Below are 56,956 nucleotides of genomic sequence, written 5' to 3'. Positions count from 1 at the left end.
TTCATGATTTTTATAATCAAAGCAAATTAAATTTCCTGCTGGATCAAATGCGAATGGTACCAATTCATTTGGCAGAGTAGAAATATACTGGTTATATACTTTAACGATATATTCACTACTATCTACATCATAAGAAAGTAAAGTTCCAAATACCTTTGTTATCGTATCTATTTCAAATTTATAAGGTAATACAGCTGAACCATTATTATTTGTAGCACATTCTACATAGTCACTTGGAAATATACACCCTATCTCTTTTCCCACATTGTTTATATATTCTGCTGAAACTGGCTCATCCGGTACTGGCCATGTTAAGTCATTTCTCATTTAACTTCACCTCCTAACAAATCACATCACGTTTATCCGAAATAACTAATTGCATCATCTAAGGTTTTATGTAAATTCCAGTCTAATTACGACCTCGTTTCTTTTAATTTTTTAGATAATCCTTCCCAGAAACATTTGGAGAAAAGGATACACCCCTCCGATCCTCCTCAAAACTTGGTATAGCCATTGCTTGTGCTGATTCTAAATATTTCATTGTAGATAGCCAACTATCAAATAACGTATCCATATCAGATACTAAGAGATTATTTAAAACATCTATGCAAGTTCCATCGTATATGTAAACCTTAAATTTCATTAATTATTAAAGAGGTTTGGAGTTCTCACTTAATAAGAGAAGAGATAGACGAGAAGAAAACGCCTAATAATCAAAAACTATAACAATTTATCGCGCTACTTTTGGGCAGTAAGTGCCTGAGTGGTTTAAATAATCCATCAGTAAGGATGAAGAAAAATCCTCACTGATGGAAGTTTCACTTTATCCTGCAATCTCAGCCGAAGAGAGCCCCTCATGAATATTTCCGCTTACAATGATAGAATGTCCCCAAAATATATCTCCATCCGAAAAGAATATTTCAAAATCACCTTCTGAATAAACGCTTAAGCTGCTTAATGTGATGGAATTAATGAACATTTCTTTTGTAATTTCGTCGATTTCTGCTTCATCATCATCTTGTAGCCATTCATTTGCTAACTCTACCAGTTCTTTTGCAGCGTACATTTTCATTTTCATTTCCCATTCATCTTGCTCTTTGAAAAGTGCATGTGCTGTTTCCAGTGCAGACTTCATCATATGTTTGTCTTCACTCCAATCAAAATATAAATGACATTCTTCACCAGCCCAAGATATTCTCTTTTCAAAAGTTTTCACTCTTTTATCGAGTTCGAACACACCCAACATCTCATCATGATAAAAAAGCGGTTTCATTGCATCTTGTAAGATGATTTCCAACTCATCATCTTTATATGGTGTTTCCAAAACCTTAACAAGCATCAATGAATTTTCTGACTTGCGCACCTGTAATGTTACAACTGTATTTGCTGTCAAAATGTCTTTTGATTTTCTCCATTCTGCATCATCAACCAACCATGCGAGTCGTATATCTTCTTTTGTAATCGTTTCATTGGTATGTAAGTCTTTCCACGCAATCAAATCAATTGACGCAGTCCACAAAATGTTGTCACCGCCTTTTGATGCGCCGATTCCTAATGCCCCTGTGACAGCTGCTATTTCAATCACATTTTCTGAGAATCTATTTTCAAATCTACTTATTTCACTTGATTTACTCAATTTCGAATACATTCCTTTCATCACCCACAGGCATAAATACTTTGTGAGTTTTCCTGTTTTATTATAATTGGTCATGGTAAAGCCTATATAGAATTATAGCTATAATTCTATATAGGCTTTTTTTCACCTGGAATTTTAAATTTATTTACATCATATTCTTTAATTATATATACTTTTATAGCTTCAAAATCTTTACCAAATGCAAGAGATGGATTTTTTAAAAAATATATTATTTCTTCCTCTTCATAAATTCGGGCTTTAATTATTTCTTTGTCCGAGTGAAACGATAAATTGACTCCTTTGTAAAAATATTCGTAGTATCCCTCTTCATCCTGCTCACTCTTATCTTCAAAAGGAACAGATTCAATATAATATATATTCCCATTTACATTTATTGATTTCATACAGCATGACTTCCTTTTCAAGAATATTCATAAGAAATTAAATAGTCTCTGTCAATCATACCAAAAATAAGGGATTTACTTTTAGAATTTATAAAAAATATATAGGATTAAATTTAAATCTTTATATTTTTTTTCATATTACTTCATTATCTCTGTACAATTGTGTAATGTGTCACAGAAGTAGACATATTGCAATGAGTTGCAGTGAAGGGGAATATCCTTTGAGAATATAAAATAAGAAGATCAATCTAGAAAGACTATCTAGTCTAATCTTCTTTTATTGAATTTTTAATTAATGCATTTTTACCCTTAAAATAATATAATCAACGGGTGGATTATTATTTACATCCTCAAAACTGGGTCTAATTTTAAAGTCAAATTCATTTGTTATATTTTTCAATGTATAAAGGTTTGTTCTATCTACACTTGTACGGAGGAGCAATATATCGGAAAATGTAAAATGCATGAAGAATATGTTGCGGAACTATTAGAAAAACGCGGGTACGATATGCCGCAGAGGTTTTAGAAGTTCGTGGCGATAATATCAAAGTTATAGGAACATACAAAGGCGCTAGAAATACCACAGAACACAAATGTAACTCATGTAAAAATATATGGGAGGCAGCACCAACAAATATTTTAAAAGGAAAGGGAGAGAAACATTATGTCAAAGTTATTACGTGAATTATCTAAACCGGATAGTGAGGCCCTGCGTTCCGAAGCACTAGAACAGTTGAAAGTTACTTCAGGTAAAATTGTTGCTTGTGATCCTCTTATTTTTAATAAAAATCACTTTGAACAAACAATTCAGCCAGGTACATATCCAATTGTTGCTTGGTGGCATAAGGAAGATGGAGTCATTGCTGGTGCTGAATTGAAATTGTCGGAGTCAAAAGCGGTAGGATGGAAGATGGCAACAAAACCAGGACAAAATGTCAGTGAACTGGAAGACGGATATATTTTTGGTTACCCAGTTGATACAGGCTTAGGGTGCTTTGCAGATGTTGAAGCAATTGATAAGTTAGAAGAAATAGAAGATAGGTTACAACAAGAACTAGGAGAAGAATTTACTAATTTGTATGATGATCTTATAGATGACATACTAACAGAACATGATGAATATTGGGGAAATTGCGTGGTGTGTGAGGAAACAGGAGGTAATATTATCATATTCCGTTCAGGTTATGGAGATGGATTTTATCCTTCCTATTGGGGAATCGATGAAGCAGGAAAAATCGTTTCACTTGTTACTGATTTTCAAGTGCTACATGAGGAAAATTGAGTACAACATCAATAATGATATAAGAATCAATATTTTTTCTTTTACAGCGTCAAATATTTGAAAATAACCCGTAGGATAATCTCCTTATGTACTACTGGTTCTAATAAATAGGGTTATATTCTTAAGTGAATATAACCCGTCATTAATTCTAGTTTTTTATTAACAGTTTTTTATTTAAATAATTTATTAACTCTACTGATGTAGAGTTAATAGTGCACTGTTTATCACGATAGAGGTGAACTTCAGATACCCTACGCTCCGAAATTACTTTTTCTATGATTTCCTGGCGATTATATTCTACCTGCATCGTTTCACAGTTTCCCCAATGAGTAGGAGTGGATTTTTCGTTTGACTCAAATACATCTAGAAGACGATTTAATATCTCTTCTTCGTTAAATGCTACAGTCGGATACATTGCGATTGTAAAATAATTCGGTTTCATTTTAATCCCCCCTTTTTATTAGAAACGAGGTTATGTAACTATTTTCATTTATCACTGCCAGATAAGTTTGAATCCTTTCCACTATTAATCATGTAACTTATTTAAAAACTCCGTAAAATTATTAGCAATATAGCTTTCATACATCCTCCCTCAAAAAAATCCCCACGCTTATGTGAAAATAATCTTTCAACACAAATATGAGGACTTCCTTATTTCATTACTATACTTTACACATTTTATTCGCTAGAATCTTCTTCTTTCAATTTATATACTCTATCTCTTTTCTCATCACTTTTGACAAAAATAAGCTTTTCTTCTTTAACAAGACCTTCTAATAGTAAGCATACTTGCCCATATGCTTTAGGCTTATTCGTTGTGAATCTTTCATCTGATATTTTACCAGCTCGTATTAATTGTTCGCATAACTCAAGTGCACTTATTTCTTCAGAATTAATTAATTCTAAAATATCCTTTTGTAAGGGCGATAAAGGTACGGGAATCTCAACTACCTCCACCTTTTCTAGTTTGTTTTCTTCTTCAAATAAATCTTCAAATGAAATTTGATTCATTACATCTGTTCCTTTCTAACGATTGATTTGTATAATATGAACTAAATCCTATAGCGTATTTATTATTATGTATTACTTACCTTTTTTCATAAATCTCAAACTCATGTACATCGTTTCATATAGTATGTTTTGATTATACCAAATATACGTTCTGTTTTCTATTGTAGAATTCGTTATAATAGGAATGAAATTATATACTCCCTGTAAAAAAATAGAAATATTATCTATAAATTTGTATAATAAAATAATAAGAGTAAAATTTTATTATAGAAGGGTTCTGGTAATATGTTAGGTATTCATGTTGAAAAAACAAAAGATGAACTAATTATTTCATGGCAATTCTCTAAAATTCATATTCCATTATGTGAAATCACTGAGGTAACGGAAGATAATACATATGCTGGTGTTGAAGAAAAAAGCGTAATCCGAATTGGAACAGCATATGGTACAACTGATCGTATTTTAATTAAGGCAGTAAAGCAAAATTATTTATTATTCACTACTAATAGAGTATCCATTTTAAATAAAATAAAAGCTTAATTGTTTTTCTTCCTATATTTAAATGTTAAACATCTACATTCTATTATAGGAAACGCTACAAAAGATTCGTTGATTACTCCTGTTCCTAATTCGGAAGCATATGGTGAAATTATATAACACAAACACCCTAGCTCTTCGCTAGGGTGTTCTTAGTTTTATCTATAATACAGTAGTTCTACAAGTCTTATTTATTTTTATGAACTCCTTGTAATTGACTAAGAACCTCATTGGCAGTCCTCTCAAATCTTTTAGGGTTATCAGCAATAATTTCATTAAGTAAATTAATTATCGTTAGTTGTATATCATAAATGTCATCTCGCCAAAGCTCGTACCTCTTTTTCTATTCTATCATTGCACATAGCACTCCATGATGGTACAACCATCATGGAGTTTATTCTTCAAAATAGCCATTTCTTTTTCTACCCAATTCTCATATATGCTTATACATGTTTACGTTAAACCACTACAAGCTTTTATCATATATGGTATTGCACTCAATTTTTTGTATCTTCAAGATTTTTAAGATGCTTTTCTAAGTATTTTTTTCCTGAATTACTTTTAGGCATAAGACCAAGATGTTCATATTCCCAAATAATCATTCTCTCGTGGGAATTTTCATCCGAAAGGTCATCATAATTAAAGTCAATACTAAACTTTCCTGTATTATCAAAAATCATAGTGAAATTTGTCCAAGCTTCTTGATCATTATCAATAAACTCTTTCTTCATTCTCTTAATACACTCTAACAAACGATGCCACTTCTTAAAATATTCTTCTTCTGGGACATTAAAGAGTTCAAAAATACTATGACTGTAAATAGGAGTACTATTCTCTTCAGGGTAGTAATAAAAATATGACTCTTGAGCACCTTCCCCAACCTCACCATACAGGTAAACCTTAAACCACTTCTCTGGAATTGTATCAATTACAACCTCTGCTATTTCATTGTATAACTTGCTTAATTTTTCATCATTCATCTAGTTTTCCTCCTGGTACATTATCAAAATTCTTCAATCTCCATCTATCTTCATCACCAATTTTATATCTAATAACAACACTGTCTGGACGTTTTGAATTCCCGCTATAATTCGGCGTTATTTTCACCCTAACTTTATCACCATCATTAAGAGCATTAGCCCATTCATTCTCTAGTTTTTTCCATTCTCCTCTGTTTAAGTTACTATTCATTGGAACTAAATTATCCATATTACCAGAGCCTTTAAATATAGTTGCAATTAAATGTCCGCCGTCATCATCATCCAAACGATCATTCCCACCTACCACTCTCTGAGCGTAGTTATTCCGCTTACCATCACCTAATTGAAGACTACCCTCGCAACTTGCAACACACCCTTGACTATCTGTTGTATATGTATATCCTTCTTTACTTGTTCAACATTTGGCTTTAATATCTTTTTACGTTTTTCCCTAGCATATTGTTCTCCATAGTTTACTTTTACAGGCCCTTCACCCGTACCCTTAACCCCACCACTCTCCAAATTCGAGACCCTACTCTGAATACTCGCCTTTGAGGCATCATGGGCTTCTTGGAATTTCCCGCTATAGTTCGTTCCAGTTCTAGCGACACTTCCATCTGGCAGTATTTCTACACCTTTTACGAATGGGGTTACGGAGTCCACACCTTTTGCTAATGTATTTCCAATTATATAATACCAGTAATTTGGGTTAGCCTTAATTCACAAAAATAATTTTTATAAATTTATAGCATGCCTATCTATAAAAAAGCACTTGTTGCCTTTCGTAGACAATCAAGTGCTTTAAATTTATATGTTTTTAAGTAGTATTTAATTTGTAAGTTTTTTAGTAACAGTTCGACAGCCTTTACATGTTGTGACAAATACTAGGTAAAACTTACAAGTTTATATAAATGCATTCTACTTGTATTTATTGCTTAATAAATATAGAATACACTATTTTATCCTTCCATTAACTTCTTCCTCATTTTATGTGTTTCTAAATCTGCTAATCTAACAGGAATAGGTAAACGACTTTCATTATTAATACAGTTCATAACAATTTCAGTACTTGTATCTAAATCAATCCAGTTCCCACAAGAAACAAAAATAGGTTTAACATTTTTGGTCGTTCTTAAAGTTCGACCATAGACTTCATTATTTATTACAATATCAGTGTAAGATCCTTTTAGATTCTCTGGCATAATAAAATCTACATCTCGAATTTTAAGATAACTTTTTGCTACACCAATGGTTGGTTTATTTAGAAGAAAGGAAGCATGAGTAGCAATACCCATGTGACGATAATGTAAATATCCATTACCATCAAAAATATATATATATCTGGTTGCTTTGTTAGCTTTTTAACTGCCTCTATTATTAAAGGTAACTCTCTAAATGCAAGGAAACCTGGAATATAAGGGATTGGTATTTCTCCATAACTGTATACTTTTTCGACAACTTCCTTTGTACCATAATCAATGATTACAATACAACATGTACCATACTTAGTTTTATTCACATCCCAATAAGCCAAATCTACCCCTGCGATAAATTGTATCTCTTCTATTTGAAAATTATTTTCTAATTTAATTCTAGGTGATAATTCACTTTGGATTTTTGAAAACTCTTGTATTAATTTCTTTTCATCAAAATTATTCATTATCATCACAATCAGATAATCGGGTAATTAGTCTTAATTCCTCTTTTGTTGGAGCAACTTTTTGCCTAATTATATTCCCTTGTTTATCCCATTCAGTATATTTTAAACAAACGCCAAACTTAAACGTTCCTTCATATTTGAGTTCTTCGCTTTCATACCAAATTTTTCTTATACCTCTTGTTTGTCCTTTTGTCATGTAATCTATAGATTTAACTTTCCCATTATGGTGAAATTTAACATAATTACCTTCTTTAAAACCATTCTTATAATAACAGTAATACGCTAGATTCCCATTTTCATATAACTCATAAGCTAATCCAGTAAAAGGTTTTCCACCTTCATCTTCTGGGTTATCCAGCACTTCATCGCTGTAAGAGGTAAACCATAGTTCCTCATCAAAATCTATACCCTGTTCTAATACATATTCTTTACTTAATACATCCATCTTATTTTCCAATTTTTCTCACCTCTGAACTAAATTCAAATCCTTCAGTAATAAAATTACAATGTGGACAGGTTGGCATCATCATACCAGCCGGTTTCAATTTCTTACCAGATCTTACGACGTGGGTAATAAAATCTGTTGGCTGTGCGTTGGGATTCGCAAGTAATGCCTGATTCAAGGAGTATACCTCTGCGTGGGAACCTGCTCCATACGTAAATTTATAACCATCTCTAACACTACTAGGCATGTTCTCTATCCGATCCCTAATAATTGGGTGCAATGTAACTGGAATATCACCGTCAGTATTGTTAATTCCAAAATAATATTTTCCAGTATTTTTATCAAATGTTCCTGCAACCGCTGGACCCATTTCGTTTTTTGTTAGCCCTAATGTATTTAATCTTTCAACCTCTTTTTCTACAGCACCACGCAAATTAATTCTATGATTTAATTCTTGTGGAGTAAATCGACCATATTTATTACGCAAGTATTCTATTCTACTTAATTTTTCACTACTATTAGAAACTTCACCCGTACCCTTATTTAAAACCAAAAGCGATAATTGGGTTACCAATTATCGCTTACTAAGTCAAACCATTTGATGTACTATAAAGTAACAATTATTTTATTATCTATGATAGTTCTAAAATTGGTGTAATTTCTCATCATATTATTACCATATGCACTAACTGCTTCATTACCACACACCATACTTTCATAGTTATCTTTAAATTCTTTTTTTATTGACTCTTCCAAACTGTCATAGTATCTTTTGATAGCTTCCTCTGCCAATTCACGCGACCCGTGCGTTAATATAAAATTAATATCTACCATATAACCCTTTTGAGGATAAAAACCCCTTTCAACAACCTCTTTTACAAAGTTGTTCAAATCATTCGTACACCTTTCTACAATTGGCATAAATACACTATTTAACCAATTAGTGAATTCGTTAACTGTCCGCTCCCACTCTTCCTCATTTGCTATGTTCCAATATAACTGACCGCTTGGTACATTGCACTGACGTGTATTAATATGAAATATTTTATCTTTAGATTTTAAAGGAAGAATTGCGCATTCACCATAAAATACTACATTTTTATCAGATATATTATTCCAACTTGTATAAAAGAGTACCTTATAAATGAAATTTTTATCTTTTTTACTCATCCAATGACCAGACTTAGAATATTTCCAGCCATTATCTAAATACTTTTCAGATATTAGATTACATACGCGCTCAAATGCTTTATTTGCTTTCATATTACATCTCCAATTCAAACTACCTAAGATTCATATATTTTAAACTCAATCCTCAAATCTTGAGTATTCTTCCTAAAAACCTCCAATAATTTATTACAATTTTCAGTTGGTTTATATTTAAATCTTAAATCGAATATAAAGCCATCTACTAACTTAGCATCCGGATAAACACTATAGATTTGCCCACTTTCAATAAAAGATACATAGGCATTAATTTTATCTTGTAACAATGTTAAGTGCTGAAGTTCATTTTCCCAATCTAAATGATCTGCAATCATTAATGCTAACTTATTTTCACCCATACTCTTGCCAATTCCATCTATTTTATTTTTGTCTAATATTGACACTTATCTCTCACCTCATTTATTCATCAAAATAAGTTGTCCCTTCAGGACGAACAATTTGCGGCCTTGTTCCACTAGGCACTTCGTATCCCCCTGAAAAATCTCCCTTTCCTTCACCTACGACCTTTCCACCAGAATTCTTCAATTCAGGGAATCCCTTTTCTTGATTAGTAGTATAGGGAGCAGTAGCGGAACTTTTATATTCTTGTATAATAACATTCCCATATTCATCAGATGCAATTGCGTCAACTCTTACCTTAGTCCCTTCATGTGTAACAATGGTTATTTCTCGTTCAGCATTTTCATATTGTTGTGAAAATAGATTAAAACTTTCATCAGAAAATTCTTGCCTCTGCTCTTTAAGTGATGCCCATTTTTCACTTGCTTCTTTCCACTCCAGTGGCTCTTTAGGCGCTTCACTATTCTTATATTTCCTTTCACAATATACATCATACTTAGATTGCAACTCAGCATCTTTAAATCTACCAGTATTATCAAGTAAATCAGAATTCCCTTTTCCACCTTCACCCGTACCCTTAGCAAGTTGATAAGCGTCATCCTTAGCTGCCGTACTTACCTTTGAAAACTTTCCAGCTACTTCTCCAACAGTTGAAGATTCTATATAAGGAAGCCTCACTCCTATTCCAGTATCCACCATCCTAACAGCTACTGGAATAGGAGTATTTTTCATAGCATCTAGTGTATTCTTTAAAGTCTTATTTTCCCTAGGCGATTGTACCACATTATTTCTACACTAAAACAAAAAAAGCACTTGTTGCCTGTAATCGACAATCACGTACTTTAAGTTAATATATTTTTAAGTATCGCTAATTTTGTAAGTTTTGTAGTACAGTTTGACACCTTTTATATATCGTGGCAACTACTACGTTAAAACTTACGAGTTTGTACGAGTTCGTTAGTTTTATGTCCATCTCATGTGTTTATATTCACCACCATGTAAACTGTCATATCGCCTAAGCTCGTACTTCGTTTTCTATTCTATCATTGCACACAATACTCCATGATGGTACAACCATCATGAAGTATTTACTTTTTAACAGCTTATTCTTTTTCTTTCCACTTCAAAAAAAAATTCTTTTTCGTTTACTTGTCTTATGTGAATTCTTTAATTTCTACCCCTAATTGTCTATACCTTTCAATACTAATTAACCCTCAAACTATAGATTTCCTGCTAACATTAAAAGGATCTACGTTATTTTCCTCTAACAAATCTTCAAATTTTTCTGTTCCGTATTTTACAAAACATTCATATTCCGACTGGGAAATAAAGAATGCTAACAAAATTTTACCATCTTGATTTTCACTTCCAGTACGTACATCACCATATTCTTCTGGAAAAGCGAATGGTTCAGTAAAATAAACTGCACTTTTATTATATTTTTGAACAAATGATTTATCAATACTTTCAATACCACTAATTGCCGTTCCTCGTCCTATTTCTATTCCATTACCTATACAATAAAATAAAGCACTTGCAAGGATATACCCTGTACTATTAAATGCCCCATCAACTACCATTGAAATTTCAATATTATCCCCTACTATTTCTTCATATTTACTGAGTCCAAGTGTATTAAAAACTAAACATTCTTCAAATACATTTTCATATTTTAAAATTTGCATACTCGGAAGCTCTTCATTATTTTTAAAAACCTCTCGGTCTATTGGATCACCTAAATATTTACTATAATGGTCATAATAAAGCTCTCCGTAATTTATGATTCTTTTATCTCCCCTTTATATGTTCCTTCTATTCCTTCAAATTTATGACTTATATTACATTCATGACATTGAACCCTTAGTCGAGCATTATATTCATCCAATACTTCTTTTCGTGTTGGTTTTACTTCACCTGTTTTCATACTTACAACTCTTTCTGCTTTAACACGAGTACCTTTTCTAAAACTACTTCTCTTATACAAACTATCAGTTTTTTTAACTTTTGTACTACCTTCACCCGTACCCTTAGTTAAAACAAAAAGCGGTAACTGGGTTACCAATTACCGCTTACTCTTCCTTACTTACAAGTATTCTCCCAATTAAAGTTAAATACTTCTTCAACATCATTTTTCATTAACTTTTGTAATTATACATCAAGCCCATCTGTTACTTTCCCTTCGCTTACTCAAAGCTAGGTAAAATAGTTTATTAAATGTACAATTCTACAAAACTTTTCCTTGTTTCAAAGATCTAACAAAATAAATTAGAACGTAAACAAGTCATAAAAAATTATTCTCCTGGTAAGTGAATATTGATGAATATGTCAGTATCATTTAATTGACTGGAAACTACGTTCAGAAATTTCATTCCATTTTCCGAAATACTATGTTGAAATTTTATATCAATTATTTTTTTCTCAAAGTTGTCTCCATAATCTTTAAAATACTGCTTATCTTCAATATACACTAAGTAATTATTAATTTTTTCTTGTAGTACGTCTAGATGCATGTCTTCATATTCCCAATCTAGATAGTCTATTATTAACAACTTTAGATTTTTACCTTCTACTCCAATTGCATCTATCTGATCCACATCTATAACTGCCATATTTTCTCCTATCCTATATATGTCTATTGCAATAATCTACAATGTACTCATATATATTTTTTTCTTCATTAATAAATCTTCCATATTCGTGTTTTTCTATTAGATTTTTTGCAATACTTTTAGCTTCTTTATACTTTCCTGTATTTATTAATAATAACATATCAACAAGGTTATAATCATAAAGTTGATTTTTATCCGAAGATTTAGAGAAAGAAAGGAAATCTTCAAAACCTTCAAAATACTCTACAGTCTGCTCCAAATATTCACAGCATTTACCTATTAATTCATTAGCAACATCTCCTAAACTTTCTACATCACCATATTTTACATCATTGTAAAAAGCCTCAAATCCGTCAACTTTGTATGCACCGTTTGCTCGTAATCCAATAGGTTCATTACTATTAGATTCCATATTAAAAACTTCCCAAAAAATATCATCTGTTATATATGGCTTCACATACCCTCTAATTCTAACAATATCATTTTCCACACCAGTCGCACCAATATGCATATATATAAAATATTGCCCTATTTTCTTACAATAAATTCCACCTCTTGATTTTAGTTTATATTTTTTCAATCCTTTTTTTATCGAGGCACTAATCCTCTTATCTAAATCTTTTCTTTTAAGTTTCATATTATATCACTCCCTTATGTTGGGTCTAACGATTTTAACAGCAGTCCCAGGCGGAATCTCGACTCCATTAATAAATATTCCCTTCCCTTCTCCTACAATAACTCCTCCACTTTCAAGTAATTCCACAAATCCATCTCTTTGATTTGAAGTTAGTGGAGCTGTAGCAGAAGATTTATATTCTTCTATTAACAATGCTCCTGTTTTTTTTATCATATCCAATTGCATCTACTCTAATTTTTGTTCCGTCCTTAGTTACAATTGTTATCTGTTCTTGAACATCAGTAGCCACTTTCTTAAATTCATTTATTGCTTCTATTTCAAAATCTCTTCCTTGATTCCGTAGTTTCGCCCACTTATCAGAAGCTTCTTTCCAATCTAATCGGTCACGAATATTTTTACCAGATTTAGTATTTCTATTTACATAATCTTGATACTTAGATTCTAATACATCATCAAAAAATTTCCCACTTGAATCAAGTCCAGCGACCTTATTACCAGTATTATCTACTCTTTTACTAGCAAGAGAAGCGTCTACACCCTTAATCTTATCATCTATAATCTTATTACTTTCTGTATGATGCTTATTCACCCAGCTTTGGAGATCTGTACCACCTTGTTTAGATATTAGTAAGCCATTTCCGTCAACTTCAAAACTTGCCGATTTGGCTGTCCTATCATCTATGCTTTTGGCTATTTTTTCGCCAAATTGATACATCTTTTCATTTCCGGATTTCTCCATTTTAAGGCTCGCTAGTTTCAAACGGTCAAGCATAATAGCTTTATTATCACGCAATGATTGTACCACATTATTTCTACGCTAAAACGCAAAAAGCACTTGTTGTTCAAATAGACAATCAAGTGCTTTAAGTTTCATCTGTTTTTAAGCAGCATAAATTTGTAAGTTTTGTAGTAACAGTATGACACCTTTTATATGTGGTAACAACTACTACGTTAAAATTTACGAGTTTGTACGAGTTCGTTAGTTTTATATCCATTCCATGTGTTTATATTCGTGAACCAGTAAAATGTCATCTCGCCTATTTATCATACTTTTCTCACAAAACCTGTATTAAAACAATATGTCATGATGGTACAACCATCATGAATTTTGAATTTCAAGTAAGCATTTTTAATCGTTCAGACATAAATACTTTATAAGAAAACAAAAGCACTTGTTACCTAAAAGGAAATCAAGTGCTTTTTCTATGCATAATAGGAATTCTTGCAACTCTAAACTGCAAACATCCTTTTCTAATTTGATAACTCTAATCAAAAAAAATTCATAAAATAATAGAGTAATAGTTAATTTTGTATTTGTAATTCCCTTAAAACTTCTGTCCGCAAATCACTCGCAATATTCCCATTCTTATAATCATCCAATAAAAAATTTATTCTCTGAATATAACTATCTGAATTCTCTATACATTTCGCGAAACAATCCATAAAATGGTCTACTAATGTATCATCAACTAAAGCAATTGGTTCTGGATAATATTTGACACCTTCTCTTTCAAATGCTTTTCTACTAGTATAAGCAACTGCATCAATAACACAGTTCCAAGCTATGACATCTGTTTCATTATCTGACATCTCTTGAATTATTGTTATACCATTTTCCTCATTATCTAATAATTCATAAAGAATATCCCCTATATTTTCTTTACCTTTTAGCCATTCCCAACATTTAAATATAACTTCCTGGGCTAAAATTTGATCTTCCTTTTGAGAAAATACCGACAAAACTTTTTCTGAAAGTCCAAGAAAAAATATTACTTTACCATCTTCTGTTAAACTACTAAAGTTAGTATTAGCCATAATTAACCTCCAACTAATCAATATACTTTCCATTTTTAATCATTAGACTAAGCCTACCAGTTACTTTAATGCTTTCATCGGTTTCCGATGTTACTTCGATTTTTAGATTAGGATATTTTAAACTTAATTGCTTTAACACACCAGGCGGAACTTTATCGTTCGCTAATCCTTGATAACACTTTCTACATACACCTGAAGGATTCGATTGATGAAGTTTTAATGTTCCTGTTACATCTTCTGGTTTTATACCTGCCTTTATTACTGCTGAATCAAATTCATTCAGAACCCCTTCCTCTGCATGCCTAGTGAACAATGGGTTAGTCCCTGGGGCTTTAATATTCCTGTCAGGCATTACTTCATCTAAATCAGGTAATCCAGCTTCTTTTCGTACTTTCGGCGATCCTCCTTCAAAATTCAAATCTTCTAATCCTTTTACATCAGTTTTTCCAACTGCCACTGTTTCAGTTTCTGGAACATTCCATTTTTTCCTTAGTGCATCTATATCAGTTTTACCAATATCAATCTTACTTTCTTTACCCGTACCCTTAGCCACACTACCTTCCTTACTAACTCCTGAACCATCACTACCCTTAGCAAGTTGATAAGCGTCATCCTTAGCTGCCGTACTTGCCTTTGAAAACTTTCCAGCTACTTCTCCAACAGTTGAAGATTCTATATAAGGAAGCTTCATTCCTATTCCAGTATCCACCGTCCTAACTGCTACTGGAATAGGAGTATTTTTCATAGCATCTAGTGCATTTTTTAAATTCTTATTTTCCTTAAGCGATTGTACCACATTTTTACCCAAATTTGGATTAAAACCAGGCATTCCTTCTTTGAATTTTAATAATTTCGCTAAATCAGCTAATTCACTCGTGCCTTTGAATGCTTTTACTCCTTTTCCTACCGCTCCCACAACTGGGATTGCATCTAATCCGCCAAAAATGATGTTTCCTACCCGCTCTTCTTGGCTCAATTTCCGGTGTGTTCCCCAGTCTTCTCCGTCGATACCACTTTTTATTTGTACAGCGCCGTATACTACTGCGGCAGCGGCCCCGAGTGGTGGACAAAGGATTGTTGTGATGATGATTCCTACGCCTATTCCTATGTCTCGCACCATTTCTAGTTTTTTCTGTTCATCTTCTATCGATTTGTATTCAAATCCTCGTGTGGATGGGACTACTTTCTTGTATTCTTCATAATTTAATTTTGCATCTGGATTTTGTTTTTTTAGTTCTTTGTATTCCCCTCTCAGTACGTTATCAAATGCAGGTGAATCTCTAAAAATATCTTCTACTGTTATTTTATCTTTCTTCTTCTGTATTGTTTGTGGTACACTTCCGTAGCCTGCATGCGCACCTGGTAATACTGTCGTTGTTGTAGAGCCAATTCGGTTATTTGTTTCAAAACTGAGAATAGATGTATCTCTCATTTTTTGAGCGAATTTATCCATTTCTACTAAAAAAGGTTTATCTATATGTTCAGAGACTAATTGCCCTGCTTCTCCGCAATATTTTTGTAATGTCGTATAACTATCAAGTAATTCCCCGATTTTTTGCGATTGATCTTTAGGATTAAAATGGATACTACCATCCGAGTCTAAATCTCGTATTCTTCCATCAATTCTTTTTAATGATTCATTTGCTTCCCGTAATTTCATGAGTGCATCTTTTGTAATTCGATTCATACCATCCCCCATGTTTTGCCATGGTTCAGGTCTATATTTCACATCCATCTCGTTTTCATCCCCCCAGCCGTATGGTGATTTCTACAACTTACTTAATATTTCACGTAATTGTTCGTCCTTTTCAAGCATTTCTACACATACATTTCCTACAACTGTCGCTGACCTAGAATAGTGTTCAGCCAATTCTAGTGTTTTGTGTAATATATCAGGATATTTTTCAATTACTCTCATCGCTTCACCTTTTTGATAAAAATCACAGCTTAATAAACTCTCAATATTCGTTCCAATGACGTCTACATGGATTTTATATATATTTTCTAACTTCATTACTATATCAAGTAGTTCTTGAAAATTAACTAATACTTCTTCTCCACCACCAGAACCACTATCTCCCATTGATACTTGCATTATTGAATACCTCCTAACGAGAATTGTCTCGGGTCAATTAACTTTTTATATGGCATTTTTAACACGTCATACAATTTCTTATTAATCGCATAGAGGCTCACCCAGTCATATCGATTACGATCTACATCTATTTGAACGAAATCTTCTCCTTCAGTAAAATATAAGAAACATTCCCATTTTCCTCCTCTATTACTTCGAGGCCTCGTATACGTTTCTATCGCTATAACGTCTTTATTTGATAAATCTTTTTCCTCAAATGTTTGTTGTTCTTCTTCTGTCATTCTCTTTGAGAAAAATGTATCTTCTATTTCCCTCGGTTCTCTCAATAAGAAAGGGATGCGTGTTAATAAGGAAAAATATACGTCTGGCTTTGGTATGTAGTCGATCTCGTATTTTTTATTTGGCTCTATTTCCGTTAATACAGCCACTCGGTCTTTATCCTCTTTCAAAAAGCCAATTAATACATTATTCATTCTCGTGTATTCATGACAATTTTCATATTCCTTTAATAGTTCAATTATTTGAAAAGCTGCAGGGGTAATTCCATTTTCACTTGTAAGTAGGCCTTTTTCTTTTAAACTCGTAGTTGCTTTCGTGACACATTCTGCATCAAGTAAAATAATTGCGTCACGGTTTGGCAATCCAAATATATCGGTAACCCCAGCTGCACCTGCGAGAACATATAATTCAGCAGGTGCAAAACTCATTTCTTTCCCCATTCTTTTATCCCTCGTTTCTCCATCACAGTTGTTTTATCGCCCTTACTTCCGATTTATCTCCGTACGTTTGAATGCTTTTATCTAACTCTTTCAAAGCTTTCGTATGTCCTTCAAATGCCTCTACCATTTCTGAATTATATTGAATGATCAAATCAAGATAACTTAAAAATGCATCTCTCGTTTTTCCATTCCATTTCGCACCTGTGACATATGCTTTTAAGTCTTTCGCTTGGTTTAAAGAATCCTTCATACCATTTTCAATGTTTTGTGCGTAAGAAATGGCACTTGCAGTGTTACTTCCTATAATTTCAACCTCTTTACCACTCATGTTGGTTCCCTCCATTCTTTGTATGCTTAATGGATAAGTTTTTCAAATTCCTTTTTCTTTTCTTCAAAAGCCTTGGTCGCTGCAGCGTATGCTGACGCTTTCTCTGATTCTGCTTTCGCTTTATATTCCAAATACTTTGCATAAGCTGTACTTTTTGCAGATCCAACATCGCTTAATGCACTTTTAAAATAGGATAATACTGTATGTAATTCTTCATCCTTTTCATGACGTTTTTGTTCAAATTCAACTGCCGGAATTTTATTAGCTTCTAAGCCATTACTTTTACTCTCATACTCTCTCTTCGCTGATTCAGCCTCTTGAATGAATTGCTTTAACTCTCTTTCTTTATCTTTTAAATAATCATGTAAATCATCATACCGATCTCTTTTCCTCGCACTTTCTGTAAAACCAGACGCATTTAAAAAAGCATTGTACAATTCATCTAACATCTTTCTCCCCCTTTAGCGCAATAACTATGTAGTTAAATTCGTATATTTAAATATGAATATTCATTACATTAAGAATTAACAAATAATTTTTTTACATATTGCTATTTTATCAAAGGGATTTTAACATTTCCATATTTTATGAATGGCTTTCGCATTTTTCTTCAATAAAGTGAAACTTTAATCAATATGACTATGTATTTATGTGCAGAAATAATAAAAAACACTGCCAGGCGCAGTGTTTTTTATTACTACCTTTTATCCAATTCATTCGTATTAAATCCTTGCTTGAGAGTAAGACCAGTTCTTTCTTATTTCATCAACAACTATTTCTGGATAATCCCAATGAAGCGTACGAGTAGGCTCCCTGATTCGTTATACTATTCCTTAGGCTGTTTTATTTCTATATTCATTCCAATATTTTGGCTCAGTCGCGCTTAAAAGAACAATAGAAAAAGGATCTGATATGAATATCAGATCCTTAACTTTAATTTCTTAATACATACATCTTTTTACACGATAACTGGTTCATACGTGCTCAAATTATCATACTCAGTTTTTACAATACTAGGCGGAAGGTTAACACATCCTCAGATTCACCTTTTCTTGTAGCAGTGCATAATGTTTAATAAAATTAAAGCATATTTTTACTTACCAGATTTAATTTTTTCGTTATATTCTTCTAAAGTTAACCCTTTTTCTTTTAGATAAACAGCAACTTCTTTCCCTACATAACGATAGTGCCATGGCTCATACTTAATGCCAGTAATATTCTCTTTATCTTTTGGATAGCGGAGAATAAATCCATATTCTGCAGCATTCTTATCTAACCATTTGAATGCATCGGTAGTTTCAAATTTTGCATTTAAATCCTCTACAGTATTCTGCCATTCAACTGAAATAATGTCTAACGCTAATCCAGTATGATGTTCACTTGCACCAGGATACTGAAGATATTCCAATGCCTTAGCACTAGCCTCTTTATCCGACAAACCTTGAGATTTATAGCTTTTAACTGAAGCATCATAATACGTTTGTTGTAATTTTATAGCTCGATAACCTGATCTTAAATAAAGATTGGTTCCCTCTTTTTTTGCAGCTGCTACCATATCCTGATAGGAAGTTGCAATTCTACTATCTATTTTCATATTTGGCTTCGCATTTTGGGTGATACTTGTTAATTCAATTCCTAGTTCCTTTGATAACATATGCTCTCTATTTACAAGGATAATTCTCCAATCATTAACATCAGAGATAGGTAAAACATCTTTTTTCTTCGCATGTATTTCATTTTTATTTTTATCGTTATTATTAGTAGTTTCCTGAGATGTTTGCTTTCCACTACAAGCAGCAAGACTCCATCCCATTGCTAATACCAATGCTAAAATTATAAATTTTTTAATTGTATCTCATTCCCTTTTTGTTTATTAGTCTTTATACCAATTTCCCAACACGTCTCTAGGAATCTCCTTGAAATCCTTCAAAGAAACGGGGCCGACAAATTTTTTAATTCCATGTTTTTTAGAATTTTCATCCGAATAATCTTTTAAAAATTGAATTTTAAATTGTTTCTTACCATCGGCATAGTCGGTTACTGTCGGTACGATTGCCGCTTGTCGTATACCAAAAGTTTTATCTTCATACTTAACAAATTGTACATAAGATAATCCTCCAACCAATGTTTCTAGTTTTTCTTGCGCAGAAATAAGATTTCCAAGAGAATAATAGATTAGCGTTTCATGTCCATCTTTATTTTGTTTCCACTCAATTGGTTGAATTACATGTGGATGATTTCCAATTACTACATCTACACCTAAATCTGTTAAATATTGAGCAACTTCTTTTTGTTGCTTTGAAGGTGTTGAGGTATATTCTACTCCCCAATGCACCATAACAATTACCATATCAGAGCTACTCTTCGCCTTTTCCACATCATTTTGTATCGCTTTTTTATCAATTAAATTTAAAGCCCAAGACTTATCAGCTGGAATTTTAATTCCATTCGTACCATATGTATAATTGAGTAACGCAAAACGAATACCATTTTTTGTAATCGTTTTTATTTCATTACGCTCGTTTTTACTCTCATTAATACCTACCGGGATAACATCCGGATATTTCTTCCAGTATTCTCTTGTATTCGCAACACCTTTAATCCCCATATCCATAGCGTGATTTGTCGCTTGCGTCACTATATTGAATCCAGTGTCCACTAAAGATTGGCCTACTTCTTCAGGTGTATTGAAAGTCGGATATCCTTGTACTTTTAAATTATTTCCGGCAATCGGAGTCTCCTGGTTCACTATAGCAAGATCACTTGATTTAACAGCTTTTTTGATATTTTCATAAATATAATTATAATCATATGAACCGTCTTTTTGTTTGCCATCTTTAATTACTGCGTCATGATATAAATTATCACCCGTTGCTATTAAATTCACAACCGATTGTACTTTTTTATCTTCCGTAAAATTAGGAGACTGTTGGATAGGACTTTTCTCTACCCAATTTGGTGCTTTTAATGATGTATCTATATTGGATTCAGCCGGTGGTAATGAAGCTTTAGATGTCTTAACATCAGTATTACCACAAGCGGTTAAAAGCACTAAAAAAATAAGACATACTAAAAAAAACTTTTTACTTCTCTGTAAAGTATCTAACATGTAATCCTCTTTTCTGTTTTATTCCTTATAACTAGTTCTAACAAATCATTCTTTACAACAACGTATTTTGGTTTTACCCTTAATTATGGAAGGACACTCTGTTACACCTGCTTCGGAATATACTAATAATTATTTTCCGCTTTCTAGCAATCTATCGATTCCATCAGAAGTGATAGATTACTAGAAAAAGATGATCCATCAGGATGTCGACTAGTTTGATATACCTGTTCCAATTGCAATAACTCGTTTAATATTTAAACAAGATAGGAGAATCGTTCATATAGCCTCTTCTCTCGCTTTATGTTTAAGGTGCCTCCAAAAAAAGGGGTCGTTGCTGTACCCCTTTACATAGTGCGAAATTTTTGCAACTAATTTCTTTCATTCAAGCGACAAACATTATACCGATAACAATAAGTAAGACCCAAGAACTTATTTTACCAATATACGAAAAAAGTAGCAATCTTTTGCCCCATATAAAGAAGCCAATTAGGAGAAATGAACGAGAGATTCATTCTATTCAATTCCTTCATTGATTAATAAAAAAACAAGCCACCCAACTATTGGATGGCTCTATACTATAAAGAGAATTTGTTATTGGATTACTTCAATTTCCCTTCAAAAACAATCTTCCTACCGCACGGCTCAACTACTGTTTTGCCGTCTTTCTTTACTTCATGAAAGATTGGCTCTTCCATACGACGAGACGGAGCGTAGCCTTCTTGTTCCATACGTGCTAAGCAGTCTGTAATTGTTTCATTTTCAAGTACTTCAAATTTCTTTTTATTAGGTTGTTTTGTCATGCCCTAACCTACTTTCTATTTTTCTTGATGCGAATTGATTTTTCATGTAGACCATATATAACATTGCGAGAATTCCCATTATAATCATAACCGCAATAAAAAAGCTTGTATACTGTATTTTTTCTATAAATACGCCGCCTAATACAGGTCCCATAATACTTCCTAAACTAAAAGCGATTCCGGATAATATATTACCTGCCGGTAGTAGATGTCTCGGTAATAAATCAGTCATAAATCCAAGCCCTAAAGAGAAGCACGATCCAATAACCATACCCGCTAAAAGCATGCAGGCAAAGACGATCCAGTAATATTGATCAAATACGGCGGCAAGTAGAAAAATGCCCGTACTTATGCTAAACGTCCACGTTAATATACGGTCCCTTCCGTATTTGTCACTTAATATACCGAGCGGAATTTGTGTAATAATACCCCCAACTGCAAATGCTGGTAACAAGAAGGATACATCTGAAACAGACCACCCTTTACGAAGTGCGTATACTGGTAAGTTACTGTTTAACATTGCTTCAAGTACGCCATATGCAAGTGGTCCTAGCAGTGCAATCCATCCTATTCCAACAACTTGTTTATAACGAGAAAATGATGATTCACTCTTCACTTCTCTTTCATCTTGCGCTGGGAATGCATTTTTTGTTGGAAGTAGTAAAAGCCAACCTATTAAACAAAGTATAGTAGATATAATAAATGGCGTTGCAAGACCGTACTGCACAGTGCTTGCTAAATACGGACCAACGGCAAAACCAATTCCGAAGAATACACCGTATATCGATACTTGTCTCCCTATTTTACTTGGGTCTGATGTTGTCGTGATCCATGTTTGTGTTCCGACATGAAGCATATGATCTCCAACTCCAACTAGAAATCTAAGGATAAACCATACCCAAAATGAAAATGTTTGTGTAAAAAAGAATAATGAAATAATAACGAGAAACCCACCTATAACAATAATCGGCTTCATTCCAAACCTTTGCATCGGTTTTTCAAGAAACGGCGAAATAACTAATATCCCAATGTACAATGCCGTCGCATGAATACCATTAATACTTGAACTAACCCCTTCTTGTTCAAAAATCATTGCAATGGCCGGTAAGAGCATTCCTTGTGACAAACCCGAGATTGCTACAATCCCAACCATAATCCAAAAAGTAAAACGCATTGACATCCTCTGTCCCTCTCCTTCTCACGCTTCCACTTTTCATTATAAACTGTTTCTTCAAATGCGTGTACGAATATTCGCAATAAAAAACAAGCTAAAAGAATGAACCTTTTAGCTTGTTATCTTATCCTTCCCAAACTTGCGCTTTCACATTGTAATGAAAGTGTTTAAAATATGGATTTTCATAAAATGAAGGTCCATATAAGTAATGTTGCATATGAGCTGTTAGTGGCTGCTGCATTTGTAAAGGAACTACAGCTGGTGAAACTTGCATATACATCGGATCTATCATTATTTTTGTATAGATATGATGATTATATGGCGAATAAGCGATTAAGGATGGTTTATGCATTGATAATCTCCCCCTTATACATACAAATGTTATAGTATATGCAACACTTCTCATTTCGGGGATTATTTCTGTTCTAACCAATCCTCTACATGTTTTATAAATACATCTAAACAATCAATAAACGGCGAGTGTCCGCAATCTTCTAATACCTTCAACTCTGCATTTGGCAAATGTTTCGCTAATTCCTCACCGACTACTTGCGGTACGACATAATCTCTATCACCTTGTATGACGAGTGTTGGCGCTTTAATACGATGAATTTGTTTACTTCCCTCTACAACCCCATTATGTTCATCTGAAATATTAAATGTAATGAGCGCATAATTCACATCTACGAAATTACGTTGCGTTAACATATCATCTAAATACTTTTCATAACGATCCGGTTCAGGTTGATTATGTGTATATATTAATAGATTCCATACTGTACGGTAATATAGTTTGTTCATATTTTTTATCGCATCTAATACTGGAGCGATTTGTACTGGATCTTGCGCAATTTCTTCTTTCGTCTTTACTAAACTTGATACAATCGGCTGCCCATTCGTATCTTTTTTAAAGATTGGGTATCCTTTCATTCCTACTGATTCTACTAAAATTAACTTTTCTACAAAAGTTGGGTGATTCGCTGTAAATTGCATCGCAACGCCACCACCCATTGACCAGCCCATTAATGAAAATTTCTCTAGCTTTAACTCGTCGATAAATAATTTTACATCTTCTGCAAAGTCTTGTAATGAATCTATCGACTGATTATACGTTGATTGTCCAAACCCTCTTAAATCAAGAGCGTAAATATGGTATTGATCTTGCAACTTTTCAATAACTAAATCCCAATGTTGTGACGATGTCATGTTCCCGTGAATGAGTACAAGAATATCTGTATTTCGCCTTCCAACTTCCTGATATGCAATCGTTTCTCCGTTCGATAGTGAAACAAACTCCATTGTTGCAGGCTTAATCATCACAAGTTCCCCCATTCTATTTAATAGAAAGAAAATTCTTTACTTAATTAAAGAATAGCACGTAGAATATACGTTCGCAACATAAAACCTATAAGAATTTTTTACATAAATCAACATGTCTATTACTAGACAATTATTATAAAAAAGTATATAGTTAGCTAGGTAACTAATTTGAAAGGATCAAAATACATGGACGAAAAACAACATTTTTTTCACATCGTCAGCCAGACTTCTCGAAAGTTTACGAAGAAATTTAATGAACGTGTATCTCCAACAGGGTTATTTAGTGCGCAATGGGCTGTTATTTTCCGCATTAATCAAACTGGTTCTTGTACCCAAACAGAATTATGCCAGTATTTAAATGTTGAATCACCAACGATGACTCGTACGTTAACACGTATGGAAACGATGGGATGGATTATTCGTACAGAAGGTAAAGATCGCCGCGAGAAGCTCATTTCTTTATCCGAAACAGCGATAAAGATGATTCCAGTATGGCAAGAAGAAGTTGATACTTTCGAAGAAAAAACGCTAGAAGGTATTAATGAAGATGATTTACATCAAGCATTTCAAGTGTTACAACAAATTATTAAAAATTTAGATTAAATTGGAGGGATGACGATGCAAAGTGAGAAACTTTGGACGAAGGATTTCCTCGGAACTTGTTTTAGTAGTCTATTTCTCTTCTTAACATTTTACATGCTTATGACTACTCTGCCTGTCTATGTTATAGACGGGCTAAAAGGAAAACCTGAGGAAATTGGTTTAGTTGCAACTGTGTTTCTTATTTCTTCTGTTTTATGTAGACCATTCACAGGAAAATGGCTCGATGATTTAGGAAGAAAGAAAATATTATTTATTTCACTTTCATTATTTTTAGCCGCTACTGTTATGTATTTCGGTGCGCAAAGTTTATTCTTATTACTTGCCCTTCGCTTCTTGCACGGTATTGGGTTCGGGATGGCAACGACAGCTACTGGTACGATTGTAACTGATGTTGCGCCAGCTCATCGACGAGGCGAAGCGCTTGCATATTTCGGCGTATTTATGAGTCTGCCGATGGTAATTGGTCCTTTTTTAGGTTTAACAATTATTTCTCATTTTTCGTTTACTGTATTATTTATCGTTTGTTCCGTATTTTCATTACTTGCATTTTTATTAGGACTACTTGTAGATATTCCGCACGAAGCACCTGTTAGCAAACAAAAACGTGAAAAAATGAAATGGAAAGACTTAATCGAACCATCTTCTATTCCGATTGCACTTACAGGATTTGTTTTAGCCTTTTCTTATAGTGGTATTTTATCCTTTATTCCTATTTATGCGAAAGAACTCGGTTTAAGTGAAATTGCAAGTTACTTCTTTATTTTATACGCACTTGTTGTTGTCATTTCTCGTCCATTTACAGGAAAGATTTTTGATCGCTTCGGTGAAAATGTACTCGTTTACCCTGCTATCATTATTTTCACAATCGGAATGTTCATATTAAGCCAAGCACAAACTTCATTTTGGTTCCTTGGCGCAGGTATGCTAATCGGTTTAGGTTACGGGACATTAATTCCGAGTTTCCAAACGATTGCGATTTCTGCCGCTCCAAACCATAGACGTGGTTCTGCGACAGCTACGTATTTCTCATTCTTTGATAGTGGTATTGGTTTTGGTTCTTTCATTTTAGGTATTGTCGCAGCGAAATCCAGTTATCATAATATGTATTTTATCGCAGCTATTATCGTTGCGTTCACTTTACTTTTATATTATGGATTACACGGACGAAAACAAAAATTCAAGAAACAACCTACAGACGGAAAAATTTCCGCTTAACGTTAATAAGGAAAGTAAACTTCCCCGTTTACTTTCCTTATTTTGTATTTCTTTCAAGACGAGCGTATACTTATAGTAGAAATAAAAAGGAGGGCCATATATGAAACTAAAAAAATCTCCCCTACTCTTACTTATACTAACATTCATATTTGTAATTACAGGGCTTGGGTTTACTTACTTCAAACAAAATAAAACGACCCCATCAAAACATAATGTGACAAAAGAAAACTGGTTAAATGACCCTTACTTACGTTGGTCGTACACACACATGAAAGAATTCACTTTAGTTAATGACGTAAAAAACAATCCTGACCAAATTGCTCACTTCCCTTCCGCATTGCAAAACTTAGACGATTTTGCTGTGGAGCGTAGATTCGGAAATACAACTCCTCTAAAAAAACTTTTAGATGATAACAAAACAGATGCTTTTGTCGTTGTACATAATGGACAACTTGTTTACGAACGATATTTCAATGGGTATAAACAGAATGAACCTCATGGTATGGCATCATTAGCAAAAGTCTTTACCGGGGCAATTATACAATCTCTCGCTGAAGAGAATCGTATCGATTTAGAGAAAACAGCTGACACTTACATAAAAGAATTAAAAAACACACCGTTCGGTAATGCCACACTTCAGCAATTAATGGACATGCAAGTTTCAGCTGAATATCCTACTCATGGATATGAGCAACCTGGGCTAGAAAATCAAGATGCACAATTATATTTAGCTAGCAATATTTTACCCCGCGGCAAAAATTACGACGGTCCGATGAAAATTTATGATATGTTACGGGAAGCCGAAGAAACTGCACCGCCTGGTTCTTCCTTTTCTTACAATAACGGATCAACAGAAACGCTCGCTTGGATTATTAGAACTATTACTGGTAAATCACTAGCTGAAAATGTAAGCGAACGAATTTGGTCTCAAATTGGTATGGAAGAAAACGCGTATTACGTTACAGATGAAACAAAAGTAGAACAAGCTAGTGCTGGATTAAATACAACTGCTAGAGATATGGCGAGATTCGGGCAATTACTATTAAACAACGGGGAATATAACGGAAAACAAATTCTCCCTTCTTCTATTACTGAAGATATAAAAAATGTCCAAGAAGGTGAACTTGCAATTGGCCCTGGAGCTTCCATTTCTTATCATAATCAATGGTGGATTCCGCACAATGAACAAGGTGCTTTCGAAGTATTAGGTAGTTACGGACAAACACTTTACATCGATCCGAAAGCAAATATGGTGATCGTTCATTTCTCTTCTAACGCAACGCCAAGTAATGAAATACATTCGATTTACTCAAATATGTATATTGATATTGCACATCATTTAGAAAAGCTTCCACAGTAGTGGAAGCTTTTTCATTACAGTACATTATTTAGACTACTATACCAATTATCTTTTTGTTATTAGAAGATATTGAAAAAACAATTACCTAAAATACACCTATCGAAAATTTTATAAGCAGTTTACAATTTTAATTGAGCGTTTAACTAATACATCCACATCTTTTGGAGAATGTATTAAAACACTTCCCTTACAAAGATTGTCTGTTCATATTGGTCGAAAATTTCTTCTATAGATGAAAATAAAGTTTCTTCCGGGATGATGAACTTTATTTTTTGACCAGTTTGCAACAGTTGCTTTGAAGCCAGCTAGTAACCTTTCTCTATACTATCCCTATAAGTGCTACCCCATTTCCAGCCGTTTTCTTCTAGTATACTAAAAGCAGAATTTGATACGAGGCTCTATATCAATCTATCAATAAATTACCACTCTGTAAATATCTGAATTTTCTTTACAATGAAGGTTATCTCCTAAACAACCTCGAATAATTGTAATACATATACATAAGGAGGTTGATCTATTTTGTTTCGTTCCTTTACAAATGGTTGCGTCGCCTTAGTGCAACGCTTCTTGCCAGAACCGTTTATTTTATCATGTTTACTAACTGTTTTCGTTATCTTCTTTGGTATGTTTGCGACTCACCAAACACCTGTAGAAATGATTAATCACTGGGGTAATGGAATTTGGGGACTCCTCGCCTTTTCTATGCAAATGGCACTTGTACTCGTGACTGGATCTGCTTTAGCAAATGCTCCTCTTATTAAAAAAGGATTAACGAAAGCTGCCAGACTACCAAAAACAACTGGACAAGGCATTATTGCCATTTCAATTGTAAGTTTACTCGGTGCATACATAAACTGGGGCTTTGGAATTGTTGTATCTGTTTTATACGCAAAAGAAGTGGCAAGGCAGCTGGACGGATTAGATTATAGACTAGCAATTGCCTCTTCTTACTCTGGATTTCTCATTTGGCATGCCGGTCTTTCTGCCTCTATCCCTCTTACTTTAGCAACAGGCGGTGAAACGTTAATTAAAACGACTGCTGGAAGTATTAAAGAGGCGATTCCGATAACAGAAACGTTATTCTCACCATACGCTCTTGTTCCAGTTATTATTTTTCTCGTTACGATGCCTCTCATTAATAAAGCGATGCATCCAGATGAAAAACATACGATAACTGTAGATCCTAGCGTGTTCCATGAAGAAGCTGCTGCTCAAGAAGTAGAAAAAAATACATTCGCTGAAAAAATGGAAAATAGCATCATTATTACACTTTGCGTTGGATTGTTAGGTCTCATTTATATTTTCAATTACTTTTATACGAAAGGTTTTAACCTTACTCTCGATATCGTGATTTTTATGTTATTAATTGCAGGTCTTATTTTCCACCGTACTCCGATTCAGTATATTCGTGCTTTTTCAGACTCTACCAAAAGTGCTTCTGGCATTTTACTTCAATTTCCGTTTTACGCAGGAATTATGGGCATGATGATTGGAGCAAATAGTGAAGGACTTTCACTTGGAGGAGCTATTTCTAATTTCTTTATTAGCATTTCAAATGAAACGACTTTTCCGCTCTTTACATTTTTAAGTGCTGGCATTGTTAACATTTTCGTTCCATCTGGCGGCGGTCAATGGGCTGTGCAAGCACCAATTATGATTCCAGCTGGCGCTGAACTTGGTGTACCTGCTGCAAAAACAGCAATGGCAATTGCATGGGGCGATGCTTGGACGAATTTAATTCAACCTTTCTGGGCATTACCAGCATTAGCGATAGCTGGTTTAGGTGCTCGTGACATTATGGGATTTTGTGTTGTGAACTTACTATATGCGGGTTTTATCATTAGTCTATGCTTCTTATTTATTTAAACGAAAAGCTAGTTTTATACTAGCTTTTTTACATAATAAATCATTTATTTCCCATGCAATTTATAACTGTCTTCCACTCTATGTCCGTAATGTGTAATGACTCAAATGCAAAAAAATCTTCGCAAATTTTTCCGATCAGGTGTGGATGTTCCCTCAAAAAATTCCACTGTAACGCTTTAGGAAGAAAATGCATTTCATATTCTTTACTTCCCCTTACTATCTCATCTACTTCTCTTTCACAAATTCCTCTTATTAAATACTCATTTCTTAACTCTATTTGAATTTGCTGAAATGTTTCGCTGCATTTTTTCAATTGAAGTAAACACGTAACATACTTCCGAAAAAGTTCGCCATCATACTGAACACAGTTTATAATACGATCGACTTCATTCATAATGCACGAGCCTTTTCTTCTATTTGTAATAACCATTTCTCACGCTTTGATACTTTACTCGTTTTCACAGATTGAAACACTGACCGTTTTATATCGCGAATGCCACAAAAACGTAAAATACCTCTCTTCATCATAATCCAATCTGCTGATCGATATAACAATGCGACGTACCATATAGGCGAGTCTAACGTATTAATAACCCATGCTTTTTTCCCTTGCAATAATCCTTTCGGCAGAGCCCCTTCATATTTATAAGCAAATCCAGCTACGAAAATACGATCGATAAATCCTTTTAAAATTGCTGGCATCCCCCACCACCATATTGGATAGATGAATAGAAGTGTATCTGCTTCTTCTACTAACGTTCTATACCGAGCTGTTTCCTCTTCATTTACTAAATCGCGTCTTTTCTTCTCTTCATTAAATACGAGGACTGGATCAAATTGTTCTTTGTATAAATCAAGTACGGTAACTGAATGATTTGTTTCCTGTAGTCCTTTTTGCACATGATTGAAAATCGCCGCGTTAAAACTTGAAGGGTTAGGATGAGCATATATAATTAGTACGTTCACTACAAAACAACTCCCTCTATACGTTAAAGTTTCTCCTTCTTTAATAACTTCTCTACAATTTGTACGTTTTTCGAACTTTGCAACAATCGATTTAATAATATAAGTAACTCTTCTTTTTCTAAATCTTTCAGTTTCTCTTTAACTGCACTCTCACCAGCACCTTGAATATCATAAACAACTGCCGCCATATGTTTACAATAATTTTCATAGGGACACTCACAGTTACTTTCTGAAAAATCTTCGAGATCGATAACTACTTCATAATTCCCTGCATTTCCAGTAACGAAAGCAAACACTTTTTTATCTTGTATTTCAACATCTTCTACATGCCCATCTTCATAATATTCATATCCCTTATCTACAATGTACTTTGGGATCCATTTCGTTATATCTTTTAATAAGTAAGCGTACATAATTGTACCCCTTCCTTTAATTCCCTTTTGACTTCAAAAATCCTGCATGTTATTCTAATTACTGTTAAGTAGCAAGTCTACGTGACAAAACGACTGACACCTATTCGGCGAAGGTGTCTCTTTTCATTTGCAGCCGATATGAATGGCCTCTTTCAGGCACATTCAATTTTTGACACTACACACTCAACACCATTCCCTGTATCAGGCTGCTTTAGCAGTCTTTTACTCTACATACTCCGTTATTTTAAGAAAAAAAGAGAGCTTAGCTCCCTTTTCTCGCCTTATACAATACCCCTTTTTCAGCATAGAGATATTCATCAGCTAATGTAATTTTCCCATCCAGTTTTAGTTCGTCTAATAATCTTGATAAATAAAATTGATGCAACATCTTTTTCGTGAATTTTCCTTCATGATGCGAAACGATATGTTCTTGAATATCTAACAATGATATCGGCTTATCTTGCTCTATCATATATTCATAAACTGTACTACGCAGTTTTACGTATTTTTCGAGTGTCACAGTAATGCGCAACCCCTTTCTTCTTAATATAAATTTTCGTAATCGGTTTTTTTGCAATAAAAAAACCTCTCCGATAAGAAGAAGTTACGTATATATCTTCGTCTTATCTCCCAGAACAAATATGTTCTGCTGGAATTAGCACCTGCATCGCGGTTGCTGGGTTTCATCGGGCCAGTCCCTCCACCTCTCTGGATAAGAAAATATTCACTTAATTCTTACTATACGTAATTCCACTTTAATTGTCAAACAAATATAATGAATATAACAAATTATATTTTCTTCCTTACTGTTCATACTACCCATATACGAACATGCAAGGAGGATTATGAAATGCATCAAAATGCTCGCGGATATGTACAAGATTCTTTTCAATCATTACAAGAAGCTAAAAATTGTTTAGAAGAAGCGCTCGAAACAGTTGAAAAAGATTTTAATCGCGCTCGTATTGAACAATCACTTTATGCTGTTGAACAAGCTATTCAACGTTGTGAGTACACCGTTCACATTTTAGAAAAAGATTAAAAACTTCCCATCAATAGATGGGAAGTTTTTTCAAATGGCATACTTCATAATTATTGCCGTTATGATTAAAAAATATACAGAATTAGCAATTTCTAAAATTCCTACTTTTATAATAGAAATTTTTTTACCATACAACACAATTGCTCGAATGACACTTGGTATAAAAATAAGAGAACACCACGGATTAATCGCAAATACAATTATCGTTAATACGATATGATATCCCCAAGATATAAGACGATACTTCGGATTATTTTTTTCACGAATCATCGTTTTCACATAGAACGTACTACCTAAAAAGTATAAAAATGAAATAAGCGCAATGAATATAGCTGTATGATCGATTTGCTTCATTGAAAAGTAATAACTAATTAACCCACCGATACAAAACACAATAATCGCACAAATATCATTTAATAGTGCTCTTTCATTTTTTTGACGAGCGTAATACATATTCACTATAAATAATGGAATCATTACTATTACGAATAAAAGAATTCGCCACTCATATAATAAAGAAATCATCCCAAATAGGAACGCAATAATAAAATAAATAATGGCAACTTGTAAAAACTCTTTTTTTCGTCTTTGCTTTATGTACGTAAGAAATGGGTACGTAGCTAAATAGATAAAGAACCACGCTAAAAACAATGGAATATGATAAATAGTAGGTTTCCCAAGTATGACACTTAATAAAAAAGGAATAACAAGCATAGCCCATGCACCATGTTGCTTCGGAATAACTAACTTCATTAACTATACACCTCCCTTTTGAAAGAAGTTCTCACCTACAATTATACAAATAATTTTATATAATAACGGATGTATATTAAATCGATTTTTTGACAAAAAAATGCTCCTTACAATATGTAAGAAGCATGAAAGAGGCAAACGAATATGTAAGTCGCGACCCTACCTTATATGAGTATGCTTTTCTATGTCACGTTATGCTCATCTAATATACCATATTTCTTTTTAAATCTTGTAAGAATCGTAATCCATGAAGTACTAAATAGTAATAAGAAAATAACATTCGAAATCGCATGGCTCAAATCAAAGTAAAAACTTGCGATATAATACGAAATGACAGTTTCCCATGTTGCTTCTCGTATAAAAACGAGAAGGCCCCAGAAATTCATAATCCAGCCAAATAAAAAGCCAACAATTACACCGTAAAGAAGTCTTCCCCATAGCTTTTTCATAAAAAATGTATTACGAAGTAAACCTGCTATAAAACCAATCATGCCCCACGAAAACATTTGCCACGGTGTCCATGGACCTTGTCCTAAAAAAATATTAGATACGATTGCTGCTGTAGCACCAATCATAAAACCAGTTTCACTTCCAAATACAATTGCAGAAACGATAATGACAAAAGAAGTTGGTTGTACACTTGGTAAAATAGAAAATGGCACCCGGCTTACTGCTGCAATTGCCGCTAATACAGCAACGAGAACAATTTCACGTGAAACAAACGCCTTTCTTTCAAAACGGATATAGAAAGGTAACATAATAACCGCTAATAGAAACAAACTACTTAACATGTAATAACCGTCCATAACAAGTGTCGTAAAAAGCAATGTGCCGATTATTACTGCAAAGATACATATTATGAATGCAACATATCGTTTGGACACGCTTCGTACACATCCTCCCACGTTAATGCATATGGCAATTCTTTTCGAATGAATCGGTTAATAGATGTTGTATAAAAGAAGTTACCACTAAAAAATTCTTTCGGTGCATCATTCATAATGACTGTTCCATCAAATAACATCATACATTGATCCACGTATTTCGCTGCAAACTCAATATCATGCGTTGCCATTACAATTGTTGTACCTTCTTTTTGTAGCTTCCTAAATAGCTCTCCTACTCTTTCTTTCTTCCATGGATCTAATCCCTTTGTCGGTTCATCCAGTAATAATAAAGTCGGCTTTGATAACAACGTCGTACATAACGCAAGTAATTGTTGCTCTCCTCCGCTACAATCGTGCGGATGGCGTTCTTTAAGCGAATACAACCAAAACTGTTTTAGCGTATCTTCTGCTATTTCTTTTCCTTGTTCTCCATATAATTCACGCGCACGTTCATAAACCTCGTCCCATACTGTATCAAATGTAAAATGGTAATACGGATGCTGCGATACATACCCAATACTTTTAAATCGTTCTTTCGAATCAATTTTATGTATCACTTTTCCGTTCCACTTTACTTTCCCTCTTCTCGCTTTTTGTAATCCTGCTAAAATCGTTAACAGTGTAGACTTACCTGTACCGTTCTTCCCAACGAGCGCTACCCATTTTCCTTTTTCAATCGAAACTGATAAATCACGTAAAATAAGCGGACTATTTTTTTCATATTGGAACGAAATATGCTCTGCGCTTAAAATTACCTCTTGCTTTTCACTTTGTGCTATTGGGTCATTTACATATGATATCGCTGCAAAATCATTCATTTTCATTTGCGCCTCTCGCACTGTAAACGGAATATCTCTCACATTCCACTCTAAAAATAGCCTTGGAATTTGCGGAATAAATGGACGGAATGTTTCTACTCCCCACATATCCGTAATAACAATTTTAGGACTACCATCATACATAATACGGCCATTATCCATACAAACAACGCGTGTTGCAAGCGGGATAACTTCATCTAAACGATGTTCACTTAAAATAATCGTAATTCCAAGTTCTTCATTAATCCGTTTTAATAATCCTAAAAACTCTTTTGCAGCGATTGGATCTAACTGCGCTGTCGGTTCATCTAATAATAGCAATTTCGGCTGCATAACTAATACCGCAGCTAAATTGACAAGCTGCTTCTGCCCACCAGATAACGTATGAACAGATTGATGCAATAAATCTTGAAATCCTAAAAAGCTAATAAGCTCTGCTATTCTTTTTTGAATAATATGTGATGGTAATCCGATATTTTCTAAAGAAAATGCTAATTCTTGAATCACTGTATCCATAACAATCTGGTTTTCTGGGTTTTGAAATACCATCCCAATTTCTTGGGCAGATAACAAATCAGCTACTTCCTCTATTAAAACACCCTCATAAAATATCTCTCCAGAACGCGTACCAATTGGAAGTAACTCCTTTTTAAAATGTTTTAATAACGTCGTCTTCCCAGATCCCGATCCTCCAGCAAGTGCAATAAACTCACCTTTTTGAACAGAAAGAGAAATATGCTGTAACGCTTTTTTATTTTCATCAGCATATACAAATGATAAATTGTTTATTTCTGCATGCGCCACCATATCCATTCCCTTCCTTCCATCATAATTGGTAAACTAATAAACAGTGTAAATAATACAAACATCATTCCATCGTATTGCTGGAATAAAATAGATTCGACTTTCGGATAAATAATCAATTTCCCTCCGCCATAATTACTACATACAATAGCAGCTATAAATAAAATGATTAAATAATTGAGCGTATACCAATCACGCCTTTCCATTCTATAGCGAATATACGTCGTACGCTTCGTTACACCAAATCCACGAGCTTGCATAGAATCTGCCGTTTGCAGTGCATCTTCTAATGAACAAATTAATAATACTTGCAGCAATTGCATACCATTTTTGACGCGTTCTATTATCGAACCTGAATCTACCTGCACACCTTTCGTTTTTTGGACGAGTGTGATTTTCTTTAATCGCCTTATAAACAAAGGAACAAATCTCACTGTAATCATCGTTAACAATGCAACTTTCGGTGAAATTCTTGAAAACAAATATAAAAATTTATGACTGGAAATAATATCATTGTATGACGCAAACGTAAACATAACTGCAACTAGTAATAACCCCATTACTATTCCAAACATAATCGCCTCAAGCTTAATACGGCTATCACCTAACCAAAATAACGTAGTTCGACCTCTATGCGTTAATAACGAATTAAATAAAATTACCATAAAAAAGAAAACAATTGTGCTCGGTAGCATCTTTCTTATCTTTTCGCTATTTCCTTGCATCACATTTAACATAATAATTAATACTATTGCTCCAATTAAAAAAAGAGGATGAAGACACATCATACATAGTATCATCACCCCGATATAATAGAAAAAATTCACAAAAGGATGTAAAGAAGAAAAACTTATTTTCATAGCCCTTTACCGAATGCCTTTCTTATTGTAATACGTATACCCACTCAATTGTATCTCCTGGTTTTACCGTAGCTACACCAGCACTATGGTTTGGAAAAGCACCGTTCACACGATATTTCCATCCACTAGTATCCGCAATATCTTTTTCATATAAATCATTAATACCTTTTACATAAATACTATCTCTAGATCCGCTTGCATCAACATCTAATCCTGTACGTTGTAATACTTTATACACAGTATCGCCATCTTGTACATCCATCTTTTTCGCACCCATTATATATCCGTTATTTCCTTTTACCGAGATTGTTACTTGTTTTGCTTTAGGTACTGGTGGTGGCACTGGGTTTGGTGGTGGTACCGGTGTTGGTGGAGCTGGTACACTATTGTTCTCTTCTGGCTTTTTCTTTTGCTCCTGCTTCGGTGTTTCTTTCGGCTGATTCACAACCTTTGCTTCTTCTTTTACTTCTGGTGCTTTCGGTTGTTGTTTCTCTTCTTGTGCTTGTTGCTGCTCTGGTTGCTTATTTACAGCCGGCTGTTCTTTCGGTTGTTCCTGTTGTTTCTCTTCTTTCTTTACCTCTGGTTGTGCCTGCGGCTTTTCCTCTTTCGCCTTCTCTTCTACTTTTTGTTCTTGTTTCTCTTTCTGCTCTTCTTGCTGCTTTTGCTCTGATTCAGCTTGCTTTTCTTCTGTTTTTTCTTCCGGCTTCGCTTCATCTTTTTGTACTTCTTGTTTCGCTACCTCTTCTTGCTTCGGTTCTACCTTCTTCTCAGGCTTTACAGCTGCCTCTTCACATCCGGCAAGTAGCCCGAGCGAAAGCAGTAAAGAAATGAACCATTTCACCTTACTCATCCTATCTCTCACCTTTCATACGAAAATTAGGAGCAAATAATTGCTCCTAATTTTTTGTTAAGCTGCTTTACGTCTCCATAATACATATGCAGAAGCAATACATAATACACCCATACCTACTTCTGTTGCTGCGCCATGAGAAGATGCTCCTGTTTTTGGTAGACTGTTATCGTTTCCGATTTTTTTATTCTTAACCGGTTCGTTATCTACAACTACTTTTAGATTTTCATCTTTTGTTTCTTGTTGTACTTGTTTTTGTTCTTTCGGTTCTTCAATAACTTCTTTTTCTACTACATTATTTTCTGGTTCAACGACCTTTTCTGGCTCTTCAATCGGTTTTGGCTTAATTACATCACCAGCGTCTACATTAGACCAATCATAAATAGATTTTCCCATTTCCTTAAATTGAAGTAATGCTAAAAGAGCCTGTTCTGTAGCCATTCCGTTACCATTTTGATCACTTGGTAACCATTTAAATTCACCATTTGAAAGTTGATATGATAATAGGTTTTGCATTGCCTTATGAAGACGATTTTGATCTACATCTTTAACAAGCGATAATCCAATAATTGCTTGCGCAGTACTATTTGAATTTTCTTGTCCATCAGCTGAAAAACCGCCATTTTGCAGCTGTTCGTTATATAAATACGCAACAGCTTTTTGTATAGCTGGTTTCACATCTGATCGCTCTTGATAAGGAGCTAATGCTGATAAAACCATACCTGTTACATCAACACTACTAGCACTATCTTTACTACCTGAACTATTATAAGTCCATCCACCGTCTGTATGCTGATTATTTAACAGTGCTTCCACTAGAGCAACTCTGTTCCATTTTGATTCAACTGGAATCTCATACTTCTTCGTATCAAATGCAAGTAAAGCAAATGCATAACCTGTAACAGAATTCACTTTATCTGACTCATACAATTTTTGAACTAAATTATGTCCACCTACATTTTTAGGGTCTGCACTCATTGCATTCATCATAATAATTGTTCTAGCTAAATCTGTCGCTGAAAAACGATTAATGCGCTTTTCTACTTTTTCAGTTACTGACTTAACATAATTTAATTTTGCCTCAATTGGTACATTCTTTCCAGAACGAGAAAGCGCTACAGCTACCCAGTCACTTTCAATTCCATCTTGTAACATCTTATCTGATGTTTTAGAAATGGCTTCGTTTAATTGTGCACTTGGATCTTGAATGTTCTCTTGCTTTGGTTGTTCTGTTTTTTTATCATCTTGACCTTCTGGTTTTGGATCAACTGTCGGTTTACTATTTTCACCTTCTGGTTTTGGATCGACTGTCGGTTTACCATTTTCACCTTCCGGTTTTGGATCGACTGTCGGCTTACCATTTTCATCTTCTGGTTTTGGATCGACTGTCGGTTTACCATTTTCACCTTCCGGTTTTGGATCGACTGTCGGTTTACCATTTTCACCTTCTGGTTTTGGTTCTTCTGGTTTGCCACCGTTAGGTTCTTCTGTTTTACACGTCCCGAACTTATCTAACGTTTCTTTCAATGTTTCCTGGCTTATATTGCTCCAGTCTGAAACAAAGCGAAAGACAACAACATCTCCAGATTTTAATTTATAACTATCTGCTCCGACTTCTGCAGACTTATCATTTACATCATATAGCCAAGCACTTGTAGCCCCGGCCATTAAACCATCGATTCCTTTTACATATGTTCCAAACGACATCGTTTCAGATTCTACTTTGTCCCCCATGACCTTTTGCAGCAAACTTAAAGCTGTTTCCCCATCTTTAATTTGCTCTTCTTTCGGACATAACATAATGCCCTTTTGTGATTCCCCAATAATTGCAAGTTTTGCTGTATTTCCTTCAGCAAACGTAATATGTACTGTATTCGCAAAAGAAACAAATACAAGTGTCACTGCCATTAACGACGTAAGCAGCCACTTTTTCAACATTGCCATCCCAAAATTTCCTCCCTTACTACCATTTACACAAAAAAAGGCCCTTCAAGGGCGTGCGATTGACACTCTCTTTTTGTAAGTGTCGAACAAAAATGTACAACACCTCCTACCCGCATCATTCGCGGCTATATTTGTATAGGAAAAATAATTTTGTTCATGAACGTATCATTGTGATAACATTCACTTTTCTATGCACAACTTACTTCCATTTAAGTTATCGTAAAACGATAAACCTATACATTCTGTAAATTTTAAATTTCTGTATTATTTTACTATTGACAAAGAATTTTGTCCATGCTTTATCGGATTTATTTTCTAAGAATAATAACTTATTAACTCTTAACGATGTAAACTCTTTTCACTAATAATGACGCCATCTTCATCCGCATAGACATATTCATTTGGATTCCAATCCACTTGTCCAAAGTGCAATGAAATATTTCGTTCTCCTTTTCCTTCTTTCACACTTCTATTTGGCATCGTTCCTAACGCTAAAATACCAATATTAATATTCTTTAGTTCACTAGAATCACGAACATACCCATTCACAATAATTCCTGCTAGCTTTCTTTCTTCCGCAATAGCTGCCAAATTATCACCAAGTAACGCACAATTAGTAGACGCTCCTCCATCAACAACTAATACTGTTCCTTCTGGTAATGTTTGCAATCCTTCCTTCACTAGTACATTATCATCTTTCACTTTTACAGTTGCAATTTTCCCGTGGAATTGTTCTTTCTTCCCAAAAGACCGAAAAGACTGGCGACATATTTGTAATTCCTTTTCAAATTCATCACATAGATCAGTAGTTTTCCACATCTTGTTCCCTCTTTTCCTTTTTCTTTCTACATAACATATTCTTGGCTTATTATCGTTTCCCTGTCTAATATTGCAATAATTTGTACGTGCAGGAAAAGGATACAAAAACTATTGCCTTAAGAAGCTACCTTTATTATAATCTATTTCACAGATTAAATTCAGAATATTAAAAATTAACCAAGTGAAGAAGGAGGGATTTTATGCAAATACAAACTGAGGCAAAAAAACAACCTAGTAAACCAAAGTTTAAAATGCCTGATGCGTACGTACTGCTATTTTTTATTGCCTTACTTTGCGCCATTGCTACTTATTTCGTTCCTGCTGGAGAATTTAAAAGGGTTACAAACGGGACCGTTACAACGACAATACCAGGTAGCTACCATTCTGTTCCGCAATCACCTGTAGGATTTGTTTCTTTTTTTACCGCTATTGAAAAAGGAATGACACTTGCTGCTCCTATTATCTTTCTAATTTTATTTACAGGTGGAGCCATTGCAATTCTTGAAAAGACAGGTGCCCTTGACGGTTTAATCTATCATGTTATTAACAAATTTCGTAATCAGCAATTACTTTTCATATGTATTGTCGCCGCACTCTTTTCCATTCTCGGAACGACTGGCATTATCGTTAACTCAGTTATCGGCTTTATCCCTATCGGCATCATCGTTGCCCGCACATTAAAATGGGACGCTATCGTTGGCGTAGCAATTATTTATTTAGGCACTTATGCTGGTTTTAATGCTACTATTTTATCCCCCTCACCTTTAGGCATTTCACAAAAGATCGCAGAACTTCCGATGTTTTCGGGAATTGGTTTACGCACAGCAATTTATATATCTTTTTTACTTGCTACCATTCTATATATAAATTGGTATGTAAAGCGCTTGAAAAAATCGAATAAAGGAAGCATCCTTGGCGACAACTGGTTTCCAAGTAACGCTCTTTCAAGCGAAAAAGAAGCAGAGAAAAAGGAAGTTCCTTGGACGATACGTCATAAATTAATTTTACTCGTTTCAGCTTTATCATTAATTGCATTTTTAATAGGCGCTTTTCGTCTGCATTGGACGGACGCAGAAATGACCGCTACTTTTATTTTCATAGCAATTACAGCCGGAATAATAGGTGGCATGAAAGCAAACGATATCGCTTCTACTTTTCTAACTGGCTGCCAAAACCTTATCTATGGTGCTTTAATTGTCGGAATGGCTCGCTGTATTTCAGTCATTTTAGAACAAGGCAAATTACTTGATACTATCGTTAACCAGCTCGCACAGTCTCTTGAAGGACAAAGCCCTGTATTTGGCGTTATCGGTATGTACGTAAGTAGTGCTGCATTACATTTCCTTATTTCATCCGGGACAGGAGAATCGGTTATTTTTATTCCGATATTAGCTCCATTAGCTGATTTCATGCACATTACACGCCAAGTTACAGTACAGGCTGTTATGCTCGGAGAAGGTGTAGTAAACTGCTTAAATCCAACTTCCGGTGTTTTAATGGGCGTTCTGGCAGCAAGCGGGATTTCTTATGGAAAATGGATTCGTTTCATGGCTCCACTTGCACTCATTTGGTTTATCATTGGACTTGTTTTTCTTATTGTTGGGGTGAATATTGAGTGGGGACCTTACTAAATACTTAACTAAATACTTAACTAGATAAATAAGTACTATCGTTCCATATAAATATCTATTCTATTTCCCTCACTAGTCCTATAAAAATCATTTATTCTAGTAAAAATATAAGAAGAGATTGATCATAATGATCAATCCCTTTTATCAAAATATAATACCTTTAAAAATCTTAGTTCCAGATTTTATTTACCCATTCTGGATGATCAATAAAAGGGTTGCGGTTATGTTGATATTTTGTAAAAATCACTTCATTACGCTTTCGCTCTAAATCATCGACCGGGTCTTGTTCATTCCATTTTAATAAGACAGATAGTTTCCCCATGTATGGATCTTTATTGTTATTCACTTTTTCATTTAGTTCTAAATCTATTTCGCCGTTGTCTCCCTCGTAACGAACAGCCATATAAAACAGCATTCTAGCAATATCTCCTTTTACACTATCACGAGGTTCCCAAGAATCACTATCATATTTACATTCTGTCGCTTCAGAATGATTTACACCACCGTTATCAAAATCTAGATTTCCACGTGAACTATTTACAGATACATCCGTCGCTCTTAAATGATGTAGATCTGTTCCAGGTCCTGCAGTCGTTCCAAAGTCACCGTGAGATTTTGCCCAAACATGCTCTCGGTTCCAGTTATTTACTCCTGATCCATTCGTAAGTTTCCCTTGCGAACGACCAGTATATAAGAGTATCACATTATTTTTATTATTCGGATCTTCATCAGTATCTCTTAACGCGTCCCAAACCGCACTGTATGATAACTTTGTATGATTATCAATAATATTATGCAATTCCTTCTTTAATTCTAACCCCGTTTTTCCTATTGCGTTATTATAATATGTATCGTCATAATTTTTTACAATAATCTCCTGTGCTGATGCAGGAACCACTTCACCATGTATAGTATCTGTGAATGATAGAGATGCAGAACCTAAAATAAAAAATGAAGATAGTGTAACCATAGCAATCTTTGTATTTCGAAACTTCATATACCCATTCCCCTTTAAAATATAATTTAAAGCTATTAACTAAAAAGTGCTTTCTAACCCCCGAAACCTTTTAGAAACCCATACCCCTTTTCTGTTTATTTAATACAAGACTCTATCCAGTCTGTATCACTTCTAAACTTTTTGTTTATTCACATTCCAAACAATTTCACTTTTTACAAGGAATATCCTTTTCTTATAAAGATTATTAACATATTCTTTACAACTAAAAAGTAGTTTAATATTAACTTATAAATTTAAATTTATTTATGCAATAATGCATATTTGATAATTTGTTCAAAAGCATTTAAAGAAAACTGTGCTCAAATATATAAAATTTAATATAGAAATTAAAAATCCGATGCTAATATGAATTCTTTTCTCTACAAATAAAAAAAGAATGTGTCTCACACATCCCTTTTTTCATTCCCATTTGTAAAAGGATTCTAAATCCCTTCAAGTCTCACTATTTACTTCGTTACCTCACCAAACTGCGCTCTCGTCACTTTCGCCAAGTCATCTACTTTAAGCTCAATTTGTATACCGATTTTCCCTCCACTTACAATCATCGTTTCAAGTGATTGGGCACTTTCATCAATACATGTAGAAAATAGCTTTTTCATTCCAACTGGTGAACAACCGCCGCGAATGTATCCTGACACTTTCGTAATATCTTTAACAGGAATCATTTCAATTTTCTTTTCACTTACTGCTTTTGCGGCAGCTTTTAAATTTAGTTCCTCATCTACCGGAATAATAAACACATGATAATTTTTACTATTCCCTTGAGCGATTAACGTTTTATATACTTCTCTCACTTCTCGTCCAATTTTCTCGGCTACTGATACGCCATCAATTTTCCCATCGTCTGGATCATATGACATCATCGAATATTCAATTTTTTCTTTATCTAATATTCGCATCGCATTTGTTTTATCTTTTTTCATAGTGATCTCCTTAAAAGGTTATTTCATATTATTAAGTTTTATTATACACCCTTTTCCATTTCTCCTACATAACTTCACGTATATTTCAAAACTGAAAATATTGATAATTCAAAAATCATCTGATATAATTTGGAAAAACTTACGTTAAGGAGAGATTTGCAATGCTAAATTTTAATACTTCTTTCCAACTTCATCATCATACGTAACGCCGTGTATCCGAAGAAAAATTTTTCTTCGTGGGTACAGGGCTTTTCCTGTTGACCCACGAAGCGTTCATAAAGCTATGTGGGTATTTTTATACCTGCATAGCTTTTTTTAATTTGAAAAAGGAGTGATTATGATGGAAATGAGAAATGTAAAGGGAACGAAAGACTATTTACCAGAGGAGCAAGTGCTGCGAAATAAAATTAAAAGAGCTTGTGAAGATACGTTTGAACGATACGGATGCAAACCTTTAGAAACGCCGACGTTAAATATGTACGAGCTTATGTCTTACAAGTACGGCGGTGGCGATGAAATATTAAAAGAAATATATACACTTCAGGATCAAGGAAAACGTGAGCTCGCCTTACGATACGATTTAACTATTCCATTCGCAAAGGTTGTGGCAATGAATCCGAACCTCCGCCTCCCTTTTAAACGTTATGAGATTGGGAAAGTATTTCGAGATGGGCCAATTAAACAAGGAAGATTTCGTGAATTTATACAATGCGACGTTGATATCGTCGGTGTTGAGTCTGTCATGGCAGAAGCTGAACTTATGAGTATGGCGTTTGAACTGTTCCAAACGTTAAACTTAGAAGTAACGATCCAATATAATAACCGAAAATTGTTAAACGGTATTCTCGAGTCCATTAACATCCCTACTAAGTTAACAAGTGACGTCATTTTATCATTAGATAAAATCGAAAAGATTGGGATTGATGGTGTACGAAAAGATGTATTAGAGCGCGGAATTTCTGAAGAAATGGCTGATACGATATGTAATACTGTATTATCTTGTCTAAAGCTTACAATTGCTGACTTTAAAGAAGCTTTCAATAATCAACTCGTTGCCGATGGAGTAAACGAACTACAACAATTACAGCAATATTTAATCGCCCTTGGAATAAATGAAAATACGATATTCAACCCGTTTTTAGCGCGAGGACTCACAATGTATACAGGTACTGTATATGAAATCTTTTTAAAAGATGGATCGATTACATCTAGCATAGGTAGTGGCGGCCGTTACGATAACATTATCGGAGCTTTCCGTGGTGATAATATGAACTATCCAACAGTCGGTATTTCATTCGGTTTAGACGTTATTTATACAGCACTATCGCAGAAAGAAACAATCTCATCTACAGCGGATGTATTTATCATCCCGCTCGGGACAGAGTTACAATGCTTACAAATTGCCCAGCAATTACGTTCTACCACTTCCTTAAAAGTCGAACTTGAACTAGCAGGACGCAAATTAAAACGTGCCCTTAATTATGCCAATAAAGAGAATATCCCTTATGTGCTTATTATTGGGGAAGACGAACTTAGTACAAACACTGTTGTGTTGCGGAATATGAAGGAAGGTAGTGAGGTGAAGGTTCCGATTTCTTCTTTAAGTAATTATTTATAATACGAACCACCCTCGTTTGGGTGGTTTTTCTATTTTATAGATACCTAACAATTAGTTTGCATAAAATTATTATAATCTATTAAAAATACAAATAAACAATATCCAATTACTAAAGTGGACTACAGGGATCTATCATCTTTTATTACTTCCTTGTTATTATGTATTTCCAAGTCTTGTTAACCTATATGGGTTACCTTTACTACTATTGATTGTTTTTCATATCACTACTATTTTATTAGCTAAAAAAGAAGGCATGAATACGTACCCTCATTATATCGGTATTATCGTTACTCTAGTTGCCTTCTTTCCTTATATAGACATCTTTCTACATATGATAGCAGCCATTTTCCTTTTATTAGATGCTGCTTCTACGAATGCAAAGAAGTGTATGATTCATAGATGGATAAAATGAAACTTTCATCCATTGAGTTTTGAAATAGGTCAGCAAAAAGGGTTTACTTTTTAAGTAAACCTTTTTTCATTTTTAATTACTTTCCTTACTTCAGAATAATAAAAGAATATTCTGTTTAATTTTTATAAATTTCTAAATATTTATAAAACATTCAAATTAACATACATTTTAGTTATGTAAAAAATCTAAGTTTTAAGGAGATGAATCCATGCTGAAAAAGTTGGTAGCAGGTGCATTATTAACTGTCTCGTCGTTAACTGGAGGACTGGGATCAGTATCAGCTAGTACCGAAAAAGATTATACGATTTCCTCTTTCGAATATGTAACTGTAGATGAAAAGACTGTTGATTCGTTTAACAAATTGAGTGCTCCATCAAAGGAAGACGTAAAAATAACGTTAGTTCTACCGAAACAAAATCAAAATGGAGACTGGTTATCTTATGGATTTTCGAGCAAAGAAAGTTTAGAGTCTTTTATTGAAAAAGATAAACAAAGGTTGAATAATTCAATCACTCCCCTTGGTGTTGGAGGAAGCGGACCTGGTAGTACAGACTTCTATAAACTTACAAATCAAGGTAGCGAGTATTTTTCTCTAAGTAGCGGTTATAAAAACTTGTCTGCTAGTTGGCAAAATCAAATTGTTTCTGTACGTACAGCAGCTCCTACTGCTAGCTACTCAACAACACTATGGGAACGTACTTCAACTGACGGATATGGAAAAGGTGTTGTTTTTAAACATGCTGATTGGTATGGTCAAACTGCAAACTTAAATAACTTTCCAACTTCAGCAGTTGAAGTTAAAAAGTAAAAAATATAGAAATAAAAGGTGTTTTCACGTATGGAAACACCTTTTATTTCTACAACTATTTCACATAACTCGTCTATATCAATTTCAACTCTTAACTATTATTTTTCGTATTCCTATTCTCCAAAACCTTCTCCATATTATGAGTTGCCCATTCCATCATTAATAGAATCACTGGACGTAGTGATTCACCAAGCTCAGTTAACGAATATTCAACTTTAGGTGGTACTTCACGGTATACTTCACGATGTATAATACCATCAGCTTCAAGTTCTCTCAGCTGCAGTGTTAACATCCTTTGTGTGATATTTGGTTTTAATCTTTTTAATTCATTAAAGCGCTTTGTACCATCTAATAAATGATACAAAATTACCCCTTTCCATTTCCCTCCAATCACCTCAACCATAGCTTCAACTGGACAAGAATATTTATTTAAAAATGGGTAATTTATATTATTTTCATTTGAACAATCCATAATAAATCCCTTCCCTTATCAATAGTATCTTTTTTGATACTATACCACATAAATGTGCGTACTTGTATCTGTGTTACTTTAAAAATATAATTTACTTACAAAAATAAATTCATGAAAAGAGGAACTTTTATGACAAATACAAATGAAATTACAAAAGAAAAGATTATGGAGGCCTTTCATTTCAGACATGCATGTAAAGAATTCGATCCTATGCACAAAATTTCAGAAGAGGATTTTAAATTTATTTTAGAAACAGGCAGATTATCTCCTTCTTCTTTTGGATATGAGCCTTGGAAATTTATTGTCGTACAAAATAAAGAATTAAGAGAAAAACTACAACCGTATTCATGGGGCGCTGGTGGGCAACTTGCAACAGCTAGTCATTTTGTTATTGTTCTTTCAAGAAACATTAAAGATATGCATTATGATGCAGAGTATATTAAATATATGATGAACGATATTATTGGATTGCCTGAAGACACTCAAAAAATTAGATATGAATTCTTCAAAAAGTTCCAGGAAACAGATTTTAACTTATTACAATCCGATCGTGCTGTATTTGATTGGGCATCCAAGCAATCTTATATCGCTTTAGGTAATATGATGACGAGCGCAGCTCAAATCGGTATTGATTCTTGTCCAATAGAAGGATTTGATAAAGAGGAAGTAGATTCTTTACTTCGTCAAGAAGGCATTATACAAGGCGATAATCTTGAAGTATCAGTTATGGTTGCCTTTGGTTACCGTAAAGAAGAGCCAAAGCGTGATAAAACAAGACAGACTATGGATACAATTGTTGAATGGATTAAGTAATATAGCACAGACAAATAATGCTCCTACTAGCTGGATACTTATACTAAAGAACTATCAGTCGTTTTTCTTATGTATGAATTTGGTTTTTCATGGAAAGATATGTTAGTATGTATACAGTTTGAGTGCTCTATTTTTAGAGTCGAACAGGAGGAGAATGAATATGTCTGATATTGAAGTTGGCGAAGTGTTTACTCTTAGTGATGAGAATAACGAAGAGCAAGAAGTAGAAGTACTTGGAGCGATGGATGTCGAAGGTGCAGAATATATTGCAGTTGCCTTTGTTGAAGATATCCAAACAGAAACTGAGGAAGACATTGATATTTTCTTTTTAAAAGTAGAAGAAGATAATGAGTTTTCATACATTGAAAATGATGAAGAGTTTGATAAAGTATCTGCTGCGTTTGAAAAGATTTTGGATGAGCAAGAGCAAGAATAGTATGAATGAAAAACACGAGGACGGATGTATATCCGCCCTCTTTTTATTTATTACTCATCCAGAGACTCACGCAGTAATTGCAGTACATCTTTCATCGCAAAAGGTCCATCTTTTTTAACATGTTCCGCAAATTCTGAAACGAGACGTAATGTTCTCACACTTTCGATTGGATGCTCTCCTGATGCACTTTCAGCTGAAAGCATAACTGCATTCGTCCCGTCCAGTACAGCTTGAAACACATCAGTCACCTCTGCCCTTGTTGGAATAGAATGATCTACCATAGATTGAAGCATTTGTGTTGCTGTAATGACATATGTATTCGTTCGATTACATTCCTGAATCATCATTTTCTGTAAAAGCGGAATGCATTGATACGGTAACTCTACTCCTAAATCGCCCCTTGCAATCATAATTCCATCTGCTTCTTTACATATATCTTGAAAATTCTCGATTGCTTCCATCGTTTCTATTTTTGCAATTACATTAGGTGACGTTTCTTTATACTGTTGTATAAAATCTCGTATTTCTTTTATATGACTAGGTTTTCTTACGAAAGAACACGCGATAAAATCAACATTCTCTTCTAAAAGAAACTGAATATCTTTTTTATCTTTCTCTGTAATAGCTGGTAAACGAACAGCCGCATCTGGTAAATTAACTCCTTTATGAGATGAGATATTGCCACCTGTTTTTACCTTCGTTTCTATTTTATCCGTACTTATCTTTTCAACAATTAATTCAACTTCTCCATCATTAATTAAAATTCTACTGCCTACTTTTACATCATTCGCAATTCCTTCATAATCAACACTCGCTTCTGTATTACTCCCTGTAACTGGTTGTGTATGTAAAATAAAAGAATCTCCTGCCTGAAGTGTAATTTGCTCTCCCTTCACTTCACCTAATCTTATTTTAGGTCCTTGTACATCACCCAAAAATTTAATAGAGTCATCTAATGATTTCACTAAACGAATGATGTCTTTATGACTTTCATGCGTGCCATGCGATAAATTCAGTCGAACAATTTTCATACCATTCTTTATTAACTGTGCTAACGTTTCTTTATTATTACTTGCGGGTCCAATTGTACAAATTCGATCGATTGTCATTTTTGTCACCATCCTTTTTTTAATAAGTTTCCCATATGAACTTAAAAATAACAGAGATTCTGACATGAATAGATTTAAATTTACATGAATTTCATAAAATTAAACCTGTATCCCTTGCTGGCTAAGCATTAGAAGATATATTCGCTTTTTGCAAATGAAGACATGTTGAATCGAAAGTAAAAGAAAAGTTAAGTATGGGATAAACCATTGAGAGTTTCGAAATTTTCATATATTGTATGAATTGAGTTCGAACTCAAAAATTTAAAAAGGTGGGAAAATTAGTGAATATGAAAAAATCTTTATCGGTGACAACTTTAGGGTTAGCGGTTTTAGGTTTTGGTTTTACTAATAACGCAAGTGCTTCAGAGGTCGATACTGTAGACAAGCAGCCCGTTTTAGTTGACTTTGATACAATTCAATCAACAAAAACATCTAGTGTTCCTAGTTTGACTCTTGCAGCTGCACCTAAGAATGACTCTAACATTAGCGTATATACTCCCTTTTTTGGTAACCCATATGCAGTTGCTAAATCGAAATCAACTACGACCGAAGACTATGTTTATGCAAAAGCAAGAACTTTCAATGGCGATGGCTCATTAGTGAATACGAAAAGTAATAGTGCAAAAAAATCATCATTTGTAAGTGCTACAGCGACCAACACAAGCATTTATTATGGAGATGATTACGCTATCGGTAATCATACCTATAAATTAAGTGGTTATAATGATGTGAATCACGAAACAAAAGCTTTCTGGTAAGAAAGAGAAAAAAGATATGCATCTTGCATATCTTTTTTCTCTAATATTTTACATATATTGAGGTGCTATTTATGAAACAAATATATATTATTTGCGGTGTTTTACTTATTTCATTACTTACAATTTATATTTTGTTCAATACTTCATTCATACAACCTCATCCACCTTCCATAGAAAATAAACGAGAGCAACAAACCAATACTGTTTCTTACGGATTGAAGGATAATCAAGGCCAACATATTAACAATGGTAGTACAATTACTAGTGAGGATAATAAAATTAATGTAACATTATCATTCGTACATACTATTAATGAAAACCGAAAATATGGATTAATTGTTCTAGAAGATTACGAACAAAAACCTTTTAAAATAGAAGATACTACTAATGAAATATCACACTATTTTTTTGATATGAAACCAAACAGTTCAATGACTACGAAAATCTCTTTACACACTTCTCCTAATGCAAGTGAATTAACCTTTTTAATAATTAAAAAACCTGAATACAAATTAAAAGATAATAACTTAAATAAAGCAGCTATTTTAGAAGATATTCTAAGTATGCGATATTCAATGCATCCTCTTCAAAAAGAAAACGAAAAAATAAAACTCTCCCTTATAGATCCAGATGCTATTTTAAAAGATGGTCTTTACGAACCATTATTTGTTACGAACCGTGAAGAGAACTTACAAACTGTCTTCTTTGAAAAGGAAGGCAAGCAATTAATTTTATCAAACGGTAATGAAACAAATGATGAAATGACTTACGCAATCGTGGCTTTTAAAGATTGGAAACAAGTTGAAATATTTAACAATAGAAAAGTCGTTTATACTAAGGTTGCACCTGAAACGAGGCAAATCTTTAATTTCACATTGCCTTCAGTGGATCAGGAAAGTAATTTGCAACTCGTCGCTTTTCCATTTCCTTATAAAGTTAGCGAAGAAGATTATATCAGTCAACAAGCATTCAGTTCCTTTCGCATCGTAATTGAAAATGAAAATAAATAAGTTATACTGTGCACATTACAACAACCAAAAAAGGCCTACTCACACGAGTAGGCTTTTGAAACTACGAAAGTTTCGTCAATAACTGATTTAAATCTTTTTTCGTTTTCGTCGTTAAAGATTTCATTTTATTAATATCAATTTTTTCTTTCTCCGCTCCTACAATTAACGGATACATACTTTGACCGATCGTTTTAGAATCCGTCGGATGTGATGCTTCTAACTCTTTCTCAATTACATCCCACTTTTCATTAATTTGTTTACCAAGCTTATTCACTGTTTCTAATTTTGGATTAGCAGCTAACTGCTTGTCCAAGCTATCAATTAATGCCACAACTTCTTTAACGTTCGTTTTCACAGCAACACTTTTCTTCGGATCTTTCGTTGTCTTTCCATCTGAATTTGTACTTGTGCTTTGATCTGTTGTTTTCCCGCTAGTCGTTTGATCATTCGTTTTTCCTGTCGTCTCTTTTTCTTTTGTTTTTACATTTTCGTTTTGAGTTGACGTTTTGCCGTTACTTTCTGTCCCTGATGATTCTTTCGTATTTTTTGCATCCTTATCTGTTTTTTCATTTGAAGAAGTATTTGTTTCTTTTTCAGTATCTTTCGTTGTTTTTGACGCTTCATCTGCACTTGTCGTTTTTGCTTCTCCATCATTTTGCGCAGTTACTTGCTCTTTCTTTTCCGTTTCTTTATCTGCTGAAGGACTACAAGCTGCCATAGTAAGCATTGTACCAATTGTTATCGATGCGATAGCGACCTTTTTCATTTTCATATAAATCCCCCTATGTTTTACATAATTTATCCTCCCCTTTACGATTCGATTCCCCCTTAAAAAATCCCTTTTCATACGAATTATCATCTTTCCGACAGTAATCTTCATAATAATACGTACAAAAACTGATAAACTCATTTTAATATTCGAGTTTCTTCTACTTCATTTTTCTACTCGCAAGTAAAAGAAAAAGAGTATATTGTCACATTAAGAATTACTATCTTCATATGACGATATACTCTTCTATCAAATTTTTATCTTTCTTGACATTTTATTTATACAAAAAAATAAAATTTTCTTTCGTTTTTTGTTTCTCAACATTTGTTAACATAATATTTTTATGAATAACCACCATTCGAGTGAATGACTTGCCCAGTAACCCATTTCGCTTCTTCACTTACTAAAAAAGAAATTAAGCGCGCAGCATCCACCGGTTCTCCTACTTTACCTTGTGGGAACTTCCATACTAAATGATGCTTCAGCTCCTCTGTAATCCATCCTGTATTCGTCGGTCCTGGATCTACAGCATTCACTGTAATCCCCTTCTCCATCGCAACTGGTGCTACTGACTTTGTAAATGCTTCAATTGCCCCTTTCGTTGCTGCATATGCTAGTTCATCTGGCATTGGACCTACTGACTGTCCTGAAGTAAGATTAATAATACTCCCGCCCGTTTTAAGTGAATAATGTTTTATAAACAATGAACTTAATAGCATAGTAGCCCGAACATTAACTGTATAATGTTTATCCAACTGCTCTACATCTAATTCCTCAATTCTCGTATGAGTAGAATATACTGCATTATTAACTAGAATAGATGGATCACCTAACCGTTCTGATACCATATAAAACAAACGAGTTGGCGAATAAGACTGCGATAAATTGATTTCTGCCATTTCACATCGAACATCGTAACTTTCAATTTCCTTTTTCAGCAAAAAGGGTTCTTGATCACTCATTCCCCATGGCATCGCTTTATCATACTTTGGCCAGTACGTGAAAAAAATGTCTATCCCCTTTTGAGCAAGCACCTTGCATACAGCTGCACCAATTCCATTCAGACGAGTTGCCCCTGTTACAATTGCTATTTTCTTCACCTTTTTCTCCTCCATCTATACACAGATCCCCTGCATGAATACAGAGGATCTATCTTCTTATTGAATATTTGACAGTATACGTTCAGCACCTAATTTTAACATTTTAATAAAGATATAATTTACAATCGTAAACATTACAAATAAAACGATAAACATAACCCACAGTCCGACATGAAGGAAGAAGTATAATACACTTACTCCCCCCACAATAATTAAAGCTATTAAAATATTAGCTAAAAAATTCCACAAAGTTGTATATCGACTTTTAAATAATTTCTGCTCTGTATCCCAATGAATATCTGCAGTTTGTGCGTCCCAGCGTGTTCCGATTAAATTAATTAATAACAACCCGTTCGCACTTAGTAAAAACCACAGTATCATAAAGACTGGAGAAATCCCAGCTACAACTGCCATCGTAATACCGAATACTGCTAAAATGATTACATTAATTAACCAAGCAGTGATTGCTTTCGCAAAAAAGATATCCGAAGCCTTTACTGGTAAATAACGATTCACAAACCAAGAGCTTCCATCTCGCGAAAATGACGTTGTTGCAATGACGTTACTACCCATTAAAAATAACGATGCACAAAGGCCAACACCAATTGCAAATCCTGTTGTCTTTGGATTGTTAATATACTCTGTAATAAACTTTAAGTTTCCATCTTGCACAAATAAAATAAAGAACAACATAATTGGCATAACGAAAGTTTGTACAATGCAATTTAAGAAAAATTGTGGTGTACGGAATAACGTTTTAAATTCTTTTTTCACATATGCTTTCAAATGTGAACTTTGTACCGTAGATTTCTGTAAGCCTTCTGCTGAAATGACTTCTTTTTTTGCTGTACTCGTTGAAAGTCCAATAACCCCTTTTAAATATGTACGCTCTGCAATGTAATAAAACAACACAAAAAATACAAATGAAATAACTGCAAAGATTATTACATATAAAGGTCCCTTCCAATTTGCATTTTCTACTAATGCTACTGCTCCAAAATATGTAGTTGGAAAATAGTTTGTCATTTGTACTAAAAGAGAAGACTGGTTGTTTGCAAGGTAATCCGCAATTGCATCTTCAGAAAACGAACTTTTATTTTTCCACTGCAAAAATACGTTAATTCCTACAATAAATAGTATACTTACGATTCCAATAAATATATTTCCTCGGTCTTTATTTTTCGCTATATTTGTATACCTCATAATAACTGTCATCAGTAACGAAGCTAGTACTAACGGCACAATTGGGAAGAGTAAGTAAATAAAAATCATATATATATAATATGTAATAAATGCGCCACTTTTTAAACCGTACGTAATGAAGATTGGTAATAAAATAAATGAACTCATTACGTATTGTGTAATTAATACCGTTAAAAATTTTGCCGAAATAATTTGCGCTGGTTTTAATGGTAATGGTAATAACATTTCAATGTCATTGCTGTAGTAAAATACAGTTAAAATGTTCGTTATACTCATTAAAAATACCCATATACTCGCAATCGCAAGTCCCATTGCGATAATCATTCCTGGATCTTGCCCTAAATGTATCATTCCCTCATACATTGCATGCGTGATAGAACCAAACAGTAAAAAGCCGACAAATAAAATAGCTGCAAATGAAAATACATACGCCCATCGCTTCTTCTTATCTGTTATAAAATCTGCATAATTTAATTTCAATAATACTTTCGTTAACGTCCAAATTTTACTCATTGCCCGTCATCTCCAAGAACATTTTTTCAAGTGATTCATTGGATTTAAAATGATCTCTCATTTCATCTAAATTTCCTTTAAACTGCAAATTCCCCTTATTAATAATAGCAACCCGGTCACATATTTTTTCCGCTACTTCTAATACGTGTGTAGAGAAAAATACAATCTTTCCTTTATCCGCATGCTCTCTCATCATTTCTTTTAAAATATATGCAGATTTCGGATCAAGCCCAGTTAATGGTTCATCTAAAATCCATACATCTGGCTCATGTACGAGCACACCAATAATAACGATTTTTTGTCTCATACCGTGCGAATAACTTTGAATTTGATCAGATAAAGCATTATAAAGATCAAACTTCTTCGCTAAAGACTCTATTCGTTCTTGTCGTACTTCTTTCGGCACTTCATACATATCGGCCATAAAGTTTAAATATTCAATTCCTTTTAATCGTAAAAACATATCTGGACTATCTGGTACATAACCAAACGTCTTCTTCGCTTCCATCGGCTCTTCCATAATATTTTTTCCGTTAATCGTAATAGTCCCTTTATCCAACCCGTGAATACCAGTAATCATCTTAATTGTCGTTGATTTACCCGCACCATTCGGTCCTAAAAATCCAAAGATTTCGCCGCTAGGTACAGATAAACTTAAGTCTTTTACTGCATAGGTAGACCCATTATAACTTTTTGACACATTCGTAATTTCAATCATTCCATCCAATCCTTTCCTTAATTACCAAATAACTATATTGATATTATAGCATAGTTCTATTTTAAGATTTTTACATTTTTCAGTATATTTAACCTTTAAAATAAATATACACCCCTAATCCAACAACTAAAACGACAGCTAGTATAATATAAATCATTGTTAAGCGTTTAATATTCCCCTTTGTCGCTTTGCTATAATTTGCATCACCATTCCGCCCAATTAACACCGTCGCAATGACAGTAATCACTACAAGTAATACAACGATCATGATCCAAGTTAGCATTTCTTCCTCCCCCTCCTTACAACCATTTTACAATATTATCCTCTTTATTTCGCAGCATATTTCCTCTTTTTACTATTATTATGAAGCAAACTGGAAAACTATTATTACCATTCCTATCCAAATGTGATATATTTGTAACATAACGTGACTTATTTCTAACAACGTAAGGAGGACCTATCATGAAAACAACTTGGATAAAATATTTAGGATTTCTCGGTTTCTTCGGTTTCCTCGGATTTTTTTATGAAAAAGGATTGTTTACTATGTTCTGTTTCTTCTCCTTTTTCACATCGTATAGAACAGTTCAACACGATGAACTGTTTGAACAAATTGTCAATAAATCGTGTCGCAATGCATTTATCGTTACATTACTAACTACTGCTATCATTATATTTATTGAAATGTTATTTCCAAACTCTACGCTACAAGAGATTGATATCGCTCTTATTTTCGGCACACTCATTCTTACATTCGGTTTTTCTATGTTCTTTTATGATAAACCTGTTGATGAAATGGAAGATGCACCATGGCGTTCGTAACGAAGATAAAAGAATACCGCGCCAAATTGAACATGACACAAGAAGATTTAGCAAAGAGCGTTAGTGTGCGACGTGAAACAATTAGTCATCTCGAAAAAGGTAAATACAATCCTTCCTTACAACTTGCTCACGATATAGCGAAGGCATTACATAGTACGATTGATGAGATTTTTATTTTTGAGGATTGATTAAAGACGTCCAGTCACAAGAATCACATAAAAAAATACCGTCATTCTTTCCAAGAAGAATGACGGTATTTCTTATTGATTATCCATATAAAACCGCATGAAATACGCCTAATAGTAAGTATCGATCCTGCATGTAATCTTCATCATATACATTCATCTCAATGTAATACATATCTTCCTCAAGACGAATATTCCAATCTGCAATTACATAGCCTTTTCGTAATAATTTTCCCATTCCAAATGAAGTTTTATGAACAACATATTCTTCTGCCTTATATGTAAAGGTAAATAAGAAATTTGCATCCAATAACTTTCCGTCACATACAAGTATTTCATGCTCTGCATCATGATTATCTTTGTACATTACTAAAATCCTTCTTTGGCGCTGCCTACTTACATCCTTTGCAATGACGCGAATATTGTCCTTACTATCCTTTATTTCATAAATAATATTACTACCAATTTTCGGAATAAAATCCAGCACTCTCATCAGCGTATTTTTATAATAGCCCCTTACTACACCTACTTGCTCACTTCCATTATAAACCTCTATCGGTGTCGTATCTGCTTTGCTATCACACGGTCGTTTGTAAGAGAGCTGCATCATTCGCTCTCCTCTTAAGTACTGATCAAACGTCACAGGATATTCTATCATGCGCAGTTCTTTATTTAACTCATACAAATAGCGTTGAACACTCTCTATTAATGTTGTAGTAGCTATACGCTCTTGAAGTTCAAATTCTTGCCAGCTGGAAAAAACATTCCATTGATTATGATCCTCTTCATAGAAGAAACCAAGAATTACCTCTTCACGGTCAGCCGTTTCATATTTCATAGGCACGTTCTGCCCATGTTGAACTTGTTCCATCCACTGACCTAAATAAATCCCCAGCTCTGCAACCTTCATACATGATTTTTGAAAAAATACGCTGTCACTCGCGCAAATCGTTACATCTCCTTCGATAAAGCCCTTTGAATAAGCATCATACCGTGGCTCATCCTTCTGCGGGAGATTTTTGTCTAACTCAAATAAAAACGTTAACATCCTTTATTCACCTCTAGTTGTTACACTAATCATACATGACATCGCATCACGCTAGGAAACTATTTATATACGCATATTTAATTCACGCATTATAACACGTGAATGACCTTGTATAGTAGCTCTATTTTTTTGTTCTATATCTTAGTATATGAATTTATATGAGCGATTTTTCAAATATATCTATCGCAACTTACAATATATCAACGATTTTTTCAATATATCTATCACAACTTACAATATATCAACGATTTTTTCAATATATC

The 56,956-nt window shown here is 33.9% G+C and carries 66 protein-coding genes, 5 pseudogenes and 1 riboswitch (1 of these 72 cut by a window edge); of the genes and pseudogenes, 17 read left to right on the top strand and 54 right to left on the bottom strand.

The genetic code is table 11. From position 1 onward, the window contains the following. From ACS2QP_RS16265 to ACS2QP_RS16250, 4 genes are all read right to left on the bottom strand, one after another. Positions 1–327 carry the 5' portion of an SMI1/KNR4 family protein gene (locus ACS2QP_RS16265; protein WP_128975167.1) on the bottom strand. The gene continues 165 nt to the left of window position 1, outside the view, so the window shows 327 of its 492 coding nt (coding positions 1–327); the start codon lies at positions 325–327; its stop codon lies beyond the left edge, outside the window. A gap of 103 nt (positions 328–430) precedes the next feature. Beyond that, a complete protein-coding gene (locus ACS2QP_RS16260) occupies positions 431–643 on the bottom strand; it encodes a hypothetical protein (RefSeq protein WP_438882611.1) in 213 nt (70 codons plus the stop codon). Positions 644–823: 180 nt separating this feature from the next. Continuing rightward, positions 824–1,657, bottom strand: coding sequence for a DUF2262 domain-containing protein (locus ACS2QP_RS16255; RefSeq protein WP_139366430.1), 834 nt, complete (start codon positions 1,655–1,657; stop codon positions 824–826). A gap of 86 nt (positions 1,658–1,743) precedes the next feature. After that, positions 1,744–2,040 carry a hypothetical protein gene (locus tag ACS2QP_RS16250; protein WP_326263625.1) on the bottom strand — a complete coding sequence of 99 codons (297 nt, stop codon included), beginning with the start codon at positions 2,038–2,040 and terminating at the stop codon, positions 1,744–1,746. Between the two features lie 664 nt (positions 2,041–2,704). Between ACS2QP_RS16250 and ACS2QP_RS16245 the strand changes: the two genes are divergently transcribed. Further along, complete coding sequence (locus ACS2QP_RS16245; protein WP_326263626.1) at positions 2,705–3,322, top strand: DUF4241 domain-containing protein; 618 nt, start codon at positions 2,705–2,707, stop codon at positions 3,320–3,322. A 220-nt stretch (positions 3,323–3,542) separates the two neighbouring features. Here the strand turns inward: ACS2QP_RS16245 and ACS2QP_RS16240 are convergent. Further along, positions 3,543–3,764, bottom strand: a pseudogene (locus ACS2QP_RS16240) (hypothetical protein); the annotation flags it as partial. Between the two features lie 236 nt (positions 3,765–4,000). Beyond that, positions 4,001–4,333 carry a DUF3895 domain-containing protein gene (locus ACS2QP_RS16235; RefSeq protein WP_063536878.1) on the bottom strand — a complete coding sequence of 111 codons (333 nt, stop codon included), beginning with the start codon at positions 4,331–4,333 and terminating at the stop codon, positions 4,001–4,003. A 285-nt stretch (positions 4,334–4,618) separates the two neighbouring features. On the opposite strand from ACS2QP_RS16235, the gene ACS2QP_RS16230 reads away from it, so the two are divergent. After that, positions 4,619–4,873, top strand: coding sequence for a SunI/YnzG family protein (locus tag ACS2QP_RS16230; protein ID WP_063536879.1), 255 nt, complete (start codon positions 4,619–4,621; stop codon positions 4,871–4,873). A 184-nt stretch (positions 4,874–5,057) separates the two neighbouring features. Here ACS2QP_RS16230 and ACS2QP_RS16225 read toward each other — a convergent pair. The 27 genes and pseudogenes from ACS2QP_RS16225 to phaZ all read right to left on the bottom strand — a co-directional run. Then, positions 5,058–5,180, bottom strand: a pseudogene (locus tag ACS2QP_RS16225) (Imm30 family immunity protein); the annotation flags it as partial. A gap of 187 nt (positions 5,181–5,367) precedes the next feature. After that, on the bottom strand, positions 5,368–5,850 hold the full coding sequence (locus ACS2QP_RS16220) for an antitoxin YezG family protein (protein WP_063536880.1): 483 nt from the start codon (positions 5,848–5,850) through the stop codon (positions 5,368–5,370). Continuing rightward, positions 5,843–6,513: pseudogene (locus ACS2QP_RS16215) on the bottom strand (DNA/RNA non-specific endonuclease). The gene ACS2QP_RS16220 and the pseudogene ACS2QP_RS16215 overlap by 8 nt, the downstream one beginning before the upstream one ends. 296 nt (positions 6,514–6,809) lie before the next feature. Continuing rightward, a pseudogene (locus ACS2QP_RS16210) lies at positions 6,810–7,510 on the bottom strand (endonuclease V). Next, positions 7,503–7,955: a toxin-antitoxin system YwqK family antitoxin gene (locus ACS2QP_RS16205; protein WP_438882642.1), complete on the bottom strand. Its 453-nt coding sequence runs from the start codon at positions 7,953–7,955 to the stop codon at positions 7,503–7,505. The pseudogene ACS2QP_RS16210 and the gene ACS2QP_RS16205 overlap by 8 nt, the downstream one beginning before the upstream one ends. A gap of 1 nt (position 7,956) precedes the next feature. After that, complete coding sequence (locus tag ACS2QP_RS16200; protein ID WP_078437539.1) at positions 7,957–8,442, bottom strand: YwqJ-related putative deaminase; 486 nt, start codon at positions 8,440–8,442, stop codon at positions 7,957–7,959. Positions 8,443–8,561: 119 nt separating this feature from the next. Beyond that, positions 8,562–9,218 carry a hypothetical protein gene (locus ACS2QP_RS16195; RefSeq protein ID WP_000646589.1) on the bottom strand — a complete coding sequence of 219 codons (657 nt, stop codon included), beginning with the start codon at positions 9,216–9,218 and terminating at the stop codon, positions 8,562–8,564. Positions 9,219–9,241: 23 nt separating this feature from the next. Then, positions 9,242–9,565, bottom strand: a complete 324-nt coding sequence (locus tag ACS2QP_RS16190; RefSeq protein ID WP_000025256.1) for a DUF6572 domain-containing protein — start codon at positions 9,563–9,565, stop codon at positions 9,242–9,244. A 16-nt stretch (positions 9,566–9,581) separates the two neighbouring features. Next, positions 9,582–10,253 carry a toxin gene (locus tag ACS2QP_RS16185; protein ID WP_438882610.1) on the bottom strand — a complete coding sequence of 224 codons (672 nt, stop codon included), beginning with the start codon at positions 10,251–10,253 and terminating at the stop codon, positions 9,582–9,584. Between the two features lie 482 nt (positions 10,254–10,735). Further along, on the bottom strand, positions 10,736–11,305 hold the full coding sequence (locus ACS2QP_RS16180) for a suppressor of fused domain protein (protein ID WP_438882641.1): 570 nt from the start codon (positions 11,303–11,305) through the stop codon (positions 10,736–10,738). Beyond that, a complete protein-coding gene (locus ACS2QP_RS16175) occupies positions 11,299–11,583 on the bottom strand; it encodes a GH-E family nuclease (RefSeq protein WP_326263629.1) in 285 nt (94 codons plus the stop codon). The genes ACS2QP_RS16180 and ACS2QP_RS16175 overlap by 7 nt, the downstream gene beginning before the upstream one ends. A gap of 229 nt (positions 11,584–11,812) precedes the next feature. Beyond that, positions 11,813–12,130 (bottom strand): DUF6572 domain-containing protein, encoded by a 318-nt coding sequence (locus tag ACS2QP_RS16170; protein ID WP_000268335.1) that lies wholly within the window; start codon positions 12,128–12,130, stop codon positions 11,813–11,815. 13 nt (positions 12,131–12,143) lie between these two features. After that, entirely contained in the window at positions 12,144–12,767 is a 624-nt protein-coding gene (locus ACS2QP_RS16165; protein WP_438882609.1) for a hypothetical protein, read from the bottom strand. Positions 12,768–12,773: 6 nt separating this feature from the next. Beyond that, the gene (locus tag ACS2QP_RS16160; protein WP_438882608.1) at positions 12,774–12,980 is read right to left on the bottom strand and encodes a hypothetical protein; all 207 of its coding nucleotides are present in this window, start codon (positions 12,978–12,980) and stop codon (positions 12,774–12,776) included. 297 nt (positions 12,981–13,277) lie between these two features. Further along, a pseudogene (locus ACS2QP_RS16155) lies at positions 13,278–13,575 on the bottom strand (hypothetical protein); the annotation flags it as partial. A 494-nt stretch (positions 13,576–14,069) separates the two neighbouring features. Continuing rightward, positions 14,070–14,582 carry an Imm6 family immunity protein gene (locus tag ACS2QP_RS16150; RefSeq protein ID WP_078384807.1) on the bottom strand — a complete coding sequence of 171 codons (513 nt, stop codon included), beginning with the start codon at positions 14,580–14,582 and terminating at the stop codon, positions 14,070–14,072. Positions 14,583–14,595: 13 nt separating this feature from the next. Continuing rightward, positions 14,596–16,317 carry a hypothetical protein gene (locus ACS2QP_RS16145; RefSeq protein WP_438882607.1) on the bottom strand — a complete coding sequence of 574 codons (1,722 nt, stop codon included), beginning with the start codon at positions 16,315–16,317 and terminating at the stop codon, positions 14,596–14,598. A gap of 33 nt (positions 16,318–16,350) precedes the next feature. Beyond that, positions 16,351–16,677, bottom strand: coding sequence for a hypothetical protein (locus ACS2QP_RS16140; RefSeq protein ID WP_001198201.1), 327 nt, complete (start codon positions 16,675–16,677; stop codon positions 16,351–16,353). Further along, positions 16,677–17,396 (bottom strand): DUF5081 family protein, encoded by a 720-nt coding sequence (locus ACS2QP_RS16135; RefSeq protein ID WP_438882606.1) that lies wholly within the window; start codon positions 17,394–17,396, stop codon positions 16,677–16,679. The genes ACS2QP_RS16140 and ACS2QP_RS16135 overlap by 1 nt, the downstream gene beginning before the upstream one ends. 22 nt (positions 17,397–17,418) lie before the next feature. Further along, complete coding sequence (locus ACS2QP_RS16130) at positions 17,419–17,724, bottom strand: WXG100 family type VII secretion target (protein WP_000014535.1); 306 nt, start codon at positions 17,722–17,724, stop codon at positions 17,419–17,421. A gap of 26 nt (positions 17,725–17,750) precedes the next feature. After that, positions 17,751–18,173 (bottom strand): hypothetical protein, encoded by a 423-nt coding sequence (locus tag ACS2QP_RS16125; RefSeq protein WP_103622672.1) that lies wholly within the window; start codon positions 18,171–18,173, stop codon positions 17,751–17,753. 644 nt (positions 18,174–18,817) lie between these two features. Further along, positions 18,818–19,549, bottom strand: a complete 732-nt coding sequence (locus tag ACS2QP_RS16120) for a M15 family metallopeptidase (protein ID WP_438882605.1) — start codon at positions 19,547–19,549, stop codon at positions 18,818–18,820. Positions 19,550–19,597: 48 nt separating this feature from the next. Continuing rightward, positions 19,598–20,833, bottom strand: coding sequence for a CapA family protein (locus ACS2QP_RS16115; RefSeq protein WP_000887606.1), 1,236 nt, complete (start codon positions 20,831–20,833; stop codon positions 19,598–19,600). Between the two features lie 599 nt (positions 20,834–21,432). After that, positions 21,433–21,633, bottom strand: coding sequence for an NETI motif-containing protein (locus ACS2QP_RS16110; protein WP_000166303.1), 201 nt, complete (start codon positions 21,631–21,633; stop codon positions 21,433–21,435). Beyond that, positions 21,617–22,813: an MFS transporter gene (locus ACS2QP_RS16105; RefSeq protein ID WP_000062797.1), complete on the bottom strand. Its 1,197-nt coding sequence runs from the start codon at positions 22,811–22,813 to the stop codon at positions 21,617–21,619. The genes ACS2QP_RS16110 and ACS2QP_RS16105 overlap by 17 nt, the downstream gene beginning before the upstream one ends. Positions 22,814–22,931: 118 nt before the next feature. Next, positions 22,932–23,159 carry a hypothetical protein gene (locus tag ACS2QP_RS16100; protein WP_000549500.1) on the bottom strand — a complete coding sequence of 76 codons (228 nt, stop codon included), beginning with the start codon at positions 23,157–23,159 and terminating at the stop codon, positions 22,932–22,934. A 62-nt stretch (positions 23,160–23,221) separates the two neighbouring features. Then, positions 23,222–24,124 carry an intracellular short-chain-length polyhydroxyalkanoate depolymerase gene (phaZ, locus tag ACS2QP_RS16095; protein ID WP_058839534.1) on the bottom strand — a complete coding sequence of 301 codons (903 nt, stop codon included), beginning with the start codon at positions 24,122–24,124 and terminating at the stop codon, positions 23,222–23,224. 189 nt (positions 24,125–24,313) lie between these two features. On the opposite strand from phaZ, the gene ACS2QP_RS16090 reads away from it, so the two are divergent. The 4 genes from ACS2QP_RS16090 to ACS2QP_RS16075 all read left to right on the top strand — a co-directional run bounded on the left by ACS2QP_RS16090 (position 24,314) and on the right by ACS2QP_RS16075 (position 29,171). After that, complete coding sequence (locus ACS2QP_RS16090; RefSeq protein ID WP_000343680.1) at positions 24,314–24,730, top strand: MarR family winged helix-turn-helix transcriptional regulator; 417 nt, start codon at positions 24,314–24,316, stop codon at positions 24,728–24,730. 15 nt (positions 24,731–24,745) lie between these two features. Then, the gene (locus ACS2QP_RS16085; RefSeq protein ID WP_001190318.1) at positions 24,746–25,945 is read left to right on the top strand and encodes an MFS transporter; all 1,200 of its coding nucleotides are present in this window, start codon (positions 24,746–24,748) and stop codon (positions 25,943–25,945) included. Positions 25,946–26,045: 100 nt separating this feature from the next. Continuing rightward, positions 26,046–27,305: a serine hydrolase domain-containing protein gene (locus tag ACS2QP_RS16080; protein ID WP_438882604.1), complete on the top strand. Its 1,260-nt coding sequence runs from the start codon at positions 26,046–26,048 to the stop codon at positions 27,303–27,305. A gap of 519 nt (positions 27,306–27,824) precedes the next feature. After that, positions 27,825–29,171, top strand: a complete 1,347-nt coding sequence (locus ACS2QP_RS16075; protein WP_098583556.1) for a short-chain fatty acid transporter — start codon at positions 27,825–27,827, stop codon at positions 29,169–29,171. Positions 29,172–29,211: 40 nt separating this feature from the next. On the opposite strand, the gene ACS2QP_RS16070 is transcribed toward ACS2QP_RS16075, so the two are convergent. From ACS2QP_RS16070 to ACS2QP_RS16055, 4 genes are all read right to left on the bottom strand, one after another. Next, entirely contained in the window at positions 29,212–29,565 is a 354-nt protein-coding gene (locus tag ACS2QP_RS16070) for a group-specific protein (protein ID WP_438882603.1), read from the bottom strand. Next, entirely contained in the window at positions 29,562–30,137 is a 576-nt protein-coding gene (locus ACS2QP_RS16065) for an NAD(P)H-dependent oxidoreductase (RefSeq protein WP_438882602.1), read from the bottom strand. Before ACS2QP_RS16065 ends, ACS2QP_RS16070 begins: the two co-directional genes overlap by 4 nt. A gap of 23 nt (positions 30,138–30,160) precedes the next feature. After that, positions 30,161–30,550, bottom strand: coding sequence for an SWIM zinc finger family protein (locus ACS2QP_RS16060; RefSeq protein ID WP_438882601.1), 390 nt, complete (start codon positions 30,548–30,550; stop codon positions 30,161–30,163). A gap of 262 nt (positions 30,551–30,812) precedes the next feature. Beyond that, entirely contained in the window at positions 30,813–31,070 is a 258-nt protein-coding gene (locus ACS2QP_RS16055) for a hypothetical protein (RefSeq protein WP_000171476.1), read from the bottom strand. Between the two features lie 100 nt (positions 31,071–31,170). After that, positions 31,171–31,269: riboswitch (SAM riboswitch) on the bottom strand. A 131-nt stretch (positions 31,270–31,400) separates the two neighbouring features. On the opposite strand from ACS2QP_RS16055, the gene ACS2QP_RS16050 reads away from it, so the two are divergent. Further along, positions 31,401–31,592: a hypothetical protein gene (locus tag ACS2QP_RS16050; protein WP_000554032.1), complete on the top strand. Its 192-nt coding sequence runs from the start codon at positions 31,401–31,403 to the stop codon at positions 31,590–31,592. A 30-nt stretch (positions 31,593–31,622) separates the two neighbouring features. On the opposite strand, the gene ACS2QP_RS16045 is transcribed toward ACS2QP_RS16050, so the two are convergent. The 7 genes from ACS2QP_RS16045 to rraA all read right to left on the bottom strand — a co-directional run bounded on the left by ACS2QP_RS16045 (position 31,623) and on the right by rraA (position 39,327). Further along, positions 31,623–32,345: a YwiC-like family protein gene (locus tag ACS2QP_RS16045; RefSeq protein ID WP_332284537.1), complete on the bottom strand. Its 723-nt coding sequence runs from the start codon at positions 32,343–32,345 to the stop codon at positions 31,623–31,625. 182 nt (positions 32,346–32,527) lie between these two features. Next, positions 32,528–33,229 (bottom strand): ECF transporter S component, encoded by a 702-nt coding sequence (locus tag ACS2QP_RS16040; RefSeq protein WP_332284535.1) that lies wholly within the window; start codon positions 33,227–33,229, stop codon positions 32,528–32,530. Continuing rightward, on the bottom strand, positions 33,202–34,863 hold the full coding sequence (locus ACS2QP_RS16035; protein WP_142408764.1) for an ABC transporter ATP-binding protein: 1,662 nt from the start codon (positions 34,861–34,863) through the stop codon (positions 33,202–33,204). Before ACS2QP_RS16035 ends, ACS2QP_RS16040 begins: the two co-directional genes overlap by 28 nt. Then, positions 34,836–35,714 carry an energy-coupling factor transporter transmembrane component T gene (locus ACS2QP_RS16030; RefSeq protein WP_031312309.1) on the bottom strand — a complete coding sequence of 293 codons (879 nt, stop codon included), beginning with the start codon at positions 35,712–35,714 and terminating at the stop codon, positions 34,836–34,838. Before ACS2QP_RS16030 ends, ACS2QP_RS16035 begins: the two co-directional genes overlap by 28 nt. A 22-nt stretch (positions 35,715–35,736) precedes the next feature. Continuing rightward, positions 35,737–36,564 (bottom strand): DUF4430 domain-containing protein, encoded by an 828-nt coding sequence (locus ACS2QP_RS16025; protein ID WP_438882600.1) that lies wholly within the window; start codon positions 36,562–36,564, stop codon positions 35,737–35,739. 57 nt (positions 36,565–36,621) lie between these two features. Continuing rightward, on the bottom strand, positions 36,622–38,508 hold the full coding sequence (locus tag ACS2QP_RS16020) for a DUF4430 domain-containing protein (RefSeq protein ID WP_438882599.1): 1,887 nt from the start codon (positions 38,506–38,508) through the stop codon (positions 36,622–36,624). Between the two features lie 339 nt (positions 38,509–38,847). Continuing rightward, a complete protein-coding gene (gene rraA / locus ACS2QP_RS16015) occupies positions 38,848–39,327 on the bottom strand; it encodes a ribonuclease E activity regulator RraA (RefSeq protein ID WP_000266037.1) in 480 nt (159 codons plus the stop codon). Positions 39,328–39,527: 200 nt separating this feature from the next. Here rraA and ACS2QP_RS16010 point away from each other — a divergent pair, with 200 nt between their 5' ends. Then, positions 39,528–40,958: a YfcC family protein gene (locus ACS2QP_RS16010; protein WP_001166966.1), complete on the top strand. Its 1,431-nt coding sequence runs from the start codon at positions 39,528–39,530 to the stop codon at positions 40,956–40,958. A 169-nt stretch (positions 40,959–41,127) separates the two neighbouring features. On the opposite strand, the gene ACS2QP_RS16005 is transcribed toward ACS2QP_RS16010, so the two are convergent. After that, on the bottom strand, positions 41,128–41,955 hold the full coding sequence (locus tag ACS2QP_RS16005; RefSeq protein ID WP_000672192.1) for an endonuclease I family protein: 828 nt from the start codon (positions 41,953–41,955) through the stop codon (positions 41,128–41,130). Between the two features lie 467 nt (positions 41,956–42,422). Beyond that, positions 42,423–42,899 (bottom strand): Cys-tRNA(Pro) deacylase, encoded by a 477-nt coding sequence (gene ybaK / locus ACS2QP_RS16000; protein ID WP_000710860.1) that lies wholly within the window; start codon positions 42,897–42,899, stop codon positions 42,423–42,425. 337 nt (positions 42,900–43,236) lie between these two features. Here ybaK and ACS2QP_RS15995 point away from each other — a divergent pair, with 337 nt between their 5' ends. The 3 genes from ACS2QP_RS15995 (at position 43,237) to ACS2QP_RS15985 (ending at position 45,737) form a co-directional block, all read left to right on the top strand. Beyond that, positions 43,237–44,517 (top strand): histidine--tRNA ligase, encoded by a 1,281-nt coding sequence (locus ACS2QP_RS15995; RefSeq protein ID WP_438882598.1) that lies wholly within the window; start codon positions 43,237–43,239, stop codon positions 44,515–44,517. Between the two features lie 91 nt (positions 44,518–44,608). Beyond that, positions 44,609–44,929 carry a hypothetical protein gene (locus ACS2QP_RS15990; protein WP_438882640.1) on the top strand — a complete coding sequence of 107 codons (321 nt, stop codon included), beginning with the start codon at positions 44,609–44,611 and terminating at the stop codon, positions 44,927–44,929. A 208-nt stretch (positions 44,930–45,137) separates the two neighbouring features. Beyond that, positions 45,138–45,737: a hypothetical protein gene (locus ACS2QP_RS15985; protein WP_438882597.1), complete on the top strand. Its 600-nt coding sequence runs from the start codon at positions 45,138–45,140 to the stop codon at positions 45,735–45,737. A gap of 91 nt (positions 45,738–45,828) precedes the next feature. On the opposite strand, the gene ACS2QP_RS15980 is transcribed toward ACS2QP_RS15985, so the two are convergent. Beyond that, positions 45,829–46,209 carry a winged helix-turn-helix transcriptional regulator gene (locus ACS2QP_RS15980; protein WP_000340659.1) on the bottom strand — a complete coding sequence of 127 codons (381 nt, stop codon included), beginning with the start codon at positions 46,207–46,209 and terminating at the stop codon, positions 45,829–45,831. Between the two features lie 129 nt (positions 46,210–46,338). On the opposite strand from ACS2QP_RS15980, the gene ACS2QP_RS15975 reads away from it, so the two are divergent. Both ACS2QP_RS15975 and ACS2QP_RS15970 read left to right on the top strand, forming a co-directional pair. After that, a complete protein-coding gene (locus tag ACS2QP_RS15975; RefSeq protein ID WP_000185712.1) occupies positions 46,339–47,022 on the top strand; it encodes an NAD(P)H-dependent oxidoreductase in 684 nt (227 codons plus the stop codon). Between the two features lie 154 nt (positions 47,023–47,176). Further along, complete coding sequence (locus tag ACS2QP_RS15970) at positions 47,177–47,458, top strand: DUF1292 domain-containing protein (RefSeq protein ID WP_002005464.1); 282 nt, start codon at positions 47,177–47,179, stop codon at positions 47,456–47,458. A gap of 50 nt (positions 47,459–47,508) precedes the next feature. Here ACS2QP_RS15970 and ACS2QP_RS15965 read toward each other — a convergent pair whose 3' ends face one another. Next, positions 47,509–48,567, bottom strand: coding sequence for a pyruvate kinase (locus ACS2QP_RS15965; protein ID WP_000151079.1), 1,059 nt, complete (start codon positions 48,565–48,567; stop codon positions 47,509–47,511). 281 nt (positions 48,568–48,848) lie between these two features. Between ACS2QP_RS15965 and ACS2QP_RS15960 the strand changes: the two genes are divergently transcribed. Together ACS2QP_RS15960 and ACS2QP_RS15955 are read left to right on the top strand one after the other, a co-directional pair. Continuing rightward, positions 48,849–49,325 (top strand): hypothetical protein, encoded by a 477-nt coding sequence (locus ACS2QP_RS15960; protein WP_001056354.1) that lies wholly within the window; start codon positions 48,849–48,851, stop codon positions 49,323–49,325. 71 nt (positions 49,326–49,396) lie between these two features. Then, on the top strand, positions 49,397–50,335 hold the full coding sequence (locus ACS2QP_RS15955; RefSeq protein WP_438882596.1) for a hypothetical protein: 939 nt from the start codon (positions 49,397–49,399) through the stop codon (positions 50,333–50,335). Positions 50,336–50,396: 61 nt separating this feature from the next. Here the strand turns inward: ACS2QP_RS15955 and ACS2QP_RS15950 are convergent, their stop codons facing one another. The 5 genes from ACS2QP_RS15950 to ACS2QP_RS15930 form a co-directional block, all read right to left on the bottom strand. Further along, the gene (locus ACS2QP_RS15950) at positions 50,397–51,107 is read right to left on the bottom strand and encodes a hypothetical protein (protein ID WP_000782543.1); all 711 of its coding nucleotides are present in this window, start codon (positions 51,105–51,107) and stop codon (positions 50,397–50,399) included. A 338-nt stretch (positions 51,108–51,445) separates the two neighbouring features. Continuing rightward, positions 51,446–52,204, bottom strand: coding sequence for an SDR family oxidoreductase (locus ACS2QP_RS15945; protein ID WP_002178542.1), 759 nt, complete (start codon positions 52,202–52,204; stop codon positions 51,446–51,448). 57 nt (positions 52,205–52,261) lie between these two features. Next, positions 52,262–53,920, bottom strand: a complete 1,659-nt coding sequence (locus tag ACS2QP_RS15940) for a putative ABC transporter permease subunit (RefSeq protein ID WP_000036870.1) — start codon at positions 53,918–53,920, stop codon at positions 52,262–52,264. Next, complete coding sequence (locus ACS2QP_RS15935) at positions 53,913–54,638, bottom strand: ABC transporter ATP-binding protein (protein ID WP_000570192.1); 726 nt, start codon at positions 54,636–54,638, stop codon at positions 53,913–53,915. The genes ACS2QP_RS15940 and ACS2QP_RS15935 overlap by 8 nt, the downstream gene beginning before the upstream one ends. 88 nt (positions 54,639–54,726) lie before the next feature. Beyond that, complete coding sequence (locus ACS2QP_RS15930; RefSeq protein ID WP_000958863.1) at positions 54,727–54,921, bottom strand: hypothetical protein; 195 nt, start codon at positions 54,919–54,921, stop codon at positions 54,727–54,729. A gap of 179 nt (positions 54,922–55,100) precedes the next feature. Between ACS2QP_RS15930 and ACS2QP_RS15925 the strand changes: the two genes are divergently transcribed. Together ACS2QP_RS15925 and ACS2QP_RS15920 are read left to right on the top strand one after the other, a co-directional pair. After that, the gene (locus tag ACS2QP_RS15925) at positions 55,101–55,460 is read left to right on the top strand and encodes a DUF3796 domain-containing protein (protein WP_000859210.1); all 360 of its coding nucleotides are present in this window, start codon (positions 55,101–55,103) and stop codon (positions 55,458–55,460) included. Further along, positions 55,448–55,648: a helix-turn-helix transcriptional regulator gene (locus tag ACS2QP_RS15920; protein ID WP_000896307.1), complete on the top strand. Its 201-nt coding sequence runs from the start codon at positions 55,448–55,450 to the stop codon at positions 55,646–55,648. The genes ACS2QP_RS15925 and ACS2QP_RS15920 overlap by 13 nt, the downstream gene beginning before the upstream one ends. 79 nt (positions 55,649–55,727) lie before the next feature. On the opposite strand, the gene ACS2QP_RS15915 is transcribed toward ACS2QP_RS15920, so the two are convergent. Beyond that, complete coding sequence (locus ACS2QP_RS15915; RefSeq protein ID WP_103622653.1) at positions 55,728–56,693, bottom strand: tubby C-terminal domain-like protein; 966 nt, start codon at positions 56,691–56,693, stop codon at positions 55,728–55,730. Between the last annotated feature and the right edge of the window lie 263 nt (positions 56,694–56,956).

Origin of the sequence: Bacillus cereus group sp. Bce019 (assembly GCF_051781745.1) — a bacterium.
Taxonomy (GTDB): Bacteria; Bacillota; Bacilli; order Bacillales; family Bacillaceae_G; genus Bacillus_A; species Bacillus_A cereus.
The sequence above is the reverse complement of the archived record's forward strand: the minus strand, read 5'-3'. Positions and strand labels throughout refer to the sequence as shown.

Bases quoted from the DNA above. Each gene is read 5' to 3' on its own strand.
- ACS2QP_RS16260 (WP_438882611.1), bottom strand. From the start codon at position 643: ATGAAATTTAAGGTTTACATATACGATGGAACTTGCATAGATGTTTTA.
- ACS2QP_RS16255 (WP_139366430.1), bottom strand. From the start codon at position 1,657: ATGAAAGGAATGTATTCGAAATTGAGTAAATCAAGTGAAATAAGTAGA.
- ACS2QP_RS16250 (WP_326263625.1), bottom strand. From the start codon at position 2,040: ATGAAATCAATAAATGTAAATGGGAATATATATTATATTGAATCTGTT.
- ACS2QP_RS16245 (WP_326263626.1), top strand. From the start codon at position 2,705: ATGTCAAAGTTATTACGTGAATTATCTAAACCGGATAGTGAGGCCCTG.
- ACS2QP_RS16235 (WP_063536878.1), bottom strand. From the start codon at position 4,333: ATGAATCAAATTTCATTTGAAGATTTATTTGAAGAAGAAAACAAACTA.
- ACS2QP_RS16230 (WP_063536879.1), top strand. From the start codon at position 4,619: ATGTTAGGTATTCATGTTGAAAAAACAAAAGATGAACTAATTATTTCA.
- ACS2QP_RS16220 (WP_063536880.1), bottom strand. From the start codon at position 5,850: ATGAATGATGAAAAATTAAGCAAGTTATACAATGAAATAGCAGAGGTT.
- ACS2QP_RS16205 (WP_438882642.1), bottom strand. From the start codon at position 7,955: ATGGATGTATTAAGTAAAGAATATGTATTAGAACAGGGTATAGATTTT.
- ACS2QP_RS16195 (WP_000646589.1), bottom strand. From the start codon at position 9,218: ATGAAAGCAAATAAAGCATTTGAGCGCGTATGTAATCTAATATCTGAA.
- ACS2QP_RS16185 (WP_438882610.1), bottom strand. From the start codon at position 10,253: ATGAAAAATACTCCTATTCCAGTAGCTGTTAGGATGGTGGATACTGGA.
- ACS2QP_RS16170 (WP_000268335.1), bottom strand. From the start codon at position 12,130: ATGGCAGTTATAGATGTGGATCAGATAGATGCAATTGGAGTAGAAGGT.
- ACS2QP_RS16165 (WP_438882609.1), bottom strand. From the start codon at position 12,767: ATGAAACTTAAAAGAAAAGATTTAGATAAGAGGATTAGTGCCTCGATA.
- ACS2QP_RS16160 (WP_438882608.1), bottom strand. From the start codon at position 12,980: ATGATAAAAAAAACAGGAGCATTGTTAATAGAAGAATATAAATCTTCT.
- ACS2QP_RS16150 (WP_078384807.1), bottom strand. From the start codon at position 14,582: ATGGCTAATACTAACTTTAGTAGTTTAACAGAAGATGGTAAAGTAATA.
- ACS2QP_RS16145 (WP_438882607.1), bottom strand. From the start codon at position 16,317: ATGGATGTGAAATATAGACCTGAACCATGGCAAAACATGGGGGATGGT.
- ACS2QP_RS16140 (WP_001198201.1), bottom strand. From the start codon at position 16,677: ATGCAAGTATCAATGGGAGATAGTGGTTCTGGTGGTGGAGAAGAAGTA.
- ACS2QP_RS16135 (WP_438882606.1), bottom strand. From the start codon at position 17,396: ATGGGGAAAGAAATGAGTTTTGCACCTGCTGAATTATATGTTCTCGCA.
- ACS2QP_RS16130 (WP_000014535.1), bottom strand. From the start codon at position 17,724: ATGAGTGGTAAAGAGGTTGAAATTATAGGAAGTAACACTGCAAGTGCC.
- ACS2QP_RS16125 (WP_103622672.1), bottom strand. From the start codon at position 18,173: ATGTTAGATGAATTGTACAATGCTTTTTTAAATGCGTCTGGTTTTACA.
- ACS2QP_RS16115 (WP_000887606.1), bottom strand. From the start codon at position 20,833: ATGTTAGATACTTTACAGAGAAGTAAAAAGTTTTTTTTAGTATGTCTT.
- ACS2QP_RS16110 (WP_000166303.1), bottom strand. From the start codon at position 21,633: ATGACAAAACAACCTAATAAAAAGAAATTTGAAGTACTTGAAAATGAA.
- ACS2QP_RS16105 (WP_000062797.1), bottom strand. From the start codon at position 22,813: ATGTCAATGCGTTTTACTTTTTGGATTATGGTTGGGATTGTAGCAATC.
- ACS2QP_RS16100 (WP_000549500.1), bottom strand. From the start codon at position 23,159: ATGCATAAACCATCCTTAATCGCTTATTCGCCATATAATCATCATATC.
- phaZ (WP_058839534.1), bottom strand. From the start codon at position 24,124: ATGATTAAGCCTGCAACAATGGAGTTTGTTTCACTATCGAACGGAGAA.
- ACS2QP_RS16090 (WP_000343680.1), top strand. From the start codon at position 24,314: ATGGACGAAAAACAACATTTTTTTCACATCGTCAGCCAGACTTCTCGA.
- ACS2QP_RS16085 (WP_001190318.1), top strand. From the start codon at position 24,746: ATGCAAAGTGAGAAACTTTGGACGAAGGATTTCCTCGGAACTTGTTTT.
- ACS2QP_RS16080 (WP_438882604.1), top strand. From the start codon at position 26,046: ATGAAACTAAAAAAATCTCCCCTACTCTTACTTATACTAACATTCATA.
- ACS2QP_RS16070 (WP_438882603.1), bottom strand. From the start codon at position 29,565: ATGAATGAAGTCGATCGTATTATAAACTGTGTTCAGTATGATGGCGAA.
- ACS2QP_RS16060 (WP_438882601.1), bottom strand. From the start codon at position 30,550: ATGTACGCTTACTTATTAAAAGATATAACGAAATGGATCCCAAAGTAC.
- ACS2QP_RS16050 (WP_000554032.1), top strand. From the start codon at position 31,401: ATGCATCAAAATGCTCGCGGATATGTACAAGATTCTTTTCAATCATTA.
- ACS2QP_RS16045 (WP_332284537.1), bottom strand. From the start codon at position 32,345: ATGAAGTTAGTTATTCCGAAGCAACATGGTGCATGGGCTATGCTTGTT.
- ACS2QP_RS16035 (WP_142408764.1), bottom strand. From the start codon at position 34,863: ATGGATATGGTGGCGCATGCAGAAATAAACAATTTATCATTTGTATAT.
- ACS2QP_RS16030 (WP_031312309.1), bottom strand. From the start codon at position 35,714: ATGAAAATAAGTTTTTCTTCTTTACATCCTTTTGTGAATTTTTTCTAT.
- ACS2QP_RS16025 (WP_438882600.1), bottom strand. From the start codon at position 36,564: ATGAGTAAGGTGAAATGGTTCATTTCTTTACTGCTTTCGCTCGGGCTA.
- ACS2QP_RS16020 (WP_438882599.1), bottom strand. From the start codon at position 38,508: ATGGCAATGTTGAAAAAGTGGCTGCTTACGTCGTTAATGGCAGTGACA.
- rraA (WP_000266037.1), bottom strand. From the start codon at position 39,327: ATGTGGAAAACTACTGATCTATGTGATGAATTTGAAAAGGAATTACAA.
- ACS2QP_RS16010 (WP_001166966.1), top strand. From the start codon at position 39,528: ATGCAAATACAAACTGAGGCAAAAAAACAACCTAGTAAACCAAAGTTT.
- ACS2QP_RS16005 (WP_000672192.1), bottom strand. From the start codon at position 41,955: ATGAAGTTTCGAAATACAAAGATTGCTATGGTTACACTATCTTCATTT.
- ybaK (WP_000710860.1), bottom strand. From the start codon at position 42,899: ATGAAAAAAGATAAAACAAATGCGATGCGAATATTAGATAAAGAAAAA.
- ACS2QP_RS15995 (WP_438882598.1), top strand. From the start codon at position 43,237: ATGATGGAAATGAGAAATGTAAAGGGAACGAAAGACTATTTACCAGAG.
- ACS2QP_RS15985 (WP_438882597.1), top strand. From the start codon at position 45,138: ATGCTGAAAAAGTTGGTAGCAGGTGCATTATTAACTGTCTCGTCGTTA.
- ACS2QP_RS15980 (WP_000340659.1), bottom strand. From the start codon at position 46,209: ATGGATTGTTCAAATGAAAATAATATAAATTACCCATTTTTAAATAAA.
- ACS2QP_RS15975 (WP_000185712.1), top strand. From the start codon at position 46,339: ATGACAAATACAAATGAAATTACAAAAGAAAAGATTATGGAGGCCTTT.
- ACS2QP_RS15970 (WP_002005464.1), top strand. From the start codon at position 47,177: ATGAATATGTCTGATATTGAAGTTGGCGAAGTGTTTACTCTTAGTGAT.
- ACS2QP_RS15965 (WP_000151079.1), bottom strand. From the start codon at position 48,567: ATGACAATCGATCGAATTTGTACAATTGGACCCGCAAGTAATAATAAA.
- ACS2QP_RS15955 (WP_438882596.1), top strand. From the start codon at position 49,397: ATGAAACAAATATATATTATTTGCGGTGTTTTACTTATTTCATTACTT.
- ACS2QP_RS15950 (WP_000782543.1), bottom strand. From the start codon at position 51,107: ATGAAAATGAAAAAGGTCGCTATCGCATCGATAACAATTGGTACAATG.
- ACS2QP_RS15940 (WP_000036870.1), bottom strand. From the start codon at position 53,920: ATGAGTAAAATTTGGACGTTAACGAAAGTATTATTGAAATTAAATTAT.
- ACS2QP_RS15935 (WP_000570192.1), bottom strand. From the start codon at position 54,638: ATGATTGAAATTACGAATGTGTCAAAAAGTTATAATGGGTCTACCTAT.
- ACS2QP_RS15930 (WP_000958863.1), bottom strand. From the start codon at position 54,921: ATGCTAACTTGGATCATGATCGTTGTATTACTTGTAGTGATTACTGTC.
- ACS2QP_RS15925 (WP_000859210.1), top strand. From the start codon at position 55,101: ATGAAAACAACTTGGATAAAATATTTAGGATTTCTCGGTTTCTTCGGT.
- ACS2QP_RS15920 (WP_000896307.1), top strand. From the start codon at position 55,448: ATGGCGTTCGTAACGAAGATAAAAGAATACCGCGCCAAATTGAACATG.
- ACS2QP_RS15915 (WP_103622653.1), bottom strand. From the start codon at position 56,693: ATGTTAACGTTTTTATTTGAGTTAGACAAAAATCTCCCGCAGAAGGAT.